Raw genomic sequence first — 54,794 nt, 5'->3', positions numbered from 1 at the left:
ACTAAAATAGGATTAATATTTTAAATAAAATAGGATTAATATTTTAAATACTAAAAAAAGTGAGTTTTATTTACGATCGCCCCTAACGATCGACACTATCCAAGTCAACAAGCGATTTGGGAGACAGCAATGAGCAAATTTCAGTTATTCGATGCAGTGAGTTTAACCGAACCCATCGCCCAAAACATCCTCTTTCATTGTGGTACTGGCGTCTCGCCCGTACATGATTTGTGGTACTGGCGTCTCGCCCGTACATCATCTGCGGTTAAAATATTCATTGACAACAAAAAATGCGATCGCCTAATCCCAGCGCTGGGATTAGATTTTAAACAAGGTTAAAATATTCATTAACCACAAAAAGGTCGATCGCCCAAAACACCACCAAAACCAACGACTTACTCAACACCACAGCATCCGTACTGCTAGCCAAACCCGGACGACTCAATTCCTCCTTCTCTTCCAGCGTGATGTAACCTTTATATACGGCTAGCTGCATCACTTCCTGAAGAAAACCTCTCAGCACATCTAATACTTGAGTGCGATCGAATTAAAAATGCTTTTCCTAGCCAATGGTAAGTTGGGCGAAGTGAAACGTAGGGTTCGTTACCTCAACCCAACCTACTAATATCAAATCCGGGTTAAATTTACCCTCTATCTCTTAGTCCGCGAAGGCGGACTTTGTTTGTGTAGAAGCGGTTTCAACCGCCGAGAGATATTACGGTGTCGGATTCGGGTACTTAGCGTGCACCGCATCGATTTCCGAAACAATCTCCTTATCCAAATTCACATCCAAACTACCGAGATTTTCCTTCAACTGTTCGAGACTTGTTGCACCGATAATTGTACTCGTGACAAACCAGCGCGATCGCACATAAGCCAAAGCCATCTGCGCCGGAGTCAAACCGTGTTTGCGCGCAATCTCAATATACGCTTTCACCGCATCATTCAGATTAGTTTTATCGTAACGCTGACCGAATCCAGCAAACAAAGCCAGTCGAGAATTTTCCGGTATTCCATTTAAGTATTTACCCGTCAAAATTCCAAATCCCAAAGGACTGTAAGCCATCAATCCCACATTCTTAAAACGGCAAGTTTCTGCCAAATTCATGTGAAAAGTCCGATTGCTCAAACTAAAAGCATTCTGAATCGAAACAACTTTCGGCAAACCGTGTTTTTCGGCCCATTCGCAAAACTCGCAAACTCCCCAAGGCGTTTCATTGCTCAAACCCAAATAGCGGATTTTGCCAGCTTTAATCAAGTCAGCAAACACCTCTAACTGTTCCAAAATTGGTACAGTTTCGTGTTCTTGAGTAATATCGTAATCTGGCGCGCCAAATAGCGGCACGTAGCGATCGGGCCAGTGGATCTGATAGAGGTCGATGTAGTCAGTTTGCAAGCGCTTCAGGCTGTCATTCAGGGCTTTTTCGACATTTGGGCGATCGATCTGATTTTTCCCTTCCCGAATCCACTTTAACCGAGTGCTTCTGCCCGCCACTTTCGTCGCTATAATAAGCTTATCCCGCTGCTGTTTCGCCAACCATTCCCCGATATATTCCTCGGTTTTTCCCTGAGTTTCCGGTTTTCCCGGCACCGGATACATTTCGGCCGTATCGATAAAGTTGATTCCTTTGGAAATTGCCAAATCGAGCTGTTGCGCTGCTTCTGTAACGGTGTTCTGCTGGCCGTAAGTCATCGTACCCAAACAAATTTCAGATACTGATAAATCGCTGTTGCCGAGTTTTTTGTATTCCATGATTATTTCGATTGCTGCAAAATTATCTCATTCTATATTACCGAAAAACCTTGATTTAATTGACAACTCCCAAAAACTGCGATCGGCTTTCTCCTCTCTTCCTCTTTTCCTCTGCGTTCTCTGCGCCCTCTGCGGTTAAAAATCTTAAAAAAATCTCCGCACTTAAATGTTAATATAAATAATTAGTATTCCTCTGATGTATGAGTAGTCGCCCGCCAAAAGTTCCATTTGTCAACCTCTCCCTGCAACACCAACCAATCCAATCTCAAATAACAGAAACAATTGGAAAAATTATCGAGCAAGGAGATTTTATTTTAGGCCAAGCACTGGCCGAATTTGAAACAGCATTTGCAGCAGCTTCTGGAGTAAAATACGGCGTAGGAGTGGCTTGCGGAACAGATGCGATCGCTCTGGGACTCCAAGCTTGCGGCATTAATGCGGGCGACGAAATTCTCATACCCGCCAACACATTTATCGCCACCGCAATCGCCGTCCTCCAAGCCAAAGCAATACCTATCCTGGTAGATTGTGATCCGGAAACCGCCCTAATTGACCTCACAGCAGCCGAAACAGCGATTACCTCAAAAACTAAAGCAATTATCCCCGTACATCTCTACGGTCAGATGGTATCGCCCAGTCAGCTTTTAGATTTTGCCAACCGCCACAACTTAATAATTTTTGAAGATGCCGCCCAAGCGCATTTAGCCGAAAGAGAAGGATACCGTGCAGGTTCCTTTGGGAAAGCAGCAGCATTCAGCTTTTATCCCAGCAAAAACCTCGGCTGTTTTGGCGACGGCGGGATGTTAATTACTAACGATGCAGAAATCTCGGAAAAAATGCGATCTCTCCGCAATTACGGAGCACCAAGCAAATATTTGCACACAGAAATTGGCAGCAACAGCCGCCTCGACAATTTACAAGCCGCCGTGCTCAATGTGAAATTGCCTTATTTAGAAAAATGGAATCGCGATCGCACCGCCGCCGCCCAACACTACAATACTCTACTAGAACCCCTGAAACACAAAGGCATTGTACCCATCGCCAACCACAGCAGCAGCGGTCACATTTATCACCTCTATGTTATCCAAATTACTGAGGAAAGCTCGTTAGCGAAGCCCGCCCCTACGGGGGCTGCGCCAACGAAGAGGATCGACCGCAACACCCTTCAGGAAAAACTCGCCCAACACGGCATTCAAACAGGTATACACTATCCCGTACCCTGCCACCTGCAACCAGCCTACCAAAACTTAGGCAATCCGGGCGACTTCCCCCACGCAGAAACCCTGTGCCAACAAATTTTATCATTGCCAATGTATCCCGGATTGAGCAATACTCAGATCGAGCAAGTTGTTCGGGCGATCGGGCGATCGTTGAATTGCTAATTGTTAATATCAAGTTATGCTAAAAGTGTTTACACCAGTAGACTGCAGTTATCAAAGCATTCAAGTTCAAAATCAACTCACATCCGGTACCAACCAATATCAAAAATCCGTACCTTTTGGAGAAAAGCTATATTAGTGTTCGATGTCAAAAATTAACAAATATTTAACTCACACTTGCCAACCGCTTTCTCATTGCCAACCCAGCGCGGCCATATCAAACCCTCTCAAATTATGCACATCCAGCGCAGAATTCAGATTATTTTCAAGCGATACCTTTTGGGCGAAGAAATCGCGATCCTCCTAGTGCTGCTGTACGCCCCCCTGTTAGTACACTGGTACGACGGTTGGTTCAACAAAAACATCAACATCGAACACGAATATTTCAGCCACGGAATAATTGGTTTGCCCTACGCAGCTTATATTGCTTGGACGAACCGAAAATGCTGGCTGCGCTTGCCCAACACCCCGCATCCTTTAGGAAGCTTTTTGCTGGTACTAGCGACACTTTTTTATCTGAGTCGCTTAAGCGATTTAGTGAATTTATCACTCCCATTAATGCTGGCCGGGATTTGCCTGTGCTTAAAAGGAATCCCCGGCTTAAAATTGCAGGGAATGCCACTTTTATTCGTATTTCTGGCATCACCAAACCACATTCCTTACCTCATAGAACCCTACGCATTGCCCCTGCAACACTTCATTGCTGAGGCATCAGGTTTAATCTTAATTAAAGTAGGTCTCAACGTCAGAGTAGAAGAAATTTATCTCTACGTCAACAATCGCATTGTAGAAGTTGCGCCCCACTGTGCCGGCTTAAAAATGCTGTTTACCAGTCTTTACGTCAGCTTAATTCTGCTAGATTGGACGGGAGTTTGGAGTTCCTACAAAAAAAGCCTTTTGTTTTTAGTAGCTACATCTATCATTAGCATCACTTCCAACATTCTCCGCAACACATTGCTAACTTACTTTCACGGAACCGAGAGAGAGACGCTTTTTAATTGGCTGCACGCCGGATGGGGCGGAGACTTGTACTCTGCTTGTATACTAGGTTTATTGGTACTTCTCCTCAACGGCATGGAAAAGTATTCCCCAAACCAGTATGGCAATTGATGAAACAAATAATTTCAGCAGAGAAACTACTGCAGCGTTACCAATTATCAAAAATTGTGGTACTGGTATTTTTGTTGATATTGGTTGGGGCGGTAGCAATTCCCGGCTACGCGACGGGAAATTGGCCTTGGACAAACCAACCAATTCTTGCAAACCTCAAGCAATTAAAAAGTTTGCGCCAAAACGGGATGACACTTCCCGGCTGGAAAGAGACCCGCCTCCAGAATAACGTCGTAATTGGCGGTCACAGGTGGTTAGTTCAAGAAATTAAAAATCATCAAACAATAGCTATTTTATTGCTGTTGCCTCAAAACGACCCCAAAAACCAGCCCCAAGTAGAATGGCTAGATATCGATGGATTTCACCGATGGCAAACAGACTCTCATCGCACTTTGAGGTTTAAAGTTAAATTAGCGACAACACCCGACAAGCCGCCATCTACCATCGAGGCTCGGTTTTTCCGAAGTTGGACTCCCCAACAAACTTTTGCGGTCGTGCAGTGGTACGCTTGGCCTAACGGAGGTTCTCCAGCAACCAGCCGCTGGTTTTGGGAAGACAGTATGGCGAGACTGTCGAACCGCCGCGCCTCTTGGGTTGCTGTCAGTATCATCCTTCCCATTGAAGCGCAAAGCGAGATTAAGATAGTTGAACCGCTGCTGGAATCTCTGAGTCAAACTGTTCAAGCTCAATTAATGGCAGAAACTTTCTGAGTTTAATCAAGAGTGCGATTGAAATCGCTTTTATACAAACAAACACCGCCTCTGCGGGCTAGAAGAATCAAGCAATTTCAATTGATTTGGTATCAAGAAAAAAAAATTTAGTTGAGATTTGCCAAACCAAAATGAAATTTAAAAAAACAACTAATTATATCATCTCCGATCGCTTACCATAACAAAAACAGTAGGATCGCGCGTGCGTCAGTCAGTGTCAGCGACCGGATTGCGGACTAAACCGCACTACGAACTAATTTTAGATCGACCGGACAGGATATTATTCCAAATAATACGAGATTTTATCTGCCAATAAAAATGCGGGAAAAATTTACAATTAAAAATCGCGTTGCTTTTTCCTTGGCTGGTCTGCACTCAACAGCTTGGACTCTATCTTTTGCTGCTGTATTCTGGGGCTTTAACGGCAAAATTTTTCCCGAAACGGCTTTAGCTCAATCCGTTGTTCCTAGTGCAGAACAGTTGGTGCCGCCGCCACCACTGCGCGTACCGCCGCCGCCAGCCAACTTCAACCGGCAAATTAACCCAGCTTTTCGGAATCGGCCTTACCGCCTAGGCCCTGGAGACCAGATTTCGGTTCAAGTTCAGCGCTTCCCAGAGCTGAATTTTACAGGTGCTATCAGCCCTGAAGGGATAATTGTACTGCCACTGATTGGATCAGTAAATTTGCGCGGTTTGACTGTCGAAGAATCACAGCAGCGACTCCGCGAGCGCTTTGCCCAATTTATCAAAAATCCTCAAGTATCGAGTGCTTTGCTGGTTCAGCGCCCGGTAGTGGTGACGGTGACGGGGGAAGTGGCGAGACCTGGTTTTTATCCGCTGCAAACCCCGCAACTTCCGGCGGCTTTGGCGGCTGCTGCGGGGACTAATCCTACGGCCGAACTGCGGGCGGTGCGGGTGCGGCGGACTCTGCCGGGGGGGGAAGTGGCGGAGCAAGTTGTTGATATTTTGACACCGCTGCAAACTGGTATTGCTCCGCCAGATTTGCGTTTGGAAGATGGAGATGCGATCGTCGTACCGTATAAACAGATTACAGCCGATCGCAAGTCCGATCGAGATTTAGTATCCAGGTACAGCCTAGCCGCTGCCGCCCTTCCCGTCCAAATCACCGTCACCGGAGAAGTCAGCAAACCTGGTTTTTACACGCTTCCGGCTGGTTCCGGTCGAATTTCCGCTGCTTTGGTGATTGCGGGGGGAGTCACGGGAAAAGCCGATTTGCGCGAGGTGCGAGTGCGGCGGACGCTGGTGGACGGCTCCTCAGTGGATGAACCCATCGACCTCTACACTCCCCTAGCCAACGCTCAGGATTTGTTCGATTTTCCTTTAGCCTCGGGAGATGTAATTGTCATCCCGGAACTGGACGCTAGTACCAAAAACCTAGACTACGACAAAGCTCTGGTGGCGCGGTCTACCTTGATTAAGCCCAGGATCTACGTTCGAGTTTTGAGTTACGCTAGTGGTAGTTTGACTTCGTTCTACCTAGAAAATGGCAGCAAGTTTTTGGATGCTATCAACAACTTACCTGTAAATCTAGCTGACTTGCGGAAAATGGCCTTGATTCGGTTCGACCAAAAACAAGGTAGAGCTATCAACCGCAAGATAGATGCTAAAGCTGCTTTGGAGGGCAATGTTTCTGAGAACCCGATGCTCGAAGATAATGATGTGATCGTAATCGGTAGGAATCTGGTAGAGCGCCTTGGTTATGTAATCAATACTTTTACTCGACCGTTCCGCGATATTTTGGGTTTTATTCTGTTCTTCGATCAGTTAAGAAATGGGGTAACAAATCTATTCGGCCCATCACCTAATAATAGGTAGTCATTGGGCATTGGGCATTGGGCATTGGGCATTGGGCATTGGGCATTGATTGGGCATTGGGCATACCTCACTTTTGTGAGAACCGCTATATTAGTGATGGTTATTAGTTATTAGTTATGATTTCCTCAAAATAAACAGTTAACAGTTAACAGTCAGCACTTAACAGTTAACAGTCAACAATCAGCAGTTAGGATCGAAAACTTAATAACTGAAACATCTCCTACAGTCCTATCTCCTGTAAGTTGCCTTCCTCAAAGGAGGCTCTTCCTCGCCCCAGAAGCATTACCAGGCAGAGCGAAAGTAACGAACAATCGCTTAAGTTATTAAATTTTAATTTCTAACAGTCAACAGTTAACAGTCAACAGTCAACAGTCAACAGTCAACAGTCAACAGTCAACAGTCAACAATCATTATGACTTTATCCGTTGTAAAACGTTATTTAATTGCTTTCGACCAATACAAGTGGGTGGGACTGGCTACTCTGGTGACGACTGTGGGCGTGTCGGGAGTAGTGGCTTTGCCGCCAACTCCCGCGCCGGTTTACGTTGCTTCCGGTACGCTGGCATACCGCAGGCCGAGCGTGATTTTTTCATCGACTACTACTAAAATTCAACAGGAAGGACAAGAAATAACTAAAGATATGCTGCTGGATCAAGAAAATGTGATTAAACCAGCAGCAGAAAAACTCATCAAAGCCCAAAAAAAACCAAACACAAAAGTAGCAGCAATAGTCAATCCAAAAGAAACGGAAAAAAAAGTACAAGTTTTGACTAAAAAGCTGGCAGACAAGGTGCAGATCAAGATGCCGATTAAGAATAATGACCCCAGCGCTTTGATTCAAATATTGTACAAAAATGCCGATCGCACAACAGCAGAAGAGGTACTGGAGGTGCTGATGAACGCAATGGTGGAGCGCAGCCAAGATATTAATACTTCTAGATTGCGAGAAACGATCGCCCAAATTCAAGAACGCTTGCCGAAAGTAACTCAGGAACTCAGAGAGACGGAAGCAAAACTAGAAGCCTACGAAAAACGAGAAGGGACTTCAATTTTAGCAGCTCAGAACGGTACGCTGCCGCAAGCGATTACCGGCAGCCAACAGCTGCAGCGGCAACTCCGCGTGCAGTTGGGAGGAATTGAAGCTCAAATTAATAGCTTGCAGGATCGCTTGGGATTGAATGTGGAGCAAGCTTACGTCGCCCAAGCACTTTCTGCAGATCCAATTATTGCACAACTGCGAGTGCAACTATTCTCGATCGAATCTCAGCTCAAAATTCTCCGTAGCGACTTGCAGGAAGAACACCCGAAAATTGTAGAATTGCTCAAACAAAAACAAGCTTTTGACGAACAGTTGCAGCAGCGACAATCTGAGGTGCTCGGCGGTAACGGGGTGGCGGCACCGCTCAGAAGTACCGATCGCATTCGGATAGACTCTTCTTTAGATCCCGCCAGACAACAGTTAGCTCAAAATTTGATTACTTTGCAAACCCAGCGGGAAATGGTGCAACAGCAAATCAAAGGAGTCGAAAAAACTGAACAACTATTGCGCTTAGAACACGCCACAATTCCCAACAAGCAGTTAGAACAAGCGCGGCTGATCCAGCAAGTGGGGTTCAAAAAAGCTCTCTATGACAAGATGCAGTCAGCTTTGGTAGACGCTCAAGCGGCGGTAGCGGAGACAACGGGGAGTTTGAGAATCGCCCAGCTTCCCAAAACTGATGATGTTGACTCAAACAAGAGAGGTTTACTGGTGATGTTGGCGGTGGGGGGATTTGTAGGATTGCTGCTGGGCGGTGGGTTGATATTTTTGTTGGGGATGCTCAACGGCAAGTTTTACAGTTGGGAAGAAGTGCGGGCGGCTTTGGTGGAAAAAGAGGTGCCGGTACTGGCAGTTTTGCCTGAAGCGATCGTGTTTGAGTCCTACGAGGATGATATGCCTCTGGCTTTGGAACCCAATTCGCCCTATTTGGAGTTTTACGAGCGGTTGCGGACTAATTTGCGTCGAATTGGCGAAAGTCCGGTGAAGGTAGTGTTGCTGACTTCTGCAGCTCCTTTGGAGGGAAAGAGTTTTAGTGCTTACAATTTGGCAATTGCCTCGGCTCGATCGGGCAAACGGACTTTATTAATTGAAGCAGATTTGCGATCGGCTTCCAAGGTAGAATCTTTGAGAATCGCTACTGATCCTCTAGCGGCGGTGGAACCTTTGCACTATTACGCCAATATGAGCGAGTGCGTCCATTTGGTTCCAGATGTGGAAAACCTGTATGTTGTGCCGAGTCCGGGCTATTTGCGGCAGGCTTCGGCGGTACTCGAATCGAGTGAAATGCGGAGATTGTTCGAGGATGTTCGCAATCGCTTTGATTTTGTGGTTGTGGATTCTCCGGCGTTGAGCGAGTGCAATGATGCGTTGACGCTGGAACCGTACACGGACGGTATAATTTTGGTGGCGCGGGCTGGTTATACTCTGGCTAGTATGTTGTCTGAAGCTGCGGATCAGTTGATGGAATTTGACGACGAGGATTCGCATAAATCTGGGCCACGGCTGTTGGGGGCGATTATCAACGGTGCTGATATTCGGGTGAAGAAGTTCCGCAATGATAACGATATTGATGAGTTGGAGTGGCCTTTGAGTGATGCGGGCGATCGAGCTATTGAAGTGCGATCGAGGCAATTACCGCACCAGTCTAAGCCCAAAAACAAAGTTATTCATAATAAATTTAACTAATTTACGGGGCTTGATTGGACGAGCAATTGCATTCATTCATTCATCAACTATTTTCAAATTATCTGCGTTCAGCAACGTTCATCAGCGGTTTTCCTGTAAATCAAAAATTCATACAAGAGTTGTTTAGTCTCAACTCCAAATATCATTATCAAGCGAGGATGAGGCAGCATTTAAATCTGTCTGCCTCTCCCACTTGACATTGGTGACAAGTTTAAAAGTTATCACCAATGTTTAAGACTTAGTAACGCAAATCGCTAGTCAAAAAACGCACTGAGCAAATTGGTTAAAGGCGACCAAACTACCATCTAAGCCAGCAATAGATTCGGGGCACTGCTGCCCATAATCGGCTCTTTGGGTAAATTCAACCAATTATCTGTGGTACCGAAATTGCCGATCGAGTTAGTGGAATTAATCCCGACGTCAGAGGAAGTTCCTGGGCTTGCCATCGCCATTCGGCCCAAAGAGTTGGTGAAATTGCTCATCCAATCCCCGTTCTGAATATCGGTACTGCCCTGCAAGGGAATCGCATTTTGCCCGCCATTGCTAACTTGGTTGTTCGCATTAGCCGCAGCAAAGTTAGTAATTGGATCGTCGAAGACAAGGCTAGATGCAGTTAAGGTACCAGCGATCGGAGCAGGAGCAGGAGCAGGTGCAGTATCATTGTCTATGATGCTCAAAACCGTGCTGCTTTGGTTTCCAATTGTGGCGCCTATAGGGCTAACCAAAGTTAAACCGAGAGTTTCGTCACCCTCAAATAAAGTGTCATCGAAAATGGGAATGGTGATGGTTTTGGGTACTAAATCCCCATTGCCAAAATTGACAGCGATCAAACCATTAGTGTAATCAAGGCCGGCTGTAGCAGTACCATCGGACAAGCTCACCGTCGCTGAGACTGCACCGACAGCACTACCAGTACGAGTGACTGTCACTGCTGAAACAGGCGTTCCATTTTCGTTGACACTGAAGAACGGGGCGCTGAATTGCAGGGTGCTGTCATTGTCTACGATCGTCGTAACGGCGGTACCTTGGGTTCCAATCGTGGCATTGCCGGTCGGGTTAACCAAACTTAAATTGATAGTTTCGTTACCCTCCACCAAAGTGTCATCGATAATGGGAATATTGACTATCTTGGGTGCAGAATCCCCAGCGGCAAAATTGACAGGGATGGCAGTATTGTCGTAGTCAGCAGGGGCAACAGCAGTACCATTACTGAGGTTCACGGTAGCTGAAACTGCACCGGTACTACTGCCAGTGCGAGTGACTGTCACGGCTGCAACGGCCGTTCCATTTTCTCTGATCCTGAAGGTAGGAGCACTAAATTGCAGGGTGCTGTCATTGTCTATGATGTCCAAAGTGGCGCTACTTTGGGTTCCAATCGAGGCATTCCCTGTCGGGCTGCCCAAACTTAAATTGACAGTTTCGTTACTCTCCAACAAAGTATCGTTGATGATCGGAATATTGACCGTCTTGGGTGCAGAATCGCCAGGGGCAAAATTAACAACGATCGCATTAGCATTGTAGTCAGCAGGGGCTGTAGCAGTACCATCGGTTAAGCTGACGGTGGCTGAGACTGTACCAGAGGTTACACCAGTGCGAGTGACTGTCACGGCTGCGATCGGCGTTCCATCTTCGTTGACACTAAAGGTAGGGGAACTAAATTGCAGGGTGCTGTCATTGTCTACGATGGTCGTAACGGCGGTACTTTGGGTTCCAATCGTGGCATTACCTGTCGGGTTAATCAAACTTAAATTGACAGTTTCGTTACCCTCGAACAAAGTATCGTTGACGATCGGAATATCGATCGTTTTGGGTGTAGAATCGCCAGCGGCAAAATTGACAACGATCGGACTATTGGCGTAGTCAGCAGGGGCTGTAGCAGTACCATCAGCCAAGCTCACCGTCGCTGAGACAGCAGCCACACTACTGCCAGTACGAGTGACTGTTACAGCTGAAACGGCGGTTCCATCTTCTCTGATTCTGAAGGTGGGGGCGCTAAATTGCAGGGTGCTGGTCGGGACAGCAGCGTCATTGTCTACGATGTTCAAAGTGGCGGTACTTTGCGTTCCAAGCGTGGCACCTGTCGGATTGGTCAAGCTTAAGTTGACGGTTTCGTTACCTTCCACCAAAGCGTCATCGACAATAGGAACGACGATCGTCTTGGGTGTAGAATCCCCAGCGGCAAAATTGACAGGGATGGCAGTATTGGCGTAATCAGCAGGGGCTGTAGCAGTACCATTGGTGAGGTTCACGGTAGCTGAGGCGGCAGCGGTGCTGCTACCTGTGCGAGTGACTGTCACGGCTGCAACGGGCGTTCCATCTTCGTTGACGCTGAAGGTTGGAGCGCTAAATTGCAGGGTGCCGACAGGGACAGCAGCGTCATTGTCTACAATGTTCAAAGTCGCGGCACTTTGCGTTCCCAAGCTGACACGGCTGGTGCCGGTGGGATTGGTCAAGCTTAAGTTGACGCTTTCGTTACCTTCCACCAAAGCGTCATCGACAATAGGAACGACGATCGTCTTGGGTGTAGAATCCCCTGCGGCAAAATTGACAGGGATGGCAGTATTGGCGTAATCAGCAGGGGCTGTAGCAGTACCATTGGTGAGGTTCACGGTAGCTGAGGCGGTGCCGGCGCTGCTACCTGTGCGAGTGACTGTCACGGCTGCAACGGGCGTTCCATCTTCGTTGACGCTGAAGGTTGGGGCGCTAAACTGAAGGCTAACCGGATCTTGAGTCCCTTGATATTCAATGTTCCGCAGCAGGTAGTCGGAACTATCGTCTTTGAAAGAGGTGGCGGTGTAGGCAGCGGTGGGGGTATCGTAGGCTTTGGCTGAGAACCGCAGTTCGTCAAAACTAATGTTGCTCAGAGGGTTTGCTTCTATTTTGAATTTGAAATTGCCATCGGTGCGATCGCCCGTGAATGTCACTCCATCTGAACCCACAGTAATGGGTTTTACGACTGCGGGAGAGTTTAGACGAGTAATCGTAAAATTGCTGGCCGGTACGAGAGTCCCATTATTAAAGATTTGCAGCAAACCAACTTCATTACCTTGATCGCCGAGTCCGGGGTTAGTTTTGGGACTCAATGCGCTGAGGTCGATCGTCGCGCTATTAATATTTTGGTCTTCTGCCCATTTCAGCTTCAGTACCTGAGATTGACTGGTGTTCGGATCGTAATTAATTTCCGCCCGATTTTTATTAGGATCGGTGAACCAACCATTATAAGAGGATGGCACACCAATACCAGGGGTGCTGCCGTAACTCAACCAACTTTTAGGGTTTTCATTCGTTGGTAAAGTGAGATTGGCGATCGCTTGAGGATTGAGGTAATCTGTTTCGACGCCATCAAAAGCTACCCCAGACAGTTTAATGCCTTGATTCTGGGCAGCAGTAGGCCATTTTGTGATTAGGTCATTGACGCTGGTGAAATTAGTGCTTTGACCCAAAGAACCATTGAAAGAAGTAGGCATAGCTTTTCTTTTGGTAGTAATTAAGGATTGGAAGTGACTGAAACTTTCAGCGTTGGGCTATAGTTCTCTGTCACGATAAGAAACATTTCATCCTCAATAACTTCGATCCGGAAAATTTTTCCGATATTTTTTTTATTCCTAGACGCACTCAGACACAAAAACCGCGTTTTTTACCTTATTTGCCGATAACAACGGGTATTTTCGTAAAAACTCCCTTTTTGGCGATCGATACGTAAGTTTTAATTTTTTCATTTCTGTAACAAGCGTTTTTTTACATCCGTACAGGAGAGCTTAAATAATTGTCGAAATCCGTAAATTTACCTATAAGAATTATCAAAATATGTGAAGCAATGCGGTGCAGGTGTAGGTGGCGGTTGAAACCAGCTTTGCACAAACGATGTCCGGCGGAGGCGACTGAAGAAAATAACCTAATTTTAACTGCCCGGTATTCATCCCGGACTCCTCGGCTCCAAGCTTGTACAGACGCGCTTTCAACCGCTTTTGTCTACTTAATCCAAGCGTATTGATATGTGAAGGTGCAGTTGCACGCTAGCAGGGCTGTTTTTCTTGCACCCTAAAGCTTTGAGCCGTTGCAGAGTAGAGGGATGAATTAAGCAGGTAATATCGTTTCCGGCTGCATCGTCAGGTGATAAATTAGAGGGCAATTCATGAATGATTTTTACAAGTCACCACCTATCTCGGTGCAATTTTCAGTTGTTCGATTCACCGTCAACAGTCAACAGTCAACAGTCAACATCATGAGGAGTGCAACCGGAATTGATATAAACGAACAGCCCAGAATTTGAGATAGTGAAGTAACAATCGAATAGAGTGCTTCTACATTTCCTCAGATTTGGAATAATATCGTTTACGGTCGATTGACAACAATAAGATTCGATCGCGCTTGCGGGCTTCAGTATCCGCACTACGAACCGTTTTTGTGATGATAATCGACAGGAAATGATTTAAGAGGCGTTGCTGAATTCTTACTTTCCTAACGCATAATTTATCTTCCATTGAGTTTTAAAAAATCAAAAATCAAAGCGATTCTCCGTTATCCAGAAGTGGAGATTTTAAATTTTATTAATTAAGCGATTGAGCTATTAATGCTAGTATATCGCGGTCGCCAAACTAACAATAGTAAAATTCGTTTGTAGTGCGGACTTGCATACGCTTTCATGTTGCGGACGCTGACTGACGCACGAGATCGAACCATTTTTGTGATAGTAATCGACAGGACATGATATTACTGATAAAAATGCTTTGAAATAATTTCACTATCTGTGTCTGTTTTTATAACCAGTTAGATAGTTGAATGTGTTGTAGGACATTCGATCGCTAATAGCTGTCAGCTACTAATTCACTATCTCAAACAATAAATTATGTCAGTCGCTCCACATTCACCGCACTCGATCGCCTATCCCAACAATTTACAGACAAAGACTAACCGCAGTATAACCGCTGGCCCGATCGCACTCGGCACGGCAAAATCCAATCGGGGCGATCGCCCGCCAGCTTCTATCATCCGTCATTGATCGGATGTGATTGCTTAAAAATTTTGAGCGCTATTGATTAGATTCCGGGCGTTTCTGGCGTTTTTGCTGCACAAACTGTTCCAAATCCGCGATCGCATCTTCAAAATCAGACAAATTAATTTTCGCAGATTTAGCCTTCTTCGGCGGACTCGAAGGCTGAGGAGCAGACTTAGTTTGAGGCTGCGGAGACTGAGGCTGCGCCGCTTCTGTGTTGGCAGTTTCTATATAATCGAACAATTCATCCAAGGACTGAAAAAAAGATTGAGCCGAGGCCCGGCGTGAATCTTTGCGATCGTCGTCATCCATCATAAGCTACTCCATAGACTCTAAAACTTGCCGAGAAACTCCGCCCCCCGGCGCGTACAGATATTGGACATCAAAACCCCAATCAGCTAAAACCTTGATCGGCAGGGCTTTTCGTCGAGTCTCGATCTCCCTGGCATCCCCCAGTCAAAGGGGAGTAGGGGTTGGTGCAACACCGCTTCCGGTTCCCGTGCATCGTTGCGGGGGTGTGGGGCGATGGGGGCTGTAACATCAAACACTAAACCGGTACTGCATTTGACTTGGTTGTAGGCACCAATCGGCACTGTCACCCCTCAAACTGTATCTAGTTTTACCCGCCCTGTCAGTGATTTGAAACTTGGCACACGCGGAGATCGAAACCATTGACCCTAAAAAAATCTCAGTTACTGTCTAATTAACCCTAGTCTAGTCGAGAATAAGGACACAGGACTTATGCAACTATTACCGCTGTTCAAAGGTTGCGATCGCAACCTACAAGCTTAAAATGACGGACAGAGGGTGTTTTTTGCTTGAGTCCTAAGATTTCAAAGGCATTAGGAGATTTTAAGGTGACTCAGGGATTTGATTACGATTTAGCAATTATCGGCGCTGGCGTGGGCGGACACGGCGCGGCCATACACGCGGTTAGCTGCGGGCTGAAAGTGGCAATTATCGAAGCGGGCGATATGGGCGGAACTTGCGTCAATCGCGGCTGCATTCCCTCCAAGGCGCTGTTGGCGGCTTCCGGGCGGGTGCGGGATTTGCGAAATGCCCACCACCTCAAGATGTTGGGTATTCAGTTGGGAAACGTGGATTTCGATCGCGGGGCGATCGCCAATCACGCTAACACTATTGTTAGCAAACTTCGCGGCGACTTAATCAACAGCCTCAAACGCTTGAATGTCGATATCATCCAAGGTTGGGGCAAAATTGCCGCCGCTCAAAAAATTACCGTCGAAACAGATAAAGGCGAGAAAACGATTACCGCCAAGGATATTATTCTCGCTCCCGGTTCGATTCCTTTCGTTCCCCCAGGGATAGAAATTGACGGCAAAACTGTATTTACCAGCGATGATGCTGTCAGATTGGAATCATTACCAAAGTGGATCGCAATTATTGGTAGCGGTTACATCGGTTTAGAGTTTTCGGATATTTACACAGCATTAGGCTGCGAAATTACGATGATTGAAGCTCTAGATCAATTGATGCCGACTTTTGACCCAGATATTGCTAAATTGGCCGAACGAGTGTTAATTACACCCCGCGATATTGAAACAAAAGTGGGATTGTTGGCTAAGAAGATTATTCCCGGTTCCCCGGTAATTATTGAATTAGCTGATTTCAAAACGAAGGAAGTTGTCGAAGTTTTGGAAGTTGACGCTTGTTTGGTAGCAACGGGGCGAGTTCCGGTGAGCAAGAATTTGGGGTTAGAAACTCTTGGCGTGGAAACGATGCGCGGTTATATCCCCGTTAACGATAAGATGCAGGTTTTGGCGGCGGGAGAACCGATCGCGAATTTGTGGGCGATCGGCGATGTTAATGGCAAAATGATGTTAGCGCACGCTGCATCGGCCCAGGGAATTGCGGCTGTGGAAAATATTTGCGGGCGCGCCAGGGAAGTTGACTATTTGAGCATCCCGGCGGCGGCGTTTACTCACCCGGAAATTAGCTATGTGGGAATGACTGAACCTGCGGCGAAAGAGTTAGGAAAAGCTGAAGGGTTTGAGGTCGCTTCTGTCAAGAGTTATTTTAAGGGAAATTCTAAGGCTATTGCGGAGGGTGAAACCGACGGTATGGCTAAGGTGATTTACCGGAAAGATACTGGGGAATTGTTGGGAGTTCACATTTTTGGTTTGCACGCTTCGGATTTGATTCAGGAGGCCGCAAATGCGATCGCCCAGCGGGATTCTGTGAACACTTTAGCGTTCCGAGTTCACACGCACCCGACGCTTTCGGAAGTGCTGGATGAGGCTTTCAAGCGGGCGGCTGGAGCGGGTAGTCATTAATCTGTAGGGGCGGTATTCTTGTTTGACAGGACTTATGCACTGCGCCCAAAGAAACCGGGTTTTTTACCTAATCTGCGGGTTATAACGAAAGATTTTCGTAAAAAACCCGGTTTCTGGCCCCGCGCGTCCAGGACTATTTTTAGATACCCGATTTTTTCAATAAGTCGGGTATCTGGATATCTTATTTTATGGCGGCGGTAGAGTGCCGATCGCATTTTGGGCTAATTCGAGAAATTGCTCACCACAGTTAATTTGCTCCGCAGCTTGTTCGACAGTTACAGTATCAAGTCCCCCGTAATCCCCACTATTTCGCAAATCTTGAGCATCGATTAAGAATCTGTGAAACTCAACAGGAACTCTTCCTGTACGGGCAAATTCTCGGCCAAAAGCTCCAATGACTGCGGCATGACTCGAAAATGACATTCCTTCGCCATCTAAAAATGCCTCAGCAATATAAAACATGGCATAATAAGCGCGGGATGCTGCATAATCTGGGAAACCATTATTGAGTAATAGCCTTGCCGCCGATAAACTTTGACGAGCTTTCAGAAGTAAGTCTAATTGTTCGGGTTTCATAAAGCTATTCCCTCTTTACGAATATTCCTCAATAAAGGCCCGTTGTAGTGTGTAAATCGCTGTTCGTCCATAAACAGACAGCTAATTACTTCATCATTTTGGAGCGACAAATCGGCTCTAATGTGGCTGGTTCTTTTAATTTCTTCGCCGGGATTGACTTGCCCTTTAAGAACTACTAACACATCTATATCTGAGTCTGGATGTGCATCGCCTCGCGCTTGGGAACCGTAAAGTACCATTGTGACAAGGCGGCTGTCGTAGATTTTCTCGAAGTGCGATCGTAATTCTATCAATATGTTTTTAAGTTTCTCGTTAACGATCATATTTGTTGTCAACTGTCGGACATTTAAATTGTATGTTCAGGGCGGGCGGGATGCCCAACCCCTACTCCCCACAAGACGGGGAATTGTTATTTGACATAGAATTTATATACAGCGGTTCGATCGCGTTGTGAGGTATGCCTTATGCCCTATGCCCTATGCCCTATGCCCTACAGGACCTCATATGAAAGCTCGAAATGCTATACACAACAGCTTAACTAATTCAGTAGTGGAAATATTGAAACTTCCGGTAGTCCTCAATCCTGGTCTATAGCTTTCAATGCTGCTAAATATCGCTCTTGAATGTCTTTGCGATCTAATTCATCGAAATTTGCCTGCTGGCTGGCGCGTTCAGTCTGATCGGCGTGTCGCCTGAGTGCTGTTCGGTGTGTGGTTCGATCGGTGAAACGGGCCACAACCGCGATCGCCTCTAGCAACCGCATCGTGACAGCTACATTCGATTGTCCATTCTGTCGAATTTGGTTAAAGGCTGCATCGAGCACGTCAGCAAAGGCGATGGGTTCTGCAATCATCCGAAGCTGGTTGCTGTCGTCGTAGCGGTAGGGAGAGGGAATTTCTCTTTGGGTTAAACGACAAAGGGCCGCACTCAGTTGGTCAATACAGCGGATAGCCGTAAATGGATCGTTGATTCCTGGGGAAAGAGCGCGTACTGCAATCTCAACGAGTTGGTCGATCGAAAACTCTACATCCTGCCGCTCCGTGCGCTGCGATCCAATCAGAAAAGCACCGTTAATCTTGGATGTAAGTTCCTCGTTTACCTGTTTTCCAGGAAAGACTTGTACAAGTTCACTTCCTTCGACAGTAAAGCGACCGGGACGCTGTTGAATTTGTAACAGCAGGTTATGCTCGCTAGCAATTTGCATTAGTTGGTCATTATTAATGGCTTGAATGTAGCCACCATTCTTTGTTGAAACTGGACGGGCATCTTGCTCAAAATTAGCTGGAAGATCGGCGGAAATGTCCGATGGATTGTCTTGCTGCTTGTTGTTAGCTTTACTGGTTCCCATACTTTCTGGAAACAGTCGATCGATCGCATTATCAAGTTCCTCACCAACTAATTTAATCACATGATCGACCTGAATTGATAAGGCAGAATGATGAATGAAATAAATCAATACGCCAATGCTGGCGATCGCCAAACCAATGCCACAAGTTACTGCTAGGTGGGGGACAAACTCATGTTCATCTAACCCGTTGATCGTTCGCAGCACCATCAAGCTATATACAAATGTGGAAATGAACGTTCCCAGCACAATTTGGTTGCCCTTATCTTGCATAAAGTTACGCAGCAAGCGAGGGCCAAACTGCGAAGATGCAAGTTGAAGGGCAACGATTGTAATTGAAAAAGCTGTGGTAGCAACGCTCATCATTGAACTGGCGATCGCCGAAAGAATCGCGCGCGAGCCGCTCGGGCCTAGAGTATAGGCCCAACCCAATTCTCCAATCAGCTTGGTTTTTTGATTTTGGTCAATCCCAATGGTGACAAACGAAAGTGCGATCGCCAAAAAAACCATGACGCTGGGAACAAACCAGAAACTCGAATTCAAGGACTCCCACAAGTTGCTCAATTTCGTATTTTTCACCGATCTTTCCCCTCAGTATGTTTGTTGTTGGAAATTACTTTGCCATCCTCAGATTTAGTGCGTTGAAACTCTGTTGCGGCCAGTTGTCTGAGGGCGCGGCTGATACTGCGCGATTTGGGAACTTCAGCTTGTCCGGCGGGCCAGCCTTCGCGCTGACGTTTGCGATCGCCGTCTGTGTCTTCTGTCTGATCGTGGAACAAAATCTGCTGAGTTGGGAAGGGCAGATCGATCCCATTTGCTACTAGCTTGTTTTTAATGTTAGTTAATACGAGATCTTGAAAATCTAAGAGTTCGGCACGGCGAGGAGGCTGCACCCACCAGCGAGCGCGAATGTTAACACTGCTACCGGCCAAGTCTACGACGATCGCATCGGGAGCTGGGTTTTTTAGCACTCCATCAACTTCATGAATTGCCTCTAAAATTAATTTTTTGGCAGTATCAATATCATCTCCGTAGCCAATCCCGATGTCATACTGCAAGCGGCGATTGTCAAACGCTGTGTTCACGATGACTGAGTTGGTGAATAGTTCCGAGTTGGGAATTACTATGCGCCTACCATCATAGGTTTTGATTATTGTCGCCCGCGTTTGAATATTTTCTACAGTTCCCTCAAAGTTTTTGAAGACAATTTGGTCATCAATTTGGAAGGGTTCAGTTAGCAGGATCAAAACACCCGCCAGAAAATTTTGCAGGATATCGCGAAAGGCAAACCCGATCGCCACACCGCTAATCCCCAATAGCTGAATGAGATCGTTTGCTTTGATGGACGGAATGACGATCGACAAAGCAATAAACAATCCTGTAAGAACGGTTACTCCTTGTGCTAATCGCCCCAGCACCAATCCTAAATTGCGAGCTTGACGGTGAGCGCTGGTTAGTTTTCTAACCGCTCGTTTCAGGGTTTTGCCAATAAAAAAGAAAATTGCGAAGACAATCAGCGCCAGTACAATATTTGGTAATAAAATCAGAAATTCGTTTCCCATTGCCTGGATTTTACTCCAAACATCGGTGATTTTTTCTGTTGTATTCACAAGAGTTTTAGTCAATAGGTCAAGTCAGATTCTATGCCTAAGCGATGGAATCGGCATCTACCAAAGGTTAGGAATTTGCGGAAGTGGAGCGCCCTGAATGCCTGCTATCTTGGTTGGGGCGCTGGTAGATGGGCGGCGGTTAAGGTTTAAGTTAAAGTGCAATTCCCGACGGGATAGCTACCCTAGGGGAACGCGAAAGCGAACGCTGGTGCGTACTTTTAGTAATTCAGTTAAGATGAGATATTTGTGAGGAACCGCTGTTAAGAATCACGTCAGCTATGTCTTGGCGTGTAGCACCAAAGGTAAGCAAGGTGCGAATCAGGAGATCGAGGGAAGCGGAAGGATCGCCAGCTTCTATTTTAGCAACTCTTGATTGGCTGGACTTAATTCTTTGAGCAAGTTCGTGCTGCGTCATCTGTTGGTTAATCCGGTTTTGTTTGATGGCTTTACTCAGTGCAAGTTTCATTTCTATGAAGGCTGTTTCTTCTGCTGAAAGTCCTAGAAATTCCTCTGCTGTTCCGATAGTCCATCCTGCTGCTTGTAGGCGTTGGCGTTTAGCTGTGTCCATAAAAATACCTTCCTGATATCAATTCAAATTTGGTCGTATTGTTTCAACCGTTTTTTACATTTTTCAATGATAAAATCCGGTGTTTTGTTCGTAGTTTTGTTAAAGACATCGAGTATAATGATAGCATCTACGTCTATTCGATAAATGATGCGCCAATCCTTGCTTGTCCCTGAATCGGCTAGACGGATCTCGTGACAATGAGCTCCGATGCTTGGCATAGGGCGAGAGAAAGGCATGGATAGGCTTTCGCCATCCTGTAGCTTTCGCAGGAAAAATCCGGCTTGAATACGCGCCTCAGTAGAAAAAGGCGGTGTTTTTACTTCCCCACTAAGCCAGACAAGGGGTTTGCTTTCCGAATCTACCATCTATATTTTAGGTTTTTTTAGATTATATGTCAAATCAGACATATTAGCAAACTAGCTTGTCTGCTGCAAATCCGGCTGACTTTTGGCAACAACAAAAGGAGATTCGACATCAATTAGCCAGTTTTCATCAATAACTGTCTGATTCGTATCTAAAATCAGAGTTAGTTCGCCAATTTCCTCATCGTCATCATCGCTAACTAGGTTGTTTTCGCTAGCAGATAAATCTGCTTTGAGTAAAAATTTAAGCTTAATCCAGTCAGAAGTCGGATGATTGTTGATAATGTTTGTGCCGAGCGATCGCCCGATCAACTCAGCACAGATGGGATGAATAAAAGCAATTTCTTCATAGAACTTATTATTGCTATCCCAGTAACCTCTTATTTTGTAATTACAGGATTCTAAATGTTGGGTGACGAGGTGATTTAGGGCGATCGGTGCTAATAGTTGAGCAAGTTCATCCCAAATTTGGTGATTTGTCACAGTTACTGCATTCAATAGATTCCATTGGCTTGTCTGCGATCGCGATTCTTTGATTATACCAAAAACCGATCTCCAATTTTTTCCTACTGAGTATAGCTTGTCTGATGAATGGTTGTCAAAGCGGTAAAAATCTCCTATGGTGTTGGAGAAACAGAATTAGTGATACTCGAAAAAAGAGCGATCGCACTTCAATCATATAAGGGCGATCGCTTTTTCAGCAGCTAAGTTAATTATCAGAAATACCAGAACAACATAGCCTATGCTTAGCATTCTCAGGTCGTGGATTTAAAAGACTATTGGGGTTGAGCTGCTTCAACTATAGCCTGAACCATCTTAATTGCATCTGTGATAGGTATTTGACCACTTTCGACAGCCCTCATTAAATCCTGAGCCCTTTGAGGGGTAATTAGATTAAGCCTAACTGGTTCTTTCAAGGAAACGATAAATTTTGTCTTGTCACTGTCTCTAACCTTAGATGCTCTTTCTTTTGCTTCAACCTCTCTTAGCTGTTCTTTTAACTGTTGGAGCATTTCTGCTTTTTTCCCTTCGTTGAAATTGCCATCAAAGATGATCCTCTTTGCTCCAACGAGAGCTGCTGCACCTAAAGCAGCAGCGCCAACAACCAATCCTACTGGGGGTGCAACCGCTATTAGCCCAAATAATATGGATGTACCGCCGAAAGCGGCAACAGCACCCGCAGCAGCACCAGCACCTACCACACCAATCCCAATCTCAGCTAAAATTCCGAGTTTATCATCTGGATTTTTTGCCAATTCCTCGATCGCTTTAAGGATTTGCTCCTTAGTTAGGGTTTTATTTCCTGACATATTAAGCCTCCTGATTGTTTCAAATTTTCTTATTTAAGCAGTGATAACGTTGATAAAAACTGCATTAAAAACATCAATCAGTAGTTGAAAAAACAATTTGGCGAGTTCAATAATGTCTTGTGCTACTCCAACTATCCCATCTACTTGACGGTAGCCTTGATCTAGTCTATGTCCAGCGATCGCACCAACAGTTATACCTAGCACTGCTGCCAATGGCGCTAACACTGGGCCGATAACTGGTACTGAACGTACCAATAGTCCCACAGCAACTCCTATAGCAATGCCCGTAGCTAAATTAGGATGTGCTTTGACAAACTCGATAATTTTGAGCAGAATAATTTTCCCTACAGCCAAAACTTTGTTACCAGATTTTTTCGTGTAGGTAGCCAACTCGTGCAATCTGATGGTGACTTCGTGGGGCAAGCCGAGATCATTTAACCAGACATACAAATCGCTACTACTCATTGAATCGGCATCTACTTGCCAGAGAACCATTTCTAAGTTTGCTTGGGGGAGGGATAATGCTTGTGTAGTCATTTTTTTCCTATGGGAAAGCTATAATAGTGCCTCTTAAATATGATTGTGACTCTAAAATCTCAGTCTTGTCCAGTCGGAAAAAGTCGGATAAAGTAAGCACTTTTATATCATTTGCCATTTACCCACGCCAGAAAAAGCTGGACAAACTCGATCGGGTCGGAAAAAGTCGGATCGAGTAGGATATAATAAGCAAAACCCCAGCATTAACCCGACCTATGGACGTTCAAGAAGTCTTAAAACTTGCCGACGACCTAGTTTTTATCAATACGGGAAAACACTTAGACAATCTGCAAGAAGTGATACTGCGGGGAACTTTACAAGGTCAGAAATACTCAAAAATAGCCGATGAATCTCACTGTAGTGAAGGTCACATTAAAGATATTGCCTCTGCATTATGGAAGCTACTATCAGAAGTATTAGGCGAAGAAGTCAATAAAGGAAATTTTAGAGTCAGATTGGAGCAAGTAAAATTCTCAAATTTCTGGAACTTCAATAAAGATATTGTACAAATTGGTGAAGTCAACTTCTGTGAAAATAATTCACATTCCCCAAAAGTCCCCAACTCACCAATTGATGAAGAACCTCTAAACAAAGGCAACAATGAACCAAAATTGCGTCAATTCTTAGCTGAAATGCCTAAATCTGGCATTTGCTACGATCGCACCACCTCTCTCACCACCCTCAAACAGTGGATTCTCCACGAAAACACCCGCCTACTCGCCATACACGGCATAGTCGGCATTGGCAAAACCGCACTCGCCGCACAACTTGTCCAACAAATCAAACATGAATTTGATTTCGTCATCTGGCGAAGTCTCGCCACATCTCCACCCCTGTCAATACTTCAAACAAATATAATTCAATTATTCTGTAGGGGCGGTGCCCCCGTATCCGCGCCAGAGGATGGGACGATCGCAGGGGGATTGCCCCTACTGGAATACTTGCAAAAATACCGCTGTCTGCTGATACTCGATGACGTACAAATGGTAAATAGCAGCGGACAACTCGCTGGCAATTACCAAATTGGATACGAAGATTACGGCACGCTATTTCGACAAGTAGCAGAATTATCTCATAACAGTTGCTTAGTGTTGCTTAGTTGGGAAACACCCAGAGAAATTGCCGTATTAGAAGGCAAAAACCAACCAGTGCGATCGTTACAACTGAATGGTTTAGGTGGTGAAGCGGGGGAAATCCTCAGAGAAAAAGGTTTAGCGGAACATGAAAAATGGTCAGAACTAATTGAACTATACAGAGGCAATCCCTTGTGGTTAAAAATAGTTGCTACAATGATTCAAGATTTATTTGACGGCAGCCTATCAGAATTTTTATCTGACGAGCCACTATTTTTAGGTGATTTAGAATCTTTACTGCATCAGCCATTTAATCGCTTATCCGAGTCAGAAAAACAGGTAATGTCATGGCTAGCTAGTGAAACCGCGCCAGTTTCCATCTCAAAAGTGCCAGAGAATATGCGATTATCCCGATCGCAATTTTTGAAAGTTATGCAATCCTTGGGACGGCGTTCATTAATTGAAAAAATCCAGAAGGACGATTCCCTACGGGATAGCTACGCTTCACGCACATTTTTTACCCTTGCACCGATACTAAAAGAGTATGTCAAAACGAACTATTCCCCAACATAGAACAAGAAGCCCGATCGCCCTTTTAGTAAAATTGGGGTTTGAGCCGATCGCACTTAAATCTGATAGAATTAGGTATCTGCAAAACATCTGAACGATCGCTAAATGCACGTTATCAGTCGCAAAAAATTAAGAGACTACTGCCAAAATCATGCTGATTCCTGCGAAGCCCTCGATGATTGGTACAAAATTGCTAGTCAAGCCAACTGCAATAAACTTATTGAAGTTCAAACCATTTATCCTCAAGCTGAAGCAGTTGGAAATTTTACAATTTTCAATGTCAAAGGAAATAAATATCGCTTAATTGTAAGTCTTAACTATCAAAAGCAGATTGTTTATATTAAGTACATTTTGACTCATGCAGAATATGACAGAAACAACTGGAAAAATGACCCTTACTTTTGACTCCGACAGGTACAGCAGCTTGCTATCTCAATATCAACCTCGCATTATCAAAAATGAAGATGAAAACGAAATATTTTTAGAAATAGTTGAAAGCTTGCTTTCTCGGAACAATCTAACCCCCGAAGAAGATACCCTCCTAGAACTATTAGTCAAACTAATTGAAGATTTTGAAGAAACGCATTATCAAATAAATGCTTCAACGCCCCACTCAAGACTTCTTCATTTGATGGATGCTAGAAATCTAGAGCCAGCGGATTTAGTAGAAATTATGGACACACTTGAGATAGTAACTCAAATCATTAATAACCAGCTAGAAATTACCAAAAAACAAGCTGAGGCTTTGGGAAAGTTTTTTGATGTCAATCCGAGTTTGTTTATATTTAATTAATTACAATCTTTCATATCTCTGTAGTCAGCGCAGGCGGACTTCGTTTGTTTAGACGCGATTTCAATCGCCGATCCATCTTAGAAATTTGCGATCGACCTTTGTTTATTTAATTGGCTTTTCAGTCCTCTAAAAGAGGACTTTCGCTATGAGACGGGGGTTTTCAACCCGGCGGACTTGCGGGTTAGCGAAGGGATTTTGGCGTCCCCAAAGTGCGATTTCCTACGAGATAGCTAAGCTACACGCACTTTCTCATCATTTTTTTATAGTGGAATCCAATCCAATTTATCAATCCATTCTTCAGCTTCCGAAGTCTCCCAAACTGTCACAATTTCTTCTGCCCATCTGCCTAAACTTGCACTTGGACGCACCCAAAACAGTCCCCAAATTTGTCCCCCTCCGGCCCAATATTCCTCCAAATGTCCGGGAATACTTTTGCGGTTATCCGTTACCAATAGCCTTTGCGATGATTCCAAATAGCTGATAATTTCTGGATCTAGGGTTCCTAATGGCGGTGCATTTGCGTCGCCCACCCGCAAAATATCTATCTCCGGTTGAAGTTTTAAAACAGCACTTTTGAGCTTAGGCGGCAAATTTTCATCGATTAAAAAACGAATTTTCACTTGAGTAGAAGTAACTCCTGTTCTCGCTGTGCTTTGATTGCTCTTACACGCTTTACTACATCAGAAGGTTCCTTAGCCAACCATTCCTGATAGCGTTCTTCCCGCCACTTCGCCAGCCGCAACATATAAGCATCCATCTGCCTCCGATTTTGCAGATAATAAGTTAGTGTCGCGTAAATTTTCTCTAAATTTAGACTCGGTAATTCTTCCAGAATTTGGTCGGGCGAATATCCATCCAAGTAATATTTAATCACGTCGTCGATACCGATCCGATGTCCTTTGATGCGGATGTCATCCGGGTCGAGAAATTCAAAATAGTCTTCTAGTTGCATCGGTTTATCTCCGAATACTTAGTTAATAAGATTTTATCATAATTGCAAAGGGCGATCGACCTTCTATAATAGAAACTTGTCGCGATCGCCCTTAATCCCCCCTATCATGCTTCCAATCCGCCGCCGTCCCCCCAGCACCTCAGTCTCCGTACTCTACCTCAGCTACGAAATCGCCGTACCCGACTCCGAACCCCGCCACATCCTCGAAGAAATCGTCTGGCAAAAAGAGGCAGAAGTGGCCCAAAAGCGCGATCGCACCCCGCTAGCCGAACTTCACAAAAGACTCCCCTTTGCGCCCCCCATCCGCGACTTCCTCGGCGCGCTCAAAAACGGTAAAACCACACCCGCCATCATCGCCGAAGTCAAAAAAGCTTCTCCCAGCAAAGGCGTAATTCGTGAAGATTTCGACCCCGTGGCGATCGCCCTAGCATACCAACAAAACGGCGCTAGCTGCATCTCCGTACTCACCGATGAAAAGTTCTTTCAAGGTAGCTTCGACAACCTCGCTAAAATCCGTGCCGCCGTCGAATTGCCACTACTTTGCAAAGAGTTTATTATCTATCCCTACCAAATCTATCTCGCCCGCATTCACGGCGCAGATGCTGTATTGTTAATTGCCAGCATTCTATCTGACAAAGACTTACAATACTTTGTAAAAATTGTCAAGACATTGGGCATGACTGCTTTAATCGAAGTTCACACTCTCGAAGAACTCGATCGAGTATTAACCCTACAAGGCGTCGAATTAATCGGCATCAACAACCGCAACCTAGAAAACTTTTCCGTCAGCCTAGAAACCACCGGTCAACTATTAGCCGATCGCCAAACCGACATCCAAGCAAAAAACATCCTCACCGTCAGCGAGTCAGGAATCCACACAGCAGACGACCTCAGCCAAGTAGCCAGCGCCGGAGTCCAAGCCGTCCTCATCGGCGAGTCCCTAGTCAAACAGCCGGATCCGGGCGCTGTTTTAGCCTCCCTAGCCAAGGCTCATCCGCAAACCTAAAAGGCCAGACCGCTTGACAAACACCCCTGAATTCTGATAGAAAATGATTAAGTATGTAAATAATCAGCATTTCTGGCCTGTATCGACTCAATCGCTTAATTTATGAAAAATTAGCATTCGCAGCTATATTTCATAGAAATAGCTGGCAAAAAACCAATTAAATCTATTCGCTCTGGTTAGTCGATCGCAAAATTTAGCGCTGCCAACGCACCCAGCCCCCGAAAATTTGATCGGCAAAGCTGGGGTTTTTGTACGGCTAGCAAACCGATAAAAAATCAGGCATCTAATGTCCACCTGCGATGCCCCATGCAATGGTAATGGGGTGTCTGTTCGCTGAGGTATTTTAGCTTTCATGGAGCCAATTCCCCTGCCTTCGTACATTCATTATGAATTGCTACTTCAATTGTTAGAACGCAAAACAATGTTGGCTGTTAGTCCACAATCGCCGCAGCAGCAACAAGTTCACCAACTTATTATTACACTCCGCAAAGCCCTGGCGATTCAAAAGCAATTAGAACAAAGCTGCCAGCGATCGAACTTAGCGGTAGAATATCGCTGGTCTCTAAATGAAACTAACTCTACGGGAGTTAAAAATTAAAAGTTAAAAAACTTAGAGTGCAGACTTTAAAGTTTCAATTTTTGATTTATTCTATTAACTCCCACAGAAAAAGTTAGGACAGAATTATGGACAACAAATTAATGCTGATGATTCCCGGCCCGACGCCGGTACCTGAAGCGGCATTGTTAGCGATGGCAAAACACCCGATGGGCCACCGCAGCAAGGAATTTGACGCGATTTTTGCAGAATGTACCGAAAACCTCAAATGGCTGCACCAAACCAAAAGTGACGTGCTGAGTTTAACGGTTTCTGGTACCGGCGCGATGGAAGCTGGGATAATTAATTTCTTGAGTGCGGGCGATCGAGTTTTGGTCGGCACCAACGGTAAATTTGGCGAACGCTGGGCCGAAGTCGCAGAAGCCTACGGTTTAAATGTCGAAATCATCAAAGCCGAGTGGGGCCAACAATTAGACCCCGAAAATTTCCGCGAAAAACTGGAAGCTGATACAGAAAAGCAAATCAAAGCTGTCATCATCACCCACTCGGAAACCTCCACGGGCGTTCTCAACGACCTCGAAACCATCAACCGCCACGTCAAAGCCCACGGCGAAGCTTTAATCATGGTCGATGCTGTCACCAGTTTAGGTGCTGCCAACGTACCGATGGACGCTTGGGGAATTGACGTGATTGCTTCTGGTTCTCAGAAAGCTTACATGATTCCCCCAGGTTTAGGTTTTGTGGCTGTTAGTCCGAAAGCTTGGAAAGCTTACAAAACTGCGACGCTGCCCCGCTATTATTTGGATTTGGGCAAATATAGCAAAGACGCTGCCAAAAATACCACTCCTTTTACTCCCCCGGTCAATATGTTTTTTGGACTGCAAGTAACATTGCAGATGATGAAAGCCGAAGGGTTAGAAAACGTTTTCGCGCGGCACAAACGGTTGATGACAACTACTCGCGCTGCTGTAAAAGCTTTAGGTTTGCCGTTGTTCGCGGCTGACGGTGCAGCCAGCCCTGCGATTACTTCGGTGATGCCGCCTGAATCTGTAGATGCTCAAAAAGTGCGGACTTTGATGAGAAAGAGATTTGATATTGCTCTAGCCGATGGACAAGACCATTTGAAAGGTAAAATCTTCCGAATCGGTCATTTGGGCTTTGTGTGCGATCGCGATATTCTAGCAGCTATTTCCGCCTTGGAAGTCGTATTGCAAGAATTGGGCCATGAAGGCTATACTCCTGGTGCCGGCGTTGCCGCTGCTGCGAAACTTTTGGCAGAATCTTAATCTAAGTTATTAAAGGATTTTGGATTTGGGATTTTATTATCTAAAATCTAAAATCCTTTTAATATGCTTGCGCCAACCAATCAAAGATTTTATCCAACTGGTCGAGAGTGACTAAACCGTACTGCCACAGAACCATCGGCAACGAATTCGGGTCTTTGTCGCGCTGCCGCTGTTTGTCGCCACGACGTTCGGCTACGGCTATTGAAGCGGGAGAAATCGCCAAATCTTCTTGTAAAAATCGAATTAATTTAGTGTAAGTAGCGGGTGCCATGTCATTTTGCCTCCAAGTATAGGACACCATTTTCTGATGTGAACCTGATGTTTGTGATTAGTAATAAGCCAGTTTTAAATCTGTCTTTTAACCGTGGCTTAGCTGTTTTAACAGTATTAGCGGTTGTTGAAAATGTGAAACTTAGTGCTGGGTGGGAGTTGAAAGCCAATCTTTCCCAAAAACCAAAAGATTTTGTACTTTTGCGGATAGCCCGAACGCTCAATAGATCGCGATCAAAACCTAAACTGAATACCTCGGCATCTGTGAAGCACGAATCGGAAATAAATTCTGCTACTGAAAACTAATAAACTAGGTTCAGAGTCTAGCTTCATCTGCGAAAATGCAGAATCCGCAAATTTACTGCCGCAATATTGGTCAGATATTTTGATCGAACCCGAATCTGCTACCTGAGATCAACTTTGCCAATTAATTTAGCGCGTCGCATCTTACTTCAGATAGGTTTAGTAGATTGAGGTCGATCGCCTGAAGTTCCAGAAAATTGCCTTTCGCGATCGAGGTCTTGGAGACCACCACCGTCTCTCAGGATTGATAACGAGTCGCTGACTCGTCTCATAGCTTGTAAAAGTATAGTCATTTATTACATGACACGGGAGGCGTTGAGTCCCTCCCCTTTCGCTCTCACTTCGAGCAGATTAACCCGCCTCGGCTGAACTACGCAGCTCTCTATCCCATTACTAAAAGCATTTGGGATTGCTTTTCTAAAAATATTGTAAGACCTGCGACGCACAATCTACAGCTTCCACAAACAAGCTCAAGTCTAGACTGACTGAGATTGACATCGTAGCAAATCTTTTCCTATTTGTGCTGAATCTTACATTAATAATCTAACAAATTTTGTAAATTTTTGTAAAGTTTATAAATTTTTGCTGGTTATACAAAGCCGAACTCAGCCGGATCTGAACGGAGAGTGATATCAATTCCGGTTGAGCTCATACATGACTGTTGACTGTTGACTGTTGACTGTTGACTGTTGATTGTTGATTGTTGATTGTTGACTGTTGACTGTTGACTGTTGATTGTTGACTGTTGACTGGTCAAAAAACTGAATGGTTGAGTGTTGACTGTTGACTAGATTTGATTATTCCGATGCAACCGGAAACGCTATGACGGGTGATAATTATTACTTGAAAAACTCGATTTCAATCCGATCGCCCACTTTGACACCGAGTTCAGCAGCCCGCCCGCCACGAAGTTCGATCACTCGATCGACAGGAGTATCAGGCCCGTAGGTAGGACAAGGCTCGGCTGTACAGGGAGGCGCCTCGGCTGCGATAGCTGTGACTACTCCATCCTGCAGAAAAATCATATCCAGAGAAATCTGGCAATTTTTCATCCAAAAATTGACCCACCGCGCCGGTTTAAACTCAAACAGCATTCCTCTGTCATCGGCCAGAGAAGTTCTGTACATTAAACCCATAGCCTGTTGTTCCGATGTTTTAGCGACTTCGAGTTCGATCTGGCGATCGGCTATCCGAGCTCTAGCAGAAATAGGCAGCACTTGACCCGATGTTGTCGCCGTCGGAGACTGCGAGGCTAAAATGCCAGTAACACCAGCATCCGCGACAGGTAAAGCCGGCGAACATCCCAGCAAAAATATAATTACCCCAATATTTAGGAAAGTAGCGAAATAACTCATAATGATTTTATATTGTTGACTGTTGACTGTTGACTGCGTTGAGTGATGACAACTGACAACTGACAACTGTCAACTGACAACTGACTAATGACTGATGACTAATGACTGCTTCAAGCTTCACGCATCACGTAGCCAACACCCCGCACCGTCTGAATCAAGCGTTTTTCGCCTTCATCTTCAATCTTGAGCCGCAGATAGCGGATGTAAACTTCTATCACATTCGACTCGCCCAGAAAGTCGTAACCCCAAACATTCTCTAGAATTTGTTCCCGAGTCAAAACCTCGCGGGGATGTTCCATCAAATACTTTAGCAGCTCAAATTCTTTCATCGTCAGGTCGATCGTCCGTCCGTTGCGGAGGGCGCGCCTAGAAGCCAAATCCAAAACTAAATCGCCAAACCTCAACTGTTCGCTGCTGGGGCGTTCCGGCTGCAAATACAAGCGTACCAAGTGCAAAAACTCGTCAGTGCGGTAAGGTTTGAGAAAATAATCGTCCGCCCCTGCTTCCAGACAAGCCACGCGATCGTCAACTGTATCACGACCGATCAATAATAACACCGGTACCCGATTGCCGCTGCTTCGGAGGTGAGAACACAGCGACAGTCCCGACTCAGGGCCGAGTATGCGATCGATTACAATCAAAGCTGGCTGCAATTCACGGGCTAAATGTTGGCCGGCGGCGGTATTTGAAGCTATTACCGGTTCGTAGCCTGAAGATTTTAAGTCGAGACTCAAGTGTCCGGCGAGAACTTCGTCTGTTTCTACTAGCAGGACACGGGGATTGCGATCGAAAGTAATTGCAGCCATTGAATTGACCGGTGAAGACCATAACTGTTGTAGCACGTTTGAGGGCAGTTGGTTGTTGGCAGTTGGTAGTTGGCAGTTGGTAGTTGGTAGTTGGCAGTTGGCAGTTGGCAGTAATTATTAGCTCTTGTTAACAATTAACAACCAATAACCAATAACCAATAACCAATAACCAATAACCAATAACCAATAACCAATAACCAATAACCAATAACCAATAACCAATAACCAATAACCAATGACCATAATCGTATTCGGCAGTATCAATATTGACCTAGCAGCAAAAACTCCCCGTTTACCGCAGCCGGGGGAAACTATTATCGGTAGCAATTTTTTGACGGCTGGCGGCGGCAAAGGAGCAAATCAAGCTGTCGCCGCCGCGCGTCTTGGAACTTTTACCCACATCGTCGGCCGCGTCGGCAATGATAAATTTGCTGAAGAATTATTGACTAATTTACAATCTTATGGTGTAAATACAGAGAATGTATTGATAGATCAAACCACTCATTCGGGTGTGGCAATTATCGCTGTAGATGATAGCGGTCAAAATAATATTATTGTGATTCCGGGGGCGAATAACAATGTTGGTGCAGCAGATATAGAATGTCTGAAAAAACTGTTGCCCCAATCTACATCGCTGCTATTACAGTTAGAAATTCCCCTGGAAGTTGTCCGAAAAGCTGCTAGAGTTGGCCGGGAAGCGGGGGTGCGAGTGATTCTCGATCCTGCGCCGGCTGTGGGGGATTTGCCGATCGAACTTTATCCGCTAATTGACATTATCACGCCGAATGAAGTGGAAGCTGGCCAGTTAGTCGGTTTTGCGGTGAATGACACGGAAACGGCGATGGCAGCGGCCAAACAGTTGCAGGAACGCGGTGTCGAAAATGTTATTGTCAAATTGGGCGATCGCGGGGTGGTGGCGGTGACAGCAGATGAGAGCTTTTTTGTGCCGGCTTTTGCTGTGGAGGCGATCGACACTGTGGCCGCTGGCGATGCTTTTAATGGCGGATTGGCTTGTGCTTTAGATGGCGGTCGATCGCTCCGTGAAGCAGTGGTGTGGGGCGCAGCAGCGGGCGCTCTGTGTGCAACGAAAGCGGGCGCTCAAGCTGCTATGCCCGATCGCGCAACGTTCGATCGTTTTTTGCAGAATAGACTTATTGCTTAAATATTCGATCTATAGGAAGACGGCAGTTTGTACGGTGTGTCCGATCGATTGATAGCAATAAATTGGATCGCGCGTGCCGCGTTTGTTATGGTAATCGATCGGACTTGATATAACGAGCACAAAAAATGAAAAAACCAGGTTTCTTTTAAGAAGTCTGGTTTTTACGTCTGGGCGGACGCACGCAAGGGCCCATACACCGGGTTTTTCAGTTAATCTACAGGTTAGTGCGAAGAATTATTGTCAAAAAAACCCGGTTTCCGATCGCCCCAGAGTGAGTCCTTGGGGTATTTTATTGTCTAGTTGAAGCTACTTAACTTCGGACGATGGCCGAGTGTTAGGCGATTCGTAGTAAACCCCAGAACCTGTATCGGAGACAAAGTGACAATCCCAGTAAGAGCGAATAAAGCTCTTCCAAATTGGATCGGTTGACTTGCGATAATAATCGCCCAACAATGGTTTAATTGCTTCGGTTGCTTCCTTCAAGTGATAGTGCGGCATTGTCGAGAAAATGTGGTGGGCGACGTGGGTGCCGATGTCGTGATGGATGGAGTTGATGAATCCGTAATCGCGATCGATCGTAGATAGCGCACCTTTCAAGAAATACCAGTCATCTCCGCGATACCAAGGAATATCGGCTTCTGTGTGGTGCAGGAATGTTACCAAATCCAGCCACATTACAAAGATTACGTAGGGAACCAGGTAGAACTTGAGTAAAAACAACCAACCAAATTGGTAGGTTAATGCGCCTAAAAAGCCTACCATCAATACTAAGGATGCGGAACTCGTCAACACATCCCATTTTTCGGAAGGACGGAAAATCGGGCTACCGGGCATGAAGTGAGAACCTACCCGATCGGGCGATCGACGAAACAGATAAATTGGATAGGCAAATAACATCAAATAAAAGCGTCCCAGCTTCTCATACCAGGGCATTTGATTGTATTTGCTTTCCGACACTGGATACCAGCTTTCATCGTTATCCAAGCTGCCTGTATTCGCGTGGTGGGTTCTGTGGCTGATCCGCCAACCGTGGAAGGGTACGAGAATTGGAGCGTGGGAGAGGTGTCCGATCAGGTTATTCAGCCATTTTTTCTTAGAAAATGAACCGTGCCCGCAGTCGTGGCCTACTACAAACAACGCCCAAAACATGGTTCCCTGCATCAACCAAAAGATTGGATAAAACCACCATGAATCGAGGCTGTAGGCGATCGCGTATAAACCTGCGATGATGCCAATATCTAAAAAGAAATAAGCTAGAGATTTCCCTGTCGAGGGTTCAAAACAATGGGCTGGAATGGCTGCTTTAACATCTTGAAGAGTAAAAGGTAACTCTTTTGTACGGGAGGATGAGCTTTTATCGCTCGGCGGATTGAGAAGAGTATTTGATTGCACGAAGTTTCCGATTTAAGCTGACTTGAGAAACCGCATTTCGCCTTTTAACTTTCACTTTGGGCTCGGAAGGAGCCATATTTTTTACTCTGCAAGGGTTTCTAAAGTTCTTTAGTTCGCATGAATAGCCCTCCCGCGATTCTCAAGCAAGTTGGCTTGTCAAATACTTGTGTGGGAAAATTTAGTGCGATCGACCCTGTTATCTAAAAAAAATTCCTGTGTTCGTTGTTAGTACGAAATGCGATTTTAATCTGATATCGCACTTCTGGAGGCAGTACCTCCAGTCCGCAGGTGGCCTATAGCGCTTCCGGCAGGAATTGTTAACGATAGTGTAGGGAAGGCCGAGCGATTTTAGATTTTAGATTTTAGATTTTAGATTTTTTATTTAATCTCAAACCTTAAATCCGAGTCTTGGGTTTCCCGCAAGTTCTACCCAACTGGCAATTCGCTACAATTCACTAATTCTGCAAGAGTTGCAATAGCTAAGTTAATTTAACATTTCTACACACACTTGGCAAGACTTTTCAGAAAATTTTTAAAATTCATAAATTGTTGAAAGTGACCACTCAAAAATGGATGAAATCCCCCAAAAATTTTCGAGAATTCAAGCATTTTAGATTTTCGTTCAAACTCCTAGATTGACTGCGCTGCAAGTCATATCATATCCGGTCGATTGACACTCGATCAGATTGGATCGCGCGTGCGGACTCGCATTCCGCACGCGCGAATAAGTCAATCTCAAATCGACTGATGCGCGATCGCTTTCTAGCGTTTAGTTTTTCTAGGTTGCAGCCTTTTCTAAGATCAGCTTAGACCGTTTTACCACTTCTGGAATGTCGATCGGATAATCGCCGGTGAAACAGGCCGAACAGAAACTTTTCGTATCTTCGTTAGTCGCCTTCAGCATTCCCTCTCTACTCAAGAAAGCCAAGGAATCCACCTCCATTAGAGTGGCGATTTCTGCGACTGACTTGGTAGCAGCAATCAACTGATCTTGATTGTCGGTGTCTATTCCGTAGAAACAAGGATGAGTCACCGGCGGCGAGGAAACTCTCATGTGTACTGCAGTCGCGCCCGCATCCCGCAAGGCTTTGACGATTTTGCGGCTAGTAGTGCCGCGCACGATCGAATCGTCGATAATGATTACTCGCTTTCCGTCCAACACATCTCTGAGAGGGTTGAGTTTCATGCGGATTCCTGACTCCCGCATGGCCTGAGTCGGTTGAATAAAAGTGCGCCCGACGTAGCGATTTTTAATTAATCCTTCGGCGTAAGGAATGCCGGAAGCTTGAGAAAAGCCGATCGCCGCCGGGATTCCAGAATCGGGAACGCCGATGACTATATCAGCATCAACGGGAGATTCTGCTGCCAACATACGTCCGATCCGCAGTCGGTAGCTGTACAAATTTTCACCTTCCATAATGCTGTCAGGTCGAGCAAAATAGATCATTTCAAAGATGCAAAGTTTGCGCTTTTGCTGCTGGCTCCAGTGGAAGGAAGCCATACCTTCTTCTGTAATCCAAACTAATTCCCCCGGTTCTACATCCCGCAAAAATTCAGCACCGATAATATCTAAGCCGCAAGTTTCCGACGCTAAAACGTACCGTACCGGAGCTGTGGGGAGAGTGCCAATTACCAGCGGGCGAACGCCGTGGGGGTCGCGGACTCCCATCACCCCGATCGGGGTGGCGATCGTCAAACTAAAGGCTCCTTGGCACATACCAAAGGCACTGATCGCTGCTTCGAGCCAGTCTTTACCCTTGTCTACCTCCGAACCGATCGCCACTGCGATCGCCTCTGAATCCGTCGAGCTGACAAACTCGCAGTTGCGAGACAGCAATTCTTCCCGCAATTCTTTAGTATTGACAAGATTCCCGTTATGTGCTAGAGCCAGACTTCCCAAACGGGTTTCGACTACCACAGGTTGAGCGTTGATCGCTCGCGACGAACCCGTAGTAGAGTAGCGAGTGTGTCCAACGGCTAAGTTACCGGGCAAGTGACCTAAATTCGATTCGTTGAAGACTTGGGAAACCAGTCCCATATCCTTGTGCAGATGAACTGTTTCACCCTCAAAGGTGGCAATTCCTGCAGATTCCTGACCCCGGTGCTGCAAAGCATACAAACCGAAGTAGGTCAACTTGGCTACATCTTCACCCGGTGCGTAGATACCGAAAACGCCGCAAGCTTCCTCTGGCTTATCGGGTTTGCTAGAATGCTCGTCAGCCTCGAAGGAATGGTTGGGAATCATAGATTGGGTTGGCTTGTATGTAATGGGGACGGTACGTAAGCGGGGCAATTTCACCGGTGCGTTTTGTTGGGGAAGATGCCGTATAACTTAACACTCCCTTAATGTTGCCACGGATCTGTCATTCGATTTTAGATTTTAGATTTTAGATTTTAGGTTTACTCCCCAACAGAGGAAGTAGCTGAGCCCGATTAGAGTCTAAAATTTTACTCTCTCCACTTGAGATTTGAGATTTTAGGTTTACTCCCCAACAGAGGAATCACCGGAGCCCAACTAGAGTCTAAAATTTTGCTATCTCCACTAATTAAGTTAGGCGGCTAATATCCGTTCCAGCTTGTGCAACCTTTCAGGCAGAAGCTATGCGGCGTTCAATGGCATTGTAGTATCGATCGCCCAGTTCTGTGATCGTAACCTCAATTAACGGCTCCTTGTCGGTAGTAAAAACCCGCAAAGACGATTCGGTACTACGAACCAAGCCGATTTTCTGCCACTTACCGGCCAAATTCTCCTGCAAGTAGGATGTCCAAGCAGCCTCATTTTCAGGACTTATCGACACTAAAATACAATTTCCCATTTCGCCAAACAGCAATTCATCCCAACGCTGAGACTGCGACGAATTTGGGGAAAGGTGGATTTTGGCACCAAGTTTACCAGAAATGCAGCATTCAGCCAGGGCGATCGCGATTCCTCCCTCCGCACAATCGTGAGCAGAGCGTACCCAACCGCTGCCAATGCCATCCCGACAAGCTTTTTGCACTCGTCTTTCCAACTCAAAATCTATAACTGGTGGCTTACCCGCGATCGTACCGTGAACAGTAGCCAAATATTCCGAACCGCCCAAAGTCGGCGAAGTTTGCACCTGAGAATTTTCGGATACATTCCCAATTCCCAGCAGATAAATGAAATCTCCCTCTTTTTGCCAAGCTTGGCCGCAAATCTTCGTCAAATCTGGAATCAACCCCACCATTCCGATGACCGGAGTCGGATAAATTGGTACAGGATTCCCCACAGCATCAACCGTTTCATTGTAAAGAGAAACATTACCGCCAGTAACAGGAGTTCCCAACTCGCGACAAGCATCAGCAATTCCCCGACAAGCTGACGCTAACTGCCAATATCCGACAGGCTTTTCAGGACTGCCAAAATTGAGATTATCCGTAACAGCCAAAGGTTCAGCACCAACACAACTCAAATTTCTCGCCGCTTCTGCAACTACCGCTTTTGCACCTTCGTAGGGGTCAAGATAAACATAGCGAGAATTGCAGTCAACCGTTGCAGCAACTCCGGGAATAACCTTTACGTGTCCTTCCGAATCCAGAGGTGCAGCAACTTCGACAATCTTTCTACCTTGTCCCTTTGAAAATAAGGGAATAGCTGCATCTGCTTCTAAAATTTCCTGAGCTTCGGAGACAGCATCCACCTTTGAGGAATTATCGTTAACAATGGAAGTTTCTAGAGGACGCAACCTGACAACCGCAGCATCACCGCCTCCGGGTAACAGCACAGTATTATTTTGAACTTGATGGTCGTATTGGCGATAAACCCAGCGTTTAGAAGCGATGGTGGGAGTATCTAACAGCGTCAGTAAAATCTGATTCCAAGTTTGGAACTCACCCTTAACTTCAATCCCAAGAGCGGTGCATTCCGGCAACAAATCCGCCGTCCATTCCCAGGCTTTTCTAGCATATTCTGGCGCTTCTGTCAACAGTTCGCGGTGATAAATTGGCGTGTTGTCTGCCAAAGCAGTCGCGGTAATTTCGGCCGCGATTTCGCCTTTAAAGAGAATTCGGACGATCGGCTCTTCGATCACTGTCCCCGCGACTACGGCGTGCAATCCCCAGCGGTGAAAAATCTCGATTAATTCCTGTTCCCGTCCTTTTTGAGCTACAAACAACATCCGTTCTTGCGATTCCGAAAGCAGGTATTCGTAGGGAACCATGCCGCTTTCTCGCACCGGAACTTTGTCTAAATCAAATTCAATTCCGACGCCGCCTTTGGCTGCCATTTCTGATGTCGAGCAAGTAATTCCGGCTGCACCCATGTCTTGGGCGGCGACGACTGCGCCGGTTTTGAATGCTTCTAAACAAGCTTCAATTAAGGATTTTTCTAAAAACGGATCTCCTACTTGAACGGCGGGGCGATCGTCCATTGATTTGTCGGTCAATTCTGCACTGGCAAAACTCGCTCCTCCCATGCCATCTCTGCCCGTAGTGGAACCGACGTAAAGCACGGGATTCCCGATTCCCGATGCGCCGGATTTAACTATTTCTTGAGTTTCCATTAAACCCAAGGCCATGACATTAACTAAGGGGTTGCCGGAATAGGCTTCATCGAAGTAAACTTCTCCGCCAACTGTGGGTACGCCGATGCAGTTTCCGTAATGACTGATTCCCGATACTACGCCTTTGAATAATCTCTGAGTTTTGCTATCATCTAAGTTGCCGAAACGTAGGGAGTTTAAAAGTGCGATCGGGCGAGCACCCATTGTGAAGATATCGCGAAGAATGCCACCTACTCCTGTTGCTGCGCCTTGGAATGGTTCGACTGCAGACGGGTGGTTGTGAGATTCTATTTTGAAGGCAAGTTGCAAACCGTCTCCCAAGTCTACGACACCGGCATTTTCTCCAGGCCCGACCAGAATGCGAGATCCCTCTGTGGGAAACTGTTTTAATAGCGGTCGCGAATTTTTGTAGCAGCAGTGTTCGCTCCACATCACGCCGAACATTCCCAATTCAGCTTTGTTGGGATGGCGGCCGAGGCGCTGAACAATTTCTTCGTATTCTTCGGGTTTGAGTCTTTCGGCGGCAATTTGTTCGGGAGAAAATGGGAGGTTTGGCATAATAATTGCGATCGTTTTGTAGATTTTACATCCCAATTAGGGATTCTTTAAATCAGAACTTAGGCATCAAGATCGAAAAAACCGGTTTTTTGATTTAATCTGCAGGTGGGAAGGCATTTTTTCGGTAAAAAACCCGGTTTACGATCGCCCGTGAGTCCAAGACTGCTAATGCTTATTTTTAGGAGGGGGAGTTTTTTGTTGATAAAAGCATTCAGATTTTAAGTTTTAGCATAGATTGAGGAGGCTGCATTTTTGTCAACTTAATCTCAAAGATCCTACCAGTTTCTTGTGACTCCGATTAGCTCGCAACGGACGCGATCGATTATACAGGAAAATTGAAAATTCACCAAATATCCGATAATGATTGACATATATCTTGTTTTCTGCTATGACAACCCCGCCCAACGGTTAAGATGTTCTTAATTCCTCAAACCCTAGTCGAAGATTCCCTCTTCCCTCTTCCTTCGTGTCCTTCGCGTCTTCGCGGTTCGTACCTCTTCCTTATGACTCAAAATCTGAATTTTGCCAACCAAAACTTACGCAACCGTTCATTTAAAGGGCTTGACTTGTCTGGGGCGAACTTCAGCGGTAGCGACATTCGAGGCTGCAATTTCACCGGAGCGATTTTGAGGGGGGCAAATTTTCAGGGTGTCAGAACCGGACAAAGCCGCCTGCGGGTACAAAAGTTGATTGCTAGGGCTGGTGTAACTGCGGTGACAGTGACGGCGGCGGGGGCTGTCATGGGAATGATTGGCGGGGCGGATGCGGGGGCTGTGGCGGTGGCCGGGACGGCTGCGACGGCGATTGCTGCGACTCGTGGCGAGGCGGGAATTGTGGCTGGGGCTGTGGCTGGGGCTGCTGCTGCGATCGGGGCTAGCGGTATTGTGACATTTTGGGGCGGGGATACTTTGAGGGGAATTGGTTTGTTTTTGGTTTCGGGGGTGATTTTGGGGTTAACTGCGATCGGCTTTTTTATTGCTGTTGAACAGATAGAACAATTGTCGGTAACGTCGTTTAGAAAAGCTGATTTGACTGGTGCTATATTCGATGCGGGGGCGGTTCTTGATGCTGATTTTTCCGATGCGCGAGGTTTGCCGTGGTAGACTGCAAAATTACAGATTTTTTACCCATTCTCGGAATTCTCGCACTGCTGCGGTTGCGCCTGCTGTTTGAGTGCGATCGATAAATTCGTCAACTTTTGCAGTCGGTAGCATCGGGAAAGCCCTGGAAAAATTGCACTCGGTATATTCGCCATTTTGCAATTGATAAAACTTGACGCTTCGTCCGTCATACAGCCAAATTTCTGGTACGCCTAAATCTGCATATAAATCGAATTGATTTAAGGAACTGCTGGTAATATCAATTTCCAGTGCTAAATCGGGCGCAGGATCTCGCGCAAAGTCTAATTCGGTTCTGCCTCTGACCAGTGCTTCGTTCTGAATATAATAGCATGAATCTGGTTCTTTTCCGGCTGCTTTTTTGCGTTTCTTAATAGTCATCGAACCAAAGGGGTTGTACTCCAGATTTAGTTCTTCTATGAGAGTTACAATTAACCGATCGATCAGCCTGTTGCGATTTTCATGTTCCGGTAGTGGCACCATAATTTCTAATTGACCTTGATGATAAGCAATTCTGGTGGAACGTTTGTTACCTAGTTCTGCTAGCAGGCTTTCATATAACTTCCAACTGATATTTGGCAGTAAAACTCGCTGTTCGGGGGGCGTTGATATTGTTAGCATTTTACTTGGGTTTTAGAGCTTTAGTGTATTTTAGTTTATCTTTTTTTTTGCGAACCGCATAAAAAGTATCTGCCGACCGCTACGGTGATGCGCTACTCTAGTTAATAGTAGACTGTGGTCATTAGTCCTTGTTGTTATGAAGCTGCGATCGTTCTTTTCTTTCCTCATTGCTGGCGTTTTAGCACTCTTAGGCTTGGGTGCAGGCGGTTTTTACTGGCTGTCAACTCAAACTCCCCTAAATTTGCTCGCGGGCGGGCCGACAACTACTCCGGCTGCGGCTGTGTTTGTCTCGAAAGAAGTACCTTTGTTGGTTTCAATGCTGGTAAATCCCGATCGCCTCGAAGCATTGCGACAAGTTTTTGTCACTCCCAAAGAAAGAAGCCTCGCACACGCAGAATTCGAGCAAATCAAAAAAAGCCTCCTCGCCAATACTGACTTGGATTACAGTCGCGATATCCAACCTTGGATCGGTGACGAAATTACCCTCGCCCTCACAAATCCCGATTTCGACGATCGCGATCGCAGCAAGGGCGAACAAACCGGTTTTTTGCTGGCTGTTTCTTCCCAAAATGCCGATCGCAGCCAACAATTTCTTAAATCCTACTGGCAAAAACAATCTCGTGCGGATAAAACAGTGCAGTCGGAACTATATAAAGGTGTCCAACTAAATTACAAAAAATTACCTACAGCCAAGCAAAAAACCGCTCCAATTTTGCCTTTCAACCCGCTTTCTCTGCCGAATTCAACTTTACCATCAAGTTTCGCGACGGCGGCAATCCGCGGTCGTTCGGCTTCTGGAAACAACCTAAATTTTGTTTTATTTTCCCACAGTCCGAATATACTTCGAGATGCAATTAACAACTTGGAAGCAGCCAACCTAAATCTCAGTAATAGTCCTAACTATCAAAAAGCTTTCCAACAGTTAAATCAAGGTAGAATAGCTTTAGCATTTGTCAATCTACCGGAGCCAGCAACCGAGCAAAATCTCCCAGTTTCCCCTAATTCCCTCGCAGTTGCTGTCGGAGTCAACCAACGGGGATTGCTGGCTCAAACTGCTTTAGTGACATCGCGAGAAAACACGGCTTCTCCCACACTCTCCGAACCGGTGCTGGCTTTGCAATATATTCCCTCAGCCAGTCCTTTTGCCGTCGCCAGCACCGACTTAAGGAATTTTTGGACTGATTTGTCATCGGCGGTGTCAGCTAACGCAGAAGTCTCAAAATTAGTCGATCGCACCCTGGGAGATATTCAGCAAGTTTGGGGTGTCAATTTGCCGCAGGATATATTTGAGTGGGTACAAGGAGAATACGCTTTAGCAGTGGTTCCGAGTTCGTCAAATAGTGCGGATTGGGTTTTTGTCACCGAAACATCTGCCGATGCCCTTCAGGCGATCGAAAAACTCGATGAAATTGCCCGCAGCAAAGAATACAGCATCGGCAGCTTCACTCTCAGAAACCAGAAAATTACCGCTTGGACGCAGTTGACAACTAGCTCGAATCATGGTAAGGAAAATAATAGGCAAAGTGCGATCGTAACTGAGGCAAAAGGAGTGCGAGCCACTGTCGGTAAATACGAAATTTTTACCACTTCAGTAGAAGCAATGGACGCAGCACTAAAAGCAGCCGAAACAGGTTCTTTGGTGGCTAATCAAGACTTTCAAATCAGCATCGAAGCGCTACCACCAGCTAACGACGGCTATTTTTATTTAGACTGGCCTTCGATCAGATCAATTTGGGAAAAACAAATCCCGCTGTTGAGGTTAATTGAACTTTCGGCGAGACCGTTATTTGACCATTTGCGATCGATCACCGTCACCAGTACGGGAGAAATCGCAGGAATTCGCGAAGCTACAATATTTATGCGGCTAAATTAGTCAGTTGGCAGTTGGCAGTTGGCAGTTGGCAGTTGTTAGTTGGCAGTTGTTAGTTGGCAGTTGGCAGTAGTTAACCGTTAACAGTCAACAGTCAACAATTCCCAATTCCCAATGCCCTGTTTGGCCAATGCCCAATTCCCAATTCCCAAGAACTAATGACTAATAACTAATGACTAAGGACTAATAACTACTGACTCCTTCACTTTTTTCGGTTGCCCAAAATAAGCTTGAAATACATCTTTGGCGATCGGGGCCGCTGCAACAGAACCAAAACCTCCATTTTCCACAACCACGGCGATCGCAATTTCTGGCTTTTCAGCAGGCCCGAATGCCACATACAGCGAGTGATCCTTCTGTCCGATGACCTCCGAAGTCCCTGTTTTGCCCGCCGTCAGCGGAATCGAACCGTCATTGAGTGCCTGTCCCGTACCCTCGGAAACCACCGCGATCAATCCTTCCTTAACAACCTGAACTGTCGAAGGTTTGAGCCCGATCTTTACCCGTTGAGTCTCTGGAGTGCCAGTCATAGATGTCAAAAGATGGGGCTTGACTCGATAGCCGCCGTTAGCGATCGAACTCACCATTACCGCCGCCTCCAAAGGAGTCACCAACACCAACCCCTGACCGATCGACATCGTTACCGTATCGCCCTCATACCAGGGTTCTTTATAGATTTTCTCCTTATCCTCGGGTGTCGGAATTTGACCGTGACTGCCGCCGCTTAGCCCCAAAAGATTCAAATCCGTATCCTTGCCAATTCCCAAGCGGTGTCCCCACTTAGAAATTTCCTCGGGCCCGGTACTCATCCCCACTTGGTAAAAAAACGTATTGCTGCTGAAAGCCAAAGCCTCCCGAAAGCCGATGTAGCCGTAACCCCCGCTGTGTTCGTTAAAATTAATTCCCCCCACCGTAATGTAAGACGAAGTACCCAAAATAGAGTCTGGGGAAAACTTGCCTGACTCGATACCGGCGACAGAAGTCACAATTTTAAAAGTGCTGCCAGGGGGGTAGCCCTGCATCGCCCGATTCAAAAATGGATCTTCCTGGTCTTGAAGAGTTGCCCAGTCATCCTTACTGATTTTTCGCGTAAACAGATTGGGGTCAAAAGTCGGGTGGCTGGCGAGAACTAATACCGCGCCGGTTTTGACATCCACGGCGACGACTGCTCCCCGGCGGTTTCCTAGGGCTGTTTCCGCTGCTTTTTGCATGGACAAGTCGATCGTTAGCTGCACCGCCTCGCCCGGTTTTGGGGGTGTTTCTCCCATCAGCCGCAATTCTTGATTTTGGGCATTTACCTCGATCAGCCGATCGCCCCAAACTCCCGCAATTTGCTTGTTAGAACTCGCTTCTATGCCCATCTGACCGACAATCATCCCCATCGGATATTCCGGGTGAGCTTTCAAATCTACTTCGGTAGCTTCGCCAATATATCCGAGAACGTGAGCCGCCAAACTGCCTTCGGGATAGTAACGGTTTGCTTCTGGACGCACTTCCACTCCGCGTATTTGTCCTACCTGTTCTGCTAGCGGCACAAAAATTTCTGGCGGCATCGCTTGCTTGATCCGCACCGGTCTGTAGGATAAAGGATCGACCTCTTTTATTTTTTGTAAAATTTCTTTGGCCGGGATTTTAACCAGCGGACTTAAATTTTCTGCTGTTACTTTCCACTGTTCCGGCGTTTGTTCTTTCGGCCACAAATAGACCGATCGAGCTAAATTGTTTCCCGCTAGCAGTTTGCCTTTGCGATCAACTATATGTCCGCGATTTGCCGGCATTGGCACTAGGCGAACGCGATTGTTTTCGGCTCGTTCCCGGTTTTGCTTCCCTTGTACCAGTTGCAATTCTACTAGCCGACTAGCGTGCAGGCTCAGCAAAGCGGTTGCCAGCAGCATTAATACGATCGCCCGGTGCATCGGACGCGACTGTTTCTTAGGAGTTTCCCCCAAAGTTTTGTCTGAAGAGCGAAATCCAGAGAGCGAAGAAATTTGTCGTTGCATCATTATTCTATAGGTAGATGTCAAATCCTAGATTTTAGATTCTTGATTGTCAATTGTGCAGTATACAGCATCAGACCTGGGCGATCGTCTTAGTTCTCAGTCATTAGTTCTTAGTTCTTAGTTCTTAGTTCTTGGGAATTGGCCAAACAGGCTAAACAGGGCATTGTTAACTGTTGACTGTTGACTGTTAACCGTTAACTACTGCCAACTACTGCCAACTGCTGCCAACTACTGCCAACTGCTGACTGCTGACTGCTGACTGCTGACTAATCGTCCAAGCACCAAGAAATAGCCAGCACAATTAAGATCAGGCTCAGCCAATTAGGGAAGTGCAGCCAGCCGAATATATCGACAGGTAACATTATTAAAAGCCATGTCAAGAGGGAACCGATCGTCAACAGCAAAGCCAGAATTATCATATCGATCATCTTGAGAGCGTATAATTTCGGATGTGAGCCGATCGCGTGTGGCAGAACTCGGAGTGGCACCATCGAGGGCGATCGCACGTGTCACGGTTCCGATGATAGTAATCACGAACAACAGCCAGAAGGTTTTTCACTCAATTAAACAAAAATTGTTCTTCCTCTCCAAGTTCCGATTCTGGGGACTCAGACGAGTAAATTCTGAGTTGTAATTTTAAGTTGTGACACAGGAGTATTGCCATGTGGTTCGATCGGCCAGTCCATTTCAAAAACAGTGCGCTCTTAGCTGCGATCGGCGCGATCGCCGCCCTACCAGTTTTAGCAGAAACAGCCAACTTCGGCACTTTAACTTTATCGCGAGGTTTTGACTCCCCAACAGCAATGTTGAGAGGTTCCACAGGCGGATCGTACTCTCTCTCTGCCATTGCCAACACCGATCGCCACAAAAACAAATGTTTGGGTTTTGCCACTCCTACTCCCGACCACATCATAGTCTTGCAGCAAAACTTTTCCAAACTCGCAATCCAAGTCAACAGCGGAGGGAAGGACACAACCTTAGTCGTACAAGGCCCCGGTAACAGCCTGCGCTGCGGAGACGATACAGGTCAAAATAAAGATGCCAGCATAGTTGATTCAGACTGGCAAGCAGGATCTTACAGAATTTGGGTCGGTACTCTCGAAGCCGGAGTCAAGTCTAACTATACAATCTCACTACAGGAATAGAACGCAGCCACGCTGTGGGATGGACACGCTAAAATATTCTACATCCTAAAATTTTTCTCCCGATCGGCCGATGGCTAATATCATGTCCGTTCGATTAGATTGGTTCGTAGCGCGGACTTAAGTCCGCTAGATTAGTTGCGGACTTAAGTCCGCGCTACGAACCGTTAGTGTTGTAACAATCGACCGAACACGATCTAACTTCCCCGATCGAGTAAAATTGTAAAATTGAAAGTGGCGTGTTTAACCAAAATTGGGAACTCCGAAAGTGCTTCATACCCTTAAAGCTGACTTCAGTATAATTTTCGACCGCGACCCAGCCGCTCGCAACTGGCTGGAAGTATTATTTTGTTACCCAGGTCTTCAGGCCCTAGTGCTGCACCGCCTCGCACACTGGCTTTATTTACTGGGACTTCCCCTAATCCCCCGCTTGATTTCTCACATTGCTCGGTTTTTGACAGGAATAGAAATTCACCCTGGTGCAACGATCGGCAAAAGCGTCTTCATCGACCACGGTATGGGGGTTGTCATCGGCGAAACAGCAATAATCGGCGATTTTGCCCTAATTTATCAAGGTGTCACCCTAGGAGGCACAGGCAAAGAAAGTGGCAAGCGTCACCCTACCGTCGGCGAAAACGTAGTTGTCGGTGCCGGGGCCAAGGTACTAGGAAACCTGCTAATTGGCAACAACGTTCGCATCGGCGCAGGTTCCGTAGTCCTGCGCGATGTACCCTCAGACTGCACCGTGGTAGGGATTCCCGGCCGCATCGTATATCGATCGGGAGTGCGCGTCAATCCCCTAGAACACGGCAGTTTGCCAGATTCCGAAGCTGTGGTAATTCGCTCTTTGCTCGATCGCATCGAATCCCTCGAACAGCAAGTAAAAAGTTTGATTCCTCAAGAATCTGTCTCCTTAAATTCTGTTCCCAATTCCCATTCAGCATTTCAAACTTCAAACAAAACCAGCAATGTAGCCCTAGCTGAAAAAACCGAAGTTGCCGCCGCTTGTCAGTTAAAAGATAAAGCAATTCAAGAATTTTTCGACGGCACCGGCATCTAAAAATTTAATTAGTCAGTAGTCATTAGTCAGTAGTCATTAGTCATTAGTCATTAGTCATTAGTCAGTAGTCATGAGTCATTAGGGAATTGTTAGCTGTTGACTGTTGACTGTTAACTGCCAACTGCCAACTGCCAACTGCCAACTGCCAACTGTTAACTGCCAACTGCCAACTGTTGACTGTTAACTGCCAACTGCCAACTGCCAACTGCCAACTGCCAACTGCCAACTGCCAACTGCCAACTGCCAACTGCCAACTGCCAACTGACTAATAACTTCTTTTTCACGGATTGACCGATCGCACAAACCAATTTCCATCCCCATCGCGCCCGTAAAGCGATCTGTTCTGCGGTTCTCCCCGCAACTCCAAAAAATCCACCGTTTCCGGTTCCAACAACAGCAAACAAAAATTCGGTAGCGGCTCGTGAGCATCTGGGGAAGCAGAATCAAAAGCACCAGCATCCGCCTTATCTTCCCCCGGTGCAGGCCAAGCAAATTGCGATCGAGCAGCCTCAGAAAGCTCCTGCCAAGCTGTACGGCGCGCTGTCAACAACTCGGAATCTGCATCGTCTTGCCGCACCAAAATCAGTTGTCCAGCAATCCGAAATTGTTCCCGAGTTTTAGGGAAATACCAGCAAATCTCCCCCCAAGGATAGAGGTCAATTTCTTCCGCCTTCTGACTGCGAATATCAGTAATAAACTTCAACTGATTAGTATCTCCTAAAAAGCCTCGAAACACCACAGTGCGGTTAGCCGGACGACCAGTGGCGCGAACGGTTGCTAATTGCAAGTAGCGAGCAAAAGCAAGACTGCGGTTGCGGTGGAGAGCTCGCGCTAAGGGCGATCGCCAAAGTGCTAAAGTCATAATTAATCTTCTATCATGTTAGTCAGTAGTCATCAGTCATGAGTCATTAGTCATTAGGGAATGGTTAGCTGTTGACTGTTGACTGTTGACTGTTGACTGCCAACTGCCAACTGACAACTAACAACTGACACTTCTTTCTGCTATTGGTAATTTTATGTCAAATGCACTCTCAAAAATCAAAACTATAGAAACTCCCCACAGCGGCTACCACTGGGACGGCAGTTCCCGGCGCTTTTTTGAAGGCTGGTACTACCGAATAACATTACCAATTCACGGACAATCCTTTGCCTTCATGTATTCCATCGAAGACCCCAGAGGTGGTCAACCATACAGCGGCGGTGCTGCCCAAATTCTCGGCCCCAAAGATAGCTATTTGTGCCGCACCTTCCCCGATGTAAATAAGTTTTGGGCGCACCGAGAAAGCTTAGGTTTTGGACATTGGGGCAAAACAGATTTACAAATTAAACCCCAATATTTAGAGCCGCAAGTATTCGACAGCAGCGTCGAAGAAGGCTATCAAGCTACTGCTACTTTGAATCAAGGTTATCTGCACGATCCGGGAAGTGGCGGTCACTGTTTTTGGCAGTACGAAATCAAACCTATTTACGGCTGGGGAAACTACGAGGAGCTCCAGAAATCCACGGCGGGAATGCTATCTTTTCTGCCCATATTTGAGCCTGGATGGCAAATTTTAATGGCTCACGGTTTAGCCACGGGCTGGATAGATTGGAACGGCGAACGCTACGAATTTAAAGACGCTCCCGCTTATAGCGAAAAAAACTGGGGCGGTGCTTTTCCGCAAAAGTGGTTTTGGATTAATTGCAATTGTTTTCAAGGCGAAAGCGATTTAGCTGTAACTGCTGGCGGCGGCAAGCGGGGCGTGCTGTGGTGGATGGAATCGGTGGCAATGATTTGTCTGCATTACCGAGGCAAGTTTTACGAATTTGTGCCTTGGAATTCGCAAGTTAGTTGGACTATTCAACCTTGGGGAAGCTGGAAAATGCAGGCTAGAAATAGTCAGTTTGAAGTTGAGTTAATTGGCACTACAAACAGTCCTGGTACTTATCTGCGAGCTCCTACAGAAAAAGGCCTGGCTTTTTGCTGCCGGGATACGACGCACGGTGATTTGCGGTTGCAACTGCGAGAGTTGTTGGGGGGAAATGTCGATCGCAATGGCAAGCAGCGTTATAAAATTATTTTAGAGGCTCAAAGTTCTTTGTCTGGTTTGGAAGTTGGCGGCGGGCCTTGGGATGAAGTTTGGCGATCGAATTAAGTTAGTAGTCAGTAGTCATTAGTCAGTGGTCATTAGTCATTAGTCATTTTAGCCGCTCGCGAAGTCGAAGGCTAGTCATTAGTCAGTGGGCATTAGTCATTGGGCATTGGGCATTGGTGCTGTCCCCCCGATCTTTCCGTCCAACGTCAGCAGTCAGCAGTCAGTTAACATTAGTAAAACAGCCATGATAAAAATACTCGGTTTACAATTAGAAAAATTCTACCGAAACCAACAATTACAACCAACTCTCAAAAGAATTTTGGGACTAATTTTATGTTTGGGTGCAATCTTAATACCTGCGACAATTGCCAATGCTGGTGATTTGTCTCGCCAACCTGTCACCGAAATTAATGTTAGCTTGGGTAACGAAGCTGGAGAACTCAAATTCTTTCCCAATCAGCTAGAATTTGAATCTGGTAAGCGCTATAAATTAGTGCTGAAAAATCCCAGTCCGCAGAAACATTATTTCACTTCCAAAAATTTTGCAGATGCGAGTTGGACTCAAAAAGTTGAAGCTGGTAACGTGGAAGTTAAAGGCAGTATTCACGAACTGGAACTTAAACCAGGGGCGGTGGCAGAATGGTTGTTTGTGCCGGTGAAATCGGGAAGTTACAACCTTCGCTGTACCGTAGCGGGACATACTGAGGCGGGGATGGTTGGCAAAATTGCGATCGCCTCTTAATCCCCCTATCCCATAGTTGAGACGAGCAGAGAATTTAATCGCAGACTGCATTGAATTATCTGCGTCTATAGTGGTTCTCAAAAAAGTGAGGTATGCCTTATGCCCGGTTTGGCCTATGCCCGGTTTGGCCTATCCCAGATAGTAGCTCATATGAGATCGCAGAAAGGCTATATCTGTGTCTATCCGCTGGAAATCGGCAGTTAACAGATCGAATATTTATGCCGATCGAGTTTAGCTTCAGCGGATATCGTATTGCTTGAAGATTAATTAGCCACAAAAAGTCGAACTTTCGGGCTTCTACAGACTTTTAAGTCGATTCTAGCGGAGCCATTGTCAGTCCAGCACGGCTCAATTGCATATGATAAAGTTCTGCTTGTTCTTGCGGGCCAACCCAGACGGTGGCCTGGCCTTCGTTGTGGATTTGGTTGGCGAGATCCCAAGCTCGATCGCTCGTCATCCCTGGAATGTATTTCGTCAAACATTCCACTACGTGCTGAAATGTATTGAAATCGTCGTTGAGGACTATTACCCGATAGTTAGGATAAGGCTTGCGGGTAACTTGACTCGATCGAACGGGTGCTATGGTTGGTGAAGAGGTCATCGCGCGAACAGCCACTGAAACTACAAAATTCGTAAAATAGTTACCTCTTCAACTATATCACAATTTATGAACTTTAAAACCGCCCCTTGCAAATAAATCGACTTTGGCGATTTATTTGCAAGGGCGATTTTTCGATTTGAGATTTGAGGACAAAGAAACCGGGTTTTCAGGAAATTGAGGGTTTCTACCCACGATTTTGGTTGAAAAACCCGGTTTCCGATCGATCGTTAGATGCAGTACAGCTTATCCAACTACAGTTAACTCTCGATCGACCCCAGAAGTGTTGGTGTCAGAGTATGCTTGCAACAGAAGTTGCTTTAAATCTTCAATCAGCCGATAGCGGGGGTTTGCTCCGGTGCATTGATCGTCAAAAGCGCGATCGGCCATTTCCTCAACACGAGCAAAAAAGAAATCATCACTCATTCCCTGACTGGCGATCGCCTCCTGAATAGTGCTAGGAATATCTACCTGACGCTTCAAATCTTCCACCGCTGCGATCAAGTTCTCAACTTTCTCATCTAGTGTCTCCCCGCCCAAATTCAGATAATCCGCAATTCGCGCATAACGCCACTTGCTGTTAGGATACTTATTCTGAGAAAAAATCGCTTGTTTGAACAGAACATCCGTTGCATTGTACCCAATTACATGGGAAATCATCAGCGCATTCGCTAAACCGTGAGGGACGTGACAAGTTGCACCTAATTGGTGAGCCATTGAGTGACAAACCCCCAGAAAAGCGTTCGCAAATGCCATCCGGGCGATCGTAGCAGCATACCGACTAAAAAAGAAGTACCCCAAAGCTCACTGCCTTAATTAACAAGAGTTGACGACTATTATCAACATTTAAAAGAAACTCGTTCTTTATTGCCAGAATCTGTACGTTATTTGGTAGCTGACGGTTATTATTACCGCGCTAAGTTCTGGGATGCTGTCAGAAATTCTCATTTAAATTTGATTAGCACATTACGGTCTGAAATCAACTTGAATTACCTCTATACAGGTGAAACAAATAAACGGAGAACTCCTCGCAAATATGATGAAAAAGTAGACTATAAAAAGTTAAGAAATTTAACTTTCATCAAAGAAGTTAAGCCGGGGTTAAGCTTTATTCATGAGTAGTATGGAGTGTTTGTTTAAAATGTAAAATACGTTTAGCTTGCCTTGGAGAAGTTCAACCTAACGGTAAAACCAAAAATATTTTATTGTTTAGCACTGAGTTCGATCTGACAGGTGAGCAAATACTTGAGTATGATCAGGCTCGTTTTCAAATTGAGTTTATTTTTCATGATACCAAACAATTTACTGGTTTATCCTCTGGTCAATGTCGTAGTGGTCAACGCCTTAATTTTCATTTTAATGCCAGTCTAATTGCTTTAAATTTAGCCAAATATGAAGCTGATAATCGTCATTTGTCTCCCGAGTAATTCGTATTTTCAATGACCTCTTATAAACGGTAGCAATTCAACAGACATATACTTTACACCTTTATTGATAAGTTAGATTTAGACCCGAATTTAATTTTAAATCACCCTAACCTTCCATCAGTCCTATCCTATGGTACTCTCGCTGCTTAAAAACTGTCCGAAGTATTGGTATTATGCAGGTAAATTCAATGAATCACAGCACTGCGAGCGATCCGGCTCACGATATTTGGAAAGAACAGCGTCACGAACTCGATCGAATTTTTCGGCCTCGCTCCGTGGCTGTTATCGGCGCAACAGAGAGAAAAGGAAGTGTCGGACGCACTCTCCTGTGGAATTTGATTAGCAATCCCTTTGGCGGAACAGTTTTTCCGGTGAATCCCCAGCGCCACAGCGTCCTAGGGCTCAAGTCTTATCCTGACATTGCTAGCGTCCCGGAAAGAGTGGATTTGGCGGTGATTGCTACGCCTGCGACTGTTGTACCGCAAGCAATCCGCGAATGTATCGCTGCTGGGGTGAAAGGGGCAGTGATTGTTTCTGCTGGTTTTAAAGAAATTGGCCCGGCAGGCGTTGCGCTAGAACAGGAAATTATGGCCGCAGCGCGTCTGGGCGGAATGCGGATTATCGGCCCCAATTGTCTCGGCGTGATGAATCCTGTTCTCGGGCTCAATGCTACTTTTGCAGGTACGATCGCCCGTCCGGGTAATGTAGCCTTCATCAGTCAAAGTGGCGCCCTCTGTACTTCGATTCTCGATTGGAGTTTGGGAGAAAATGTCGGTTTTAGCACCTTTGTGTCGATCAGCTCTATGCTCGATGTCGGTTGGGGCGATCTGATCGAGTATTTTGGGGACGACCCCACACCAAAAGTATTGTTTTATACATGGAATGGATGGGTGATGCTCGATCGTTCTTGTCCGCCGCCCGCCCAGTGCCGATCGACAAACCGATCATCATTCTCAAGGTGGGACGTACCGCCGCCGCCGCTTCCCATACGGGAGCTTTGACCGGCAGCGATGACGTGCTCAACGCTGCTTTCCGCCGCTGTGGCGCGTTGCGGGTACATACGATTTCCGATCTGTTTGACATGGCAGAAATTCTGGCAAAGCAACCCCGACCCCAGGGGAACCGCCTATCGATCGTTACCAATGCAGGAGGCCCAGGGGCGATCGCCACTGATGCCTTAATTAGCGGCGGCGGTGCCCTCGCAGAGCTTGCACCGGAGACGCTGCAACAGCTTGATGAGTTTTTACCCCCTCAGTGGAGCCATCAAAACCCGATCGATATTTTGGGCGATGCTAGTAGCGATCGCTACGCCAAAACTATAGAAGTTGTCGCTTCCGATCCCAATAGTGACGGATTGTTGGTCATCCTCACACCCCAAGCGATGACAAATCCCACCAAAACCGCAGAAGAATTAAAGTCCTACAGCAAACTCGGAAAGCCCTTATTAACAAGCTGGATGGGCGGTGCAGAAGTTTTAGCAGCAACGGAAATTCTCAATCAGGCCAAAATTCCGACTTTCCCCTATCCCGATACGGCCGTCAGGTTATTCAATTATATGTGGCGGTACAGCTACAACCTGCGCGCTATCTACGAAACGCCTTCTCTGGCGGCTGATTCGGATCTCTGGAGTCCCGATCGACCGACGATCGCTAAAATTTTGACTTCTGCACGCACAAGCGATCGCGCTCTGTTAACAGAGTACGAATCAAAGCAGTTACTCTCTGCTTATGGGATTCCCACCATCGCCACATCCATAGCCACCAGCGATCGCGAAGCTGTGGAAATTGCCGATCGTCTCGGTTATCCTGTGGTGCTAAAACTCCATTCTGAGACGATTACTCACAAAACCGATGTGGGGGGCGTACAACTAAATTTAGGCGATGCTAAGGCTGTAATTAGTGCCTTTGAGGCGATCGCCCAGCGGGTACGGGCGATCGATCCTGCAGCGTTTCTCGGCGTTACTGTGCAGCCGATGGTGCGTTTGGAAGGCTACGAACTAATTTTGGGTAGCAGTATCGACCCCCAATTTGGGCCAGTCATGCTGTTTGGTTCCGGCGGACAATTAGTGGAAGTCTTTCAGGATCGATCGCTAGCACTGCCACCTTTAAATACCACCCTAGCGCGGCGGATGATGGAGCAAACGCGCATCTACAAAGCTTTACAAGGAGTGCGCGGGCGATCGGCAATTGACCTAGAAAAACTCGAACAGTTATTAGTTCGTTTCAGTCAACTGATTGTCGAGCAACCTCAGATTGCCGAGATAGATATTAATCCGCTGCTGGTTTCTCCAGAAGGTGCGATCGCCCTCGATGCCCGCGTTGTGCTCCAGACCACAGAAAACACCGTTTCACCTGCGATTCGCCCCTATCCGGTGCAATACGTTCAACAATGGTCAACAGATAGTTCCATTACCATCCGTCCGATT

General features: G+C 46.1%; 52 protein-coding genes and 3 pseudogenes (1 of these 55 only partly in view). 24 read left to right on the top strand and 31 right to left on the bottom strand.

Features of this window, described 5'->3' with window-relative positions; translation table 11 throughout:
* Nucleotides 1-129 precede the first annotated feature (129 nt).
* Nucleotides 130-339, top strand: coding sequence for a hypothetical protein (locus tag QUA01_RS10340; protein ID WP_333090922.1), 210 nt, complete (start codon nucleotides 130-132; stop codon nucleotides 337-339).
* Here QUA01_RS10340 and QUA01_RS10335 read toward each other — a convergent pair.
* Nucleotides 326-523, bottom strand: a complete 198-nt coding sequence (locus tag QUA01_RS10335; RefSeq protein ID WP_333090924.1) for a hypothetical protein — start codon at nucleotides 521-523, stop codon at nucleotides 326-328. The genes QUA01_RS10340 and QUA01_RS10335 overlap by 14 nt on opposite strands.
* Before the next feature lie 192 nt (nucleotides 524-715).
* On the bottom strand, nucleotides 716-1,753 hold the full coding sequence (locus QUA01_RS10330; protein ID WP_333090925.1) for an NADP(H)-dependent aldo-keto reductase: 1,038 nt from the start codon (nucleotides 1,751-1,753) through the stop codon (nucleotides 716-718).
* A 200-nt stretch (nucleotides 1,754-1,953) separates the two neighbouring features.
* On the opposite strand from QUA01_RS10330, the gene QUA01_RS10325 reads away from it, so the two are divergent.
* From QUA01_RS10325 to QUA01_RS10305, 5 genes are all read left to right on the top strand, one after another.
* Nucleotides 1,954-3,135 carry a DegT/DnrJ/EryC1/StrS family aminotransferase gene (locus tag QUA01_RS10325; protein ID WP_333090927.1) on the top strand — a complete coding sequence of 394 codons (1,182 nt, stop codon included), beginning with the start codon at nucleotides 1,954-1,956 and terminating at the stop codon, nucleotides 3,133-3,135.
* 231 nt (nucleotides 3,136-3,366) lie between these two features.
* Nucleotides 3,367-4,242 carry a cyanoexosortase B gene (gene crtB / locus QUA01_RS10320; RefSeq protein WP_333090960.1) on the top strand — a complete coding sequence of 292 codons (876 nt, stop codon included), beginning with the start codon at nucleotides 3,367-3,369 and terminating at the stop codon, nucleotides 4,240-4,242.
* On the top strand, nucleotides 4,242-4,952 hold the full coding sequence (locus tag QUA01_RS10315; protein WP_333090929.1) for a cyanoexosortase B system-associated protein: 711 nt from the start codon (nucleotides 4,242-4,244) through the stop codon (nucleotides 4,950-4,952). The genes crtB and QUA01_RS10315 overlap by 1 nt, the downstream gene beginning before the upstream one ends.
* 318 nt (nucleotides 4,953-5,270) lie before the next feature.
* A complete protein-coding gene (locus QUA01_RS10310) occupies nucleotides 5,271-6,788 on the top strand; it encodes a polysaccharide biosynthesis/export family protein (protein WP_333090931.1) in 1,518 nt (505 codons plus the stop codon).
* 412 nt (nucleotides 6,789-7,200) lie between these two features.
* A complete protein-coding gene (locus QUA01_RS10305; RefSeq protein WP_333090932.1) occupies nucleotides 7,201-9,513 on the top strand; it encodes a polysaccharide biosynthesis tyrosine autokinase in 2,313 nt (770 codons plus the stop codon).
* 305 nt (nucleotides 9,514-9,818) lie between these two features.
* On the opposite strand, the gene QUA01_RS10300 is transcribed toward QUA01_RS10305, so the two are convergent.
* On the bottom strand, nucleotides 9,819-12,980 hold the full coding sequence (locus QUA01_RS10300; RefSeq protein ID WP_333090933.1) for a beta strand repeat-containing protein: 3,162 nt from the start codon (nucleotides 12,978-12,980) through the stop codon (nucleotides 9,819-9,821).
* Between the two features lie 1,382 nt (nucleotides 12,981-14,362).
* Between QUA01_RS10300 and QUA01_RS10295 the strand changes: the two genes are divergently transcribed.
* The gene (locus QUA01_RS10295; protein WP_333090935.1) at nucleotides 14,363-14,515 is read left to right on the top strand and encodes a hypothetical protein; all 153 of its coding nucleotides are present in this window, start codon (nucleotides 14,363-14,365) and stop codon (nucleotides 14,513-14,515) included.
* Between the two features lie 30 nt (nucleotides 14,516-14,545).
* Here the strand turns inward: QUA01_RS10295 and QUA01_RS10290 are convergent, their stop codons facing one another.
* On the bottom strand, nucleotides 14,546-14,824 hold the full coding sequence (locus QUA01_RS10290) for a hypothetical protein (protein ID WP_333090937.1): 279 nt from the start codon (nucleotides 14,822-14,824) through the stop codon (nucleotides 14,546-14,548).
* 542 nt (nucleotides 14,825-15,366) lie between these two features.
* On the opposite strand from QUA01_RS10290, the gene lpdA reads away from it, so the two are divergent.
* Nucleotides 15,367-16,803 carry a dihydrolipoyl dehydrogenase gene (lpdA, locus tag QUA01_RS10285; protein WP_333090938.1) on the top strand — a complete coding sequence of 479 codons (1,437 nt, stop codon included), beginning with the start codon at nucleotides 15,367-15,369 and terminating at the stop codon, nucleotides 16,801-16,803.
* A 186-nt stretch (nucleotides 16,804-16,989) separates the two neighbouring features.
* On the opposite strand, the gene QUA01_RS10280 is transcribed toward lpdA, so the two are convergent.
* From QUA01_RS10280 to QUA01_RS10240, 9 genes are all read right to left on the bottom strand, one after another.
* Nucleotides 16,990-17,379 carry a HEPN domain-containing protein gene (locus tag QUA01_RS10280; RefSeq protein WP_333090940.1) on the bottom strand — a complete coding sequence of 130 codons (390 nt, stop codon included), beginning with the start codon at nucleotides 17,377-17,379 and terminating at the stop codon, nucleotides 16,990-16,992.
* On the bottom strand, nucleotides 17,376-17,702 hold the full coding sequence (locus tag QUA01_RS10275; protein WP_333090941.1) for a nucleotidyltransferase domain-containing protein: 327 nt from the start codon (nucleotides 17,700-17,702) through the stop codon (nucleotides 17,376-17,378). Before QUA01_RS10275 ends, QUA01_RS10280 begins: the two co-directional genes overlap by 4 nt.
* Nucleotides 17,703-17,956: 254 nt before the next feature.
* Nucleotides 17,957-19,303, bottom strand: coding sequence for a DUF2254 domain-containing protein (locus QUA01_RS10270; RefSeq protein WP_333090942.1), 1,347 nt, complete (start codon nucleotides 19,301-19,303; stop codon nucleotides 17,957-17,959).
* Nucleotides 19,300-20,334, bottom strand: coding sequence for a mechanosensitive ion channel family protein (locus tag QUA01_RS10265; RefSeq protein ID WP_333090943.1), 1,035 nt, complete (start codon nucleotides 20,332-20,334; stop codon nucleotides 19,300-19,302). The genes QUA01_RS10270 and QUA01_RS10265 overlap by 4 nt, the downstream gene beginning before the upstream one ends.
* Before the next feature lie 226 nt (nucleotides 20,335-20,560).
* On the bottom strand, nucleotides 20,561-20,902 hold the full coding sequence (locus tag QUA01_RS10260) for a helix-turn-helix transcriptional regulator (protein WP_194070083.1): 342 nt from the start codon (nucleotides 20,900-20,902) through the stop codon (nucleotides 20,561-20,563).
* Nucleotides 20,903-20,925: 23 nt separating this feature from the next.
* Entirely contained in the window at nucleotides 20,926-21,267 is a 342-nt protein-coding gene (locus QUA01_RS10255; protein ID WP_333090944.1) for a type II toxin-antitoxin system RelE/ParE family toxin, read from the bottom strand.
* A 51-nt stretch (nucleotides 21,268-21,318) separates the two neighbouring features.
* Nucleotides 21,319-21,747 carry a hypothetical protein gene (locus tag QUA01_RS10250; protein ID WP_333156900.1) on the bottom strand — a complete coding sequence of 143 codons (429 nt, stop codon included), beginning with the start codon at nucleotides 21,745-21,747 and terminating at the stop codon, nucleotides 21,319-21,321.
* Between the two features lie 293 nt (nucleotides 21,748-22,040).
* On the bottom strand, nucleotides 22,041-22,574 hold the full coding sequence (locus tag QUA01_RS10245; RefSeq protein WP_333265816.1) for a hypothetical protein: 534 nt from the start codon (nucleotides 22,572-22,574) through the stop codon (nucleotides 22,041-22,043).
* Nucleotides 22,575-22,607: 33 nt separating this feature from the next.
* Nucleotides 22,608-23,111: a hypothetical protein gene (locus QUA01_RS10240; protein ID WP_194070087.1), complete on the bottom strand. Its 504-nt coding sequence runs from the start codon at nucleotides 23,109-23,111 to the stop codon at nucleotides 22,608-22,610.
* Between the two features lie 215 nt (nucleotides 23,112-23,326).
* Here QUA01_RS10240 and QUA01_RS10235 point away from each other — a divergent pair, with 215 nt between their 5' ends.
* The 3 genes from QUA01_RS10235 to QUA01_RS10225 all read left to right on the top strand — a co-directional run bounded on the left by QUA01_RS10235 (nucleotide 23,327) and on the right by QUA01_RS10225 (nucleotide 25,547).
* Entirely contained in the window at nucleotides 23,327-24,757 is a 1,431-nt protein-coding gene (locus QUA01_RS10235; protein ID WP_333090947.1) for an NB-ARC domain-containing protein, read from the top strand.
* 102 nt (nucleotides 24,758-24,859) lie between these two features.
* Nucleotides 24,860-25,159, top strand: a complete 300-nt coding sequence (locus tag QUA01_RS10230) for a type II toxin-antitoxin system HigB family toxin (protein WP_333090948.1) — start codon at nucleotides 24,860-24,862, stop codon at nucleotides 25,157-25,159.
* The gene (locus QUA01_RS10225) at nucleotides 25,122-25,547 is read left to right on the top strand and encodes a helix-turn-helix domain-containing protein (RefSeq protein ID WP_333090949.1); all 426 of its coding nucleotides are present in this window, start codon (nucleotides 25,122-25,124) and stop codon (nucleotides 25,545-25,547) included. Before QUA01_RS10230 ends, QUA01_RS10225 begins: the two co-directional genes overlap by 38 nt.
* Nucleotides 25,548-25,807: 260 nt before the next feature.
* On the opposite strand, the gene QUA01_RS10220 is transcribed toward QUA01_RS10225, so the two are convergent.
* Together QUA01_RS10220 and QUA01_RS10215 are read right to left on the bottom strand one after the other, a co-directional pair.
* Entirely contained in the window at nucleotides 25,808-26,167 is a 360-nt protein-coding gene (locus QUA01_RS10220; RefSeq protein ID WP_333090951.1) for a DUF5615 family PIN-like protein, read from the bottom strand.
* Nucleotides 26,164-26,499: a DUF433 domain-containing protein gene (locus QUA01_RS10215; RefSeq protein ID WP_333090952.1), complete on the bottom strand. Its 336-nt coding sequence runs from the start codon at nucleotides 26,497-26,499 to the stop codon at nucleotides 26,164-26,166. Before QUA01_RS10215 ends, QUA01_RS10220 begins: the two co-directional genes overlap by 4 nt.
* 106 nt (nucleotides 26,500-26,605) lie before the next feature.
* Between QUA01_RS10215 and trpC the strand changes: the two genes are divergently transcribed.
* From trpC to QUA01_RS10200, 3 genes are all read left to right on the top strand, one after another.
* Nucleotides 26,606-27,505 (top strand): indole-3-glycerol phosphate synthase TrpC, encoded by a 900-nt coding sequence (trpC, locus tag QUA01_RS10210; protein WP_333090953.1) that lies wholly within the window; start codon nucleotides 26,606-26,608, stop codon nucleotides 27,503-27,505.
* Nucleotides 27,506-27,857: 352 nt separating this feature from the next.
* Nucleotides 27,858-28,103, top strand: a complete 246-nt coding sequence (locus QUA01_RS10205; RefSeq protein WP_333090955.1) for a DUF5340 domain-containing protein — start codon at nucleotides 27,858-27,860, stop codon at nucleotides 28,101-28,103.
* A gap of 86 nt (nucleotides 28,104-28,189) precedes the next feature.
* A complete protein-coding gene (locus QUA01_RS10200; RefSeq protein WP_194070099.1) occupies nucleotides 28,190-29,347 on the top strand; it encodes a pyridoxal-phosphate-dependent aminotransferase family protein in 1,158 nt (385 codons plus the stop codon).
* A gap of 58 nt (nucleotides 29,348-29,405) precedes the next feature.
* On the opposite strand, the gene QUA01_RS10195 is transcribed toward QUA01_RS10200, so the two are convergent.
* The 5 genes and pseudogenes from QUA01_RS10195 to nblR form a co-directional block, all read right to left on the bottom strand.
* Nucleotides 29,406-29,618: a DUF2949 domain-containing protein gene (locus QUA01_RS10195; protein WP_194012183.1), complete on the bottom strand. Its 213-nt coding sequence runs from the start codon at nucleotides 29,616-29,618 to the stop codon at nucleotides 29,406-29,408.
* A gap of 451 nt (nucleotides 29,619-30,069) precedes the next feature.
* A complete protein-coding gene (locus QUA01_RS10190) occupies nucleotides 30,070-30,213 on the bottom strand; it encodes a hypothetical protein (RefSeq protein WP_333090957.1) in 144 nt (47 codons plus the stop codon).
* Between the two features lie 3 nt (nucleotides 30,214-30,216).
* Nucleotides 30,217-30,354, bottom strand: a pseudogene (locus QUA01_RS10185) (RNA-guided endonuclease TnpB family protein); the annotation flags it as partial.
* A gap of 405 nt (nucleotides 30,355-30,759) precedes the next feature.
* A complete protein-coding gene (locus QUA01_RS10180; RefSeq protein ID WP_333090958.1) occupies nucleotides 30,760-31,275 on the bottom strand; it encodes a DUF192 domain-containing protein in 516 nt (171 codons plus the stop codon).
* 110 nt (nucleotides 31,276-31,385) lie between these two features.
* On the bottom strand, nucleotides 31,386-32,081 hold the full coding sequence (nblR, locus tag QUA01_RS10175) for a response regulator transcription factor NblR (RefSeq protein ID WP_194012185.1): 696 nt from the start codon (nucleotides 32,079-32,081) through the stop codon (nucleotides 31,386-31,388).
* Between the two features lie 235 nt (nucleotides 32,082-32,316).
* On the opposite strand from nblR, the gene rbsK reads away from it, so the two are divergent.
* Nucleotides 32,317-33,243, top strand: a complete 927-nt coding sequence (gene rbsK, locus QUA01_RS10170; protein WP_333092617.1) for a ribokinase — start codon at nucleotides 32,317-32,319, stop codon at nucleotides 33,241-33,243.
* A 306-nt stretch (nucleotides 33,244-33,549) separates the two neighbouring features.
* On the opposite strand, the gene QUA01_RS10165 is transcribed toward rbsK, so the two are convergent.
* The 3 genes from QUA01_RS10165 to purL form a co-directional block, all read right to left on the bottom strand.
* On the bottom strand, nucleotides 33,550-34,635 hold the full coding sequence (locus QUA01_RS10165) for a fatty acid desaturase (RefSeq protein ID WP_194071098.1): 1,086 nt from the start codon (nucleotides 34,633-34,635) through the stop codon (nucleotides 33,550-33,552).
* A gap of 778 nt (nucleotides 34,636-35,413) precedes the next feature.
* Nucleotides 35,414-36,880: an amidophosphoribosyltransferase gene (purF, locus tag QUA01_RS10160; RefSeq protein ID WP_333092618.1), complete on the bottom strand. Its 1,467-nt coding sequence runs from the start codon at nucleotides 36,878-36,880 to the stop codon at nucleotides 35,414-35,416.
* Nucleotides 36,881-37,223: 343 nt separating this feature from the next.
* The gene (purL, locus tag QUA01_RS10155) at nucleotides 37,224-39,716 is read right to left on the bottom strand and encodes a phosphoribosylformylglycinamidine synthase subunit PurL (protein ID WP_333092567.1); all 2,493 of its coding nucleotides are present in this window, start codon (nucleotides 39,714-39,716) and stop codon (nucleotides 37,224-37,226) included.
* A gap of 503 nt (nucleotides 39,717-40,219) precedes the next feature.
* Between purL and QUA01_RS10150 the strand changes: the two genes are divergently transcribed.
* Nucleotides 40,220-40,819 carry a pentapeptide repeat-containing protein gene (locus QUA01_RS10150; RefSeq protein ID WP_333092568.1) on the top strand — a complete coding sequence of 200 codons (600 nt, stop codon included), beginning with the start codon at nucleotides 40,220-40,222 and terminating at the stop codon, nucleotides 40,817-40,819.
* A 9-nt stretch (nucleotides 40,820-40,828) separates the two neighbouring features.
* Here QUA01_RS10150 and QUA01_RS10145 read toward each other — a convergent pair whose 3' ends face one another.
* On the bottom strand, nucleotides 40,829-41,455 hold the full coding sequence (locus tag QUA01_RS10145; protein ID WP_333092569.1) for a Uma2 family endonuclease: 627 nt from the start codon (nucleotides 41,453-41,455) through the stop codon (nucleotides 40,829-40,831).
* A gap of 136 nt (nucleotides 41,456-41,591) precedes the next feature.
* Between QUA01_RS10145 and QUA01_RS10140 the strand changes: the two genes are divergently transcribed.
* Nucleotides 41,592-43,328 carry a DUF3352 domain-containing protein gene (locus tag QUA01_RS10140; RefSeq protein WP_333092570.1) on the top strand — a complete coding sequence of 579 codons (1,737 nt, stop codon included), beginning with the start codon at nucleotides 41,592-41,594 and terminating at the stop codon, nucleotides 43,326-43,328.
* A gap of 173 nt (nucleotides 43,329-43,501) precedes the next feature.
* On the opposite strand, the gene mrdA is transcribed toward QUA01_RS10140, so the two are convergent.
* The 3 genes from mrdA to QUA01_RS10125 all read right to left on the bottom strand — a co-directional run bounded on the left by mrdA (nucleotide 43,502) and on the right by QUA01_RS10125 (nucleotide 46,217).
* Nucleotides 43,502-45,328, bottom strand: coding sequence for a penicillin-binding protein 2 (mrdA, locus tag QUA01_RS10135; protein WP_333092571.1), 1,827 nt, complete (start codon nucleotides 45,326-45,328; stop codon nucleotides 43,502-43,504).
* A 263-nt stretch (nucleotides 45,329-45,591) separates the two neighbouring features.
* A complete protein-coding gene (locus QUA01_RS10130) occupies nucleotides 45,592-45,816 on the bottom strand; it encodes a hypothetical protein (protein ID WP_333092572.1) in 225 nt (74 codons plus the stop codon).
* A gap of 68 nt (nucleotides 45,817-45,884) precedes the next feature.
* Nucleotides 45,885-46,217 (bottom strand): hypothetical protein, encoded by a 333-nt coding sequence (locus QUA01_RS10125; protein ID WP_333092573.1) that lies wholly within the window; start codon nucleotides 46,215-46,217, stop codon nucleotides 45,885-45,887.
* Between QUA01_RS10125 and QUA01_RS10120 the strand changes: the two genes are divergently transcribed.
* Both QUA01_RS10120 and cysE read left to right on the top strand, forming a co-directional pair.
* Nucleotides 46,204-46,470: a hypothetical protein gene (locus QUA01_RS10120; RefSeq protein ID WP_228042690.1), complete on the top strand. Its 267-nt coding sequence runs from the start codon at nucleotides 46,204-46,206 to the stop codon at nucleotides 46,468-46,470. The two genes, QUA01_RS10125 and QUA01_RS10120, sit on opposite strands and share 14 nt — an antisense overlap.
* A gap of 265 nt (nucleotides 46,471-46,735) precedes the next feature.
* The gene (gene cysE, locus QUA01_RS10115) at nucleotides 46,736-47,527 is read left to right on the top strand and encodes a serine O-acetyltransferase (RefSeq protein ID WP_194012588.1); all 792 of its coding nucleotides are present in this window, start codon (nucleotides 46,736-46,738) and stop codon (nucleotides 47,525-47,527) included.
* Between the two features lie 61 nt (nucleotides 47,528-47,588).
* Here cysE and QUA01_RS10110 read toward each other — a convergent pair whose 3' ends face one another.
* Together QUA01_RS10110 and QUA01_RS10105 are read right to left on the bottom strand one after the other, a co-directional pair.
* Nucleotides 47,589-47,774, bottom strand: coding sequence for a hypothetical protein (locus QUA01_RS10110; RefSeq protein ID WP_333092574.1), 186 nt, complete (start codon nucleotides 47,772-47,774; stop codon nucleotides 47,589-47,591).
* Between the two features lie 33 nt (nucleotides 47,775-47,807).
* The gene (locus tag QUA01_RS10105; protein WP_333092575.1) at nucleotides 47,808-48,389 is read right to left on the bottom strand and encodes an Npun_F5749 family FMN-dependent PPOX-type flavoprotein; all 582 of its coding nucleotides are present in this window, start codon (nucleotides 48,387-48,389) and stop codon (nucleotides 47,808-47,810) included.
* A gap of 154 nt (nucleotides 48,390-48,543) precedes the next feature.
* Between QUA01_RS10105 and QUA01_RS10100 the strand changes: the two genes are divergently transcribed.
* A complete protein-coding gene (locus QUA01_RS10100; protein ID WP_333092576.1) occupies nucleotides 48,544-49,662 on the top strand; it encodes a tocopherol cyclase family protein in 1,119 nt (372 codons plus the stop codon).
* A 184-nt stretch (nucleotides 49,663-49,846) separates the two neighbouring features.
* Nucleotides 49,847-50,344: a plastocyanin/azurin family copper-binding protein gene (locus QUA01_RS10095; protein WP_333092577.1), complete on the top strand. Its 498-nt coding sequence runs from the start codon at nucleotides 49,847-49,849 to the stop codon at nucleotides 50,342-50,344.
* A 307-nt stretch (nucleotides 50,345-50,651) separates the two neighbouring features.
* Here QUA01_RS10095 and clpS read toward each other — a convergent pair whose 3' ends face one another.
* Complete coding sequence (gene clpS / locus QUA01_RS10090; protein ID WP_194008643.1) at nucleotides 50,652-50,945, bottom strand: ATP-dependent Clp protease adapter ClpS; 294 nt, start codon at nucleotides 50,943-50,945, stop codon at nucleotides 50,652-50,654.
* A gap of 243 nt (nucleotides 50,946-51,188) precedes the next feature.
* A pseudogene (locus QUA01_RS10085) lies at nucleotides 51,189-51,719 on the bottom strand (bifunctional acetaldehyde-CoA/alcohol dehydrogenase); the annotation flags it as partial.
* Between the two features lie 428 nt (nucleotides 51,720-52,147).
* On the opposite strand from QUA01_RS10085, the gene QUA01_RS10080 reads away from it, so the two are divergent.
* The 3 genes and pseudogenes from QUA01_RS10080 to QUA01_RS10075 form a co-directional block, all read left to right on the top strand.
* The gene (locus tag QUA01_RS10080; protein ID WP_333092578.1) at nucleotides 52,148-52,369 is read left to right on the top strand and encodes a transposase; all 222 of its coding nucleotides are present in this window, start codon (nucleotides 52,148-52,150) and stop codon (nucleotides 52,367-52,369) included.
* 173 nt (nucleotides 52,370-52,542) lie between these two features.
* A pseudogene (locus QUA01_RS27385) lies at nucleotides 52,543-53,405 on the top strand (acetate--CoA ligase family protein); the annotation flags it as partial.
* A 45-nt stretch (nucleotides 53,406-53,450) separates the two neighbouring features.
* Nucleotides 53,451-54,794, top strand: partial view of a bifunctional acetate--CoA ligase family protein/GNAT family N-acetyltransferase gene (locus tag QUA01_RS10075; protein WP_442921578.1) — the 5' portion only. 465 nt of this gene lie beyond the right edge of the window; the window shows 1,344 of its 1,809 coding nt (coding positions 1-1,344); it begins with the start codon at nucleotides 53,451-53,453; the stop codon falls past the right edge of the window.

Source organism: Microcoleus sp. S36a_B3 (assembly GCF_036700745.1).
In the GTDB taxonomy this organism is placed as follows: Bacteria; Cyanobacteriota; Cyanobacteriia; order Cyanobacteriales; family Microcoleaceae; genus Microcoleus.
The sequence above is the reverse complement of the archived record's forward strand: the minus strand, read 5'-3'. Positions and strand labels throughout refer to the sequence as shown.

Excerpts from the sequence above, each read along its gene's own strand:
- trpC (WP_333090953.1), top strand. The coding sequence starts at position 26,606 with ATGCTTCCAATCCGCCGCCGTCCCCCCAGCACCTCAGTCTCCGTACTC.
- QUA01_RS10200 (WP_194070099.1), top strand. The coding sequence starts at position 28,190 with ATGGACAACAAATTAATGCTGATGATTCCCGGCCCGACGCCGGTACCT.
- QUA01_RS10245 (WP_333265816.1), bottom strand. The coding sequence starts at position 22,574 with ATGTCAGGAAATAAAACCCTAACTAAGGAGCAAATCCTTAAAGCGATC.
- QUA01_RS10180 (WP_333090958.1), bottom strand. The coding sequence starts at position 31,275 with ATGAGTTATTTCGCTACTTTCCTAAATATTGGGGTAATTATATTTTTG.
- rbsK (WP_333092617.1), top strand. The coding sequence starts at position 32,317 with ATGACCATAATCGTATTCGGCAGTATCAATATTGACCTAGCAGCAAAA.
- QUA01_RS10315 (WP_333090929.1), top strand. The coding sequence starts at position 4,242 with ATGAAACAAATAATTTCAGCAGAGAAACTACTGCAGCGTTACCAATTA.
- mrdA (WP_333092571.1), bottom strand. The coding sequence starts at position 45,328 with ATGATGCAACGACAAATTTCTTCGCTCTCTGGATTTCGCTCTTCAGAC.
- purL (WP_333092567.1), bottom strand. The coding sequence starts at position 39,716 with ATGCCAAACCTCCCATTTTCTCCCGAACAAATTGCCGCCGAAAGACTC.
- QUA01_RS10145 (WP_333092569.1), bottom strand. The coding sequence starts at position 41,455 with ATGCTAACAATATCAACGCCCCCCGAACAGCGAGTTTTACTGCCAAAT.
- crtB (WP_333090960.1), top strand. The coding sequence starts at position 3,367 with ATGCACATCCAGCGCAGAATTCAGATTATTTTCAAGCGATACCTTTTG.
- QUA01_RS10235 (WP_333090947.1), top strand. The coding sequence starts at position 23,327 with ATGGACGTTCAAGAAGTCTTAAAACTTGCCGACGACCTAGTTTTTATC.
- QUA01_RS10330 (WP_333090925.1), bottom strand. The coding sequence starts at position 1,753 with ATGGAATACAAAAAACTCGGCAACAGCGATTTATCAGTATCTGAAATT.
- QUA01_RS10130 (WP_333092572.1), bottom strand. The coding sequence starts at position 45,816 with ATGGTGCCACTCCGAGTTCTGCCACACGCGATCGGCTCACATCCGAAA.
- QUA01_RS10105 (WP_333092575.1), bottom strand. The coding sequence starts at position 48,389 with ATGACTTTAGCACTTTGGCGATCGCCCTTAGCGCGAGCTCTCCACCGC.
- QUA01_RS10260 (WP_194070083.1), bottom strand. The coding sequence starts at position 20,902 with ATGGACACAGCTAAACGCCAACGCCTACAAGCAGCAGGATGGACTATC.
- QUA01_RS10240 (WP_194070087.1), bottom strand. The coding sequence starts at position 23,111 with ATGACTACACAAGCATTATCCCTCCCCCAAGCAAACTTAGAAATGGTT.
- purF (WP_333092618.1), bottom strand. The coding sequence starts at position 36,880 with ATGATTCCCAACCATTCCTTCGAGGCTGACGAGCATTCTAGCAAACCC.
- QUA01_RS10230 (WP_333090948.1), top strand. The coding sequence starts at position 24,860 with ATGCACGTTATCAGTCGCAAAAAATTAAGAGACTACTGCCAAAATCAT.
- QUA01_RS10325 (WP_333090927.1), top strand. The coding sequence starts at position 1,954 with ATGAGTAGTCGCCCGCCAAAAGTTCCATTTGTCAACCTCTCCCTGCAA.
- QUA01_RS10215 (WP_333090952.1), bottom strand. The coding sequence starts at position 26,499 with ATGCAACTAGAAGACTATTTTGAATTTCTCGACCCGGATGACATCCGC.
- nblR (WP_194012185.1), bottom strand. The coding sequence starts at position 32,081 with ATGGCTGCAATTACTTTCGATCGCAATCCCCGTGTCCTGCTAGTAGAA.
- QUA01_RS10340 (WP_333090922.1), top strand. The coding sequence starts at position 130 with ATGAGCAAATTTCAGTTATTCGATGCAGTGAGTTTAACCGAACCCATC.
- QUA01_RS10140 (WP_333092570.1), top strand. The coding sequence starts at position 41,592 with ATGAAGCTGCGATCGTTCTTTTCTTTCCTCATTGCTGGCGTTTTAGCA.
- QUA01_RS10280 (WP_333090940.1), bottom strand. The coding sequence starts at position 17,379 with ATGAAACCCGAACAATTAGACTTACTTCTGAAAGCTCGTCAAAGTTTA.
- QUA01_RS10300 (WP_333090933.1), bottom strand. The coding sequence starts at position 12,980 with ATGCCTACTTCTTTCAATGGTTCTTTGGGTCAAAGCACTAATTTCACC.
- QUA01_RS10095 (WP_333092577.1), top strand. The coding sequence starts at position 49,847 with ATGATAAAAATACTCGGTTTACAATTAGAAAAATTCTACCGAAACCAA.
- QUA01_RS10225 (WP_333090949.1), top strand. The coding sequence starts at position 25,122 with ATGACAGAAACAACTGGAAAAATGACCCTTACTTTTGACTCCGACAGG.
- QUA01_RS10195 (WP_194012183.1), bottom strand. The coding sequence starts at position 29,618 with ATGGCACCCGCTACTTACACTAAATTAATTCGATTTTTACAAGAAGAT.
- QUA01_RS10205 (WP_333090955.1), top strand. The coding sequence starts at position 27,858 with ATGGAGCCAATTCCCCTGCCTTCGTACATTCATTATGAATTGCTACTT.
- QUA01_RS10305 (WP_333090932.1), top strand. The coding sequence starts at position 7,201 with ATGACTTTATCCGTTGTAAAACGTTATTTAATTGCTTTCGACCAATAC.
- QUA01_RS10290 (WP_333090937.1), bottom strand. The coding sequence starts at position 14,824 with ATGATGGATGACGACGATCGCAAAGATTCACGCCGGGCCTCGGCTCAA.
- QUA01_RS10310 (WP_333090931.1), top strand. The coding sequence starts at position 5,271 with ATGCGGGAAAAATTTACAATTAAAAATCGCGTTGCTTTTTCCTTGGCT.
- QUA01_RS10275 (WP_333090941.1), bottom strand. The coding sequence starts at position 17,702 with ATGATCGTTAACGAGAAACTTAAAAACATATTGATAGAATTACGATCG.
- QUA01_RS10150 (WP_333092568.1), top strand. The coding sequence starts at position 40,220 with ATGACTCAAAATCTGAATTTTGCCAACCAAAACTTACGCAACCGTTCA.
- QUA01_RS10255 (WP_333090944.1), bottom strand. The coding sequence starts at position 21,267 with ATGGTAGATTCGGAAAGCAAACCCCTTGTCTGGCTTAGTGGGGAAGTA.
- QUA01_RS10190 (WP_333090957.1), bottom strand. The coding sequence starts at position 30,213 with ATGACTATACTTTTACAAGCTATGAGACGAGTCAGCGACTCGTTATCA.
- clpS (WP_194008643.1), bottom strand. The coding sequence starts at position 50,945 with ATGACCTCTTCACCAACCATAGCACCCGTTCGATCGAGTCAAGTTACC.
- QUA01_RS10100 (WP_333092576.1), top strand. The coding sequence starts at position 48,544 with ATGTCAAATGCACTCTCAAAAATCAAAACTATAGAAACTCCCCACAGC.
- QUA01_RS10295 (WP_333090935.1), top strand. The coding sequence starts at position 14,363 with ATGTCAGTCGCTCCACATTCACCGCACTCGATCGCCTATCCCAACAAT.